The sequence below is a fragment of the Malikia spinosa genome (assembly GCF_002980625.1).
Lineage (GTDB): Bacteria > Pseudomonadota > Gammaproteobacteria > Burkholderiales > Burkholderiaceae_C > Malikia > Malikia spinosa.
Genome location: NZ_PVLR01000061.1, coordinates 1 through 46,788 on the forward strand (window position 1 = coordinate 1; position 46,788 = coordinate 46,788).

The 46,788-nt window shown below is 65.1% G+C and carries 43 protein-coding genes and 5 tRNA genes; 21 read left to right on the top strand and 27 right to left on the bottom strand.

Annotated features, from left to right (window positions below):
• From C6P61_RS16270 to C6P61_RS16280, 3 genes are all read left to right on the top strand, one after another.
• The coding region (locus C6P61_RS16270; protein ID WP_146115074.1) for a TRAP transporter large permease subunit at positions 1–601 on the top strand (601 nt) is incomplete at its 5' end.
• 74 nt (positions 602–675) lie between these two features.
• Positions 676–760 (top strand) — tRNA-Leu (locus C6P61_RS16275).
• 58 nt (positions 761–818) lie between these two features.
• Positions 819–903 (top strand) — tRNA-Leu (locus tag C6P61_RS16280).
• Between the two features lie 151 nt (positions 904–1,054).
• On the opposite strand, the gene rimO is transcribed toward C6P61_RS16280, so the two are convergent.
• Together rimO and phaR are read right to left on the bottom strand one after the other, a co-directional pair.
• Positions 1,055–2,428: a 30S ribosomal protein S12 methylthiotransferase RimO gene (gene rimO, locus C6P61_RS16285; protein ID WP_105730971.1), complete on the bottom strand. Its 1,374-nt coding sequence runs from the start codon at positions 2,426–2,428 to the stop codon at positions 1,055–1,057.
• A 41-nt stretch (positions 2,429–2,469) separates the two neighbouring features.
• Entirely contained in the window at positions 2,470–2,994 is a 525-nt protein-coding gene (gene phaR / locus C6P61_RS16290; RefSeq protein WP_244908983.1) for a polyhydroxyalkanoate synthesis repressor PhaR, read from the bottom strand.
• A 298-nt stretch (positions 2,995–3,292) separates the two neighbouring features.
• Between phaR and C6P61_RS16295 the strand changes: the two genes are divergently transcribed.
• Complete coding sequence (locus tag C6P61_RS16295; protein ID WP_105731008.1) at positions 3,293–3,748, top strand: ferritin-like domain-containing protein; 456 nt, start codon at positions 3,293–3,295, stop codon at positions 3,746–3,748.
• Positions 3,749–3,833: 85 nt separating this feature from the next.
• Here C6P61_RS16295 and C6P61_RS16300 read toward each other — a convergent pair.
• From C6P61_RS16300 to C6P61_RS16320, 5 genes are all read right to left on the bottom strand, one after another.
• Positions 3,834–3,910 (bottom strand) — tRNA-Val (locus C6P61_RS16300).
• 7 nt (positions 3,911–3,917) lie between these two features.
• Positions 3,918–3,994: transfer RNA gene (locus tag C6P61_RS16305), tRNA-Val, on the bottom strand.
• 93 nt (positions 3,995–4,087) lie between these two features.
• Positions 4,088–4,164: transfer RNA gene (locus C6P61_RS16310), tRNA-Val, on the bottom strand.
• A 62-nt stretch (positions 4,165–4,226) separates the two neighbouring features.
• Positions 4,227–6,482 carry a RelA/SpoT family protein gene (locus C6P61_RS16315; protein WP_105730973.1) on the bottom strand — a complete coding sequence of 752 codons (2,256 nt, stop codon included), beginning with the start codon at positions 6,480–6,482 and terminating at the stop codon, positions 4,227–4,229.
• Entirely contained in the window at positions 6,479–7,420 is a 942-nt protein-coding gene (locus tag C6P61_RS16320) for an alpha/beta fold hydrolase (protein WP_105730974.1), read from the bottom strand. Before C6P61_RS16320 ends, C6P61_RS16315 begins: the two co-directional genes overlap by 4 nt.
• A gap of 127 nt (positions 7,421–7,547) precedes the next feature.
• Here C6P61_RS16320 and C6P61_RS16325 point away from each other — a divergent pair, with 127 nt between their 5' ends.
• The 3 genes from C6P61_RS16325 (at position 7,548) to C6P61_RS16335 (ending at position 10,490) form a co-directional block, all read left to right on the top strand.
• Positions 7,548–8,318, top strand: coding sequence for a 3-hydroxybutyrate dehydrogenase (locus C6P61_RS16325; RefSeq protein ID WP_105730975.1), 771 nt, complete (start codon positions 7,548–7,550; stop codon positions 8,316–8,318).
• Positions 8,319–8,388: 70 nt separating this feature from the next.
• Positions 8,389–9,123 (top strand): osmolarity response regulator transcription factor OmpR, encoded by a 735-nt coding sequence (gene ompR / locus C6P61_RS16330; RefSeq protein WP_105730976.1) that lies wholly within the window; start codon positions 8,389–8,391, stop codon positions 9,121–9,123.
• Positions 9,120–10,490: an ATP-binding protein gene (locus tag C6P61_RS16335; protein ID WP_244908985.1), complete on the top strand. Its 1,371-nt coding sequence runs from the start codon at positions 9,120–9,122 to the stop codon at positions 10,488–10,490. Before ompR ends, C6P61_RS16335 begins: the two co-directional genes overlap by 4 nt.
• A 60-nt stretch (positions 10,491–10,550) precedes the next feature.
• On the opposite strand, the gene ispF is transcribed toward C6P61_RS16335, so the two are convergent.
• Positions 10,551–11,054 carry a 2-C-methyl-D-erythritol 2,4-cyclodiphosphate synthase gene (gene ispF, locus C6P61_RS16340; protein WP_105730977.1) on the bottom strand — a complete coding sequence of 168 codons (504 nt, stop codon included), beginning with the start codon at positions 11,052–11,054 and terminating at the stop codon, positions 10,551–10,553.
• A 47-nt stretch (positions 11,055–11,101) separates the two neighbouring features.
• Entirely contained in the window at positions 11,102–11,869 is a 768-nt protein-coding gene (gene ispD / locus C6P61_RS16345; protein WP_105730978.1) for a 2-C-methyl-D-erythritol 4-phosphate cytidylyltransferase, read from the bottom strand.
• Between the two features lie 88 nt (positions 11,870–11,957).
• On the opposite strand from ispD, the gene mfd reads away from it, so the two are divergent.
• Entirely contained in the window at positions 11,958–15,446 is a 3,489-nt protein-coding gene (mfd, locus tag C6P61_RS16350) for a transcription-repair coupling factor (RefSeq protein WP_105730979.1), read from the top strand.
• A 344-nt stretch (positions 15,447–15,790) separates the two neighbouring features.
• On the opposite strand, the gene C6P61_RS17805 is transcribed toward mfd, so the two are convergent.
• Both C6P61_RS17805 and C6P61_RS16355 read right to left on the bottom strand, forming a co-directional pair.
• Positions 15,791–16,780, bottom strand: a complete 990-nt coding sequence (locus C6P61_RS17805; protein WP_146115081.1) for a hypothetical protein — start codon at positions 16,778–16,780, stop codon at positions 15,791–15,793.
• 22 nt (positions 16,781–16,802) lie between these two features.
• Positions 16,803–16,976 carry a hypothetical protein gene (locus tag C6P61_RS16355; RefSeq protein ID WP_170067409.1) on the bottom strand — a complete coding sequence of 58 codons (174 nt, stop codon included), beginning with the start codon at positions 16,974–16,976 and terminating at the stop codon, positions 16,803–16,805.
• 83 nt (positions 16,977–17,059) lie between these two features.
• Here C6P61_RS16355 and C6P61_RS16360 point away from each other — a divergent pair, with 83 nt between their 5' ends.
• Positions 17,060–17,302, top strand: a complete 243-nt coding sequence (locus C6P61_RS16360) for a type II toxin-antitoxin system Phd/YefM family antitoxin (protein WP_105730981.1) — start codon at positions 17,060–17,062, stop codon at positions 17,300–17,302.
• Positions 17,299–17,685, top strand: a complete 387-nt coding sequence (locus C6P61_RS16365; RefSeq protein WP_105730982.1) for a type II toxin-antitoxin system VapC family toxin — start codon at positions 17,299–17,301, stop codon at positions 17,683–17,685. Before C6P61_RS16360 ends, C6P61_RS16365 begins: the two co-directional genes overlap by 4 nt.
• On the opposite strand, the gene C6P61_RS16370 is transcribed toward C6P61_RS16365, so the two are convergent.
• Both C6P61_RS16370 and C6P61_RS16375 read right to left on the bottom strand, forming a co-directional pair.
• On the bottom strand, positions 17,672–19,888 hold the full coding sequence (locus tag C6P61_RS16370; RefSeq protein WP_105730983.1) for an OsmC domain/YcaO domain-containing protein: 2,217 nt from the start codon (positions 19,886–19,888) through the stop codon (positions 17,672–17,674). The two genes, C6P61_RS16365 and C6P61_RS16370, sit on opposite strands and share 14 nt — an antisense overlap.
• 207 nt (positions 19,889–20,095) lie before the next feature.
• Positions 20,096–20,569 (bottom strand): RrF2 family transcriptional regulator, encoded by a 474-nt coding sequence (locus C6P61_RS16375; RefSeq protein WP_105730984.1) that lies wholly within the window; start codon positions 20,567–20,569, stop codon positions 20,096–20,098.
• Positions 20,570–20,684: 115 nt separating this feature from the next.
• On the opposite strand from C6P61_RS16375, the gene ytfE reads away from it, so the two are divergent.
• From ytfE to C6P61_RS16390, 3 genes are all read left to right on the top strand, one after another.
• Complete coding sequence (ytfE, locus tag C6P61_RS16380; RefSeq protein ID WP_105730985.1) at positions 20,685–21,404, top strand: iron-sulfur cluster repair protein YtfE; 720 nt, start codon at positions 20,685–20,687, stop codon at positions 21,402–21,404.
• Between the two features lie 72 nt (positions 21,405–21,476).
• A complete protein-coding gene (gene serB / locus C6P61_RS16385) occupies positions 21,477–22,199 on the top strand; it encodes a phosphoserine phosphatase SerB (RefSeq protein ID WP_105730986.1) in 723 nt (240 codons plus the stop codon).
• 26 nt (positions 22,200–22,225) lie between these two features.
• Positions 22,226–23,533, top strand: a complete 1,308-nt coding sequence (locus C6P61_RS16390) for a DEAD/DEAH box helicase (protein ID WP_105730987.1) — start codon at positions 22,226–22,228, stop codon at positions 23,531–23,533.
• A 12-nt stretch (positions 23,534–23,545) separates the two neighbouring features.
• Here the strand turns inward: C6P61_RS16390 and C6P61_RS16395 are convergent, their stop codons facing one another.
• The gene (locus C6P61_RS16395) at positions 23,546–23,857 is read right to left on the bottom strand and encodes a DUF6172 family protein (protein ID WP_105730988.1); all 312 of its coding nucleotides are present in this window, start codon (positions 23,855–23,857) and stop codon (positions 23,546–23,548) included.
• 116 nt (positions 23,858–23,973) lie between these two features.
• Here C6P61_RS16395 and C6P61_RS16400 point away from each other — a divergent pair, with 116 nt between their 5' ends.
• Positions 23,974–24,576, top strand: a complete 603-nt coding sequence (locus C6P61_RS16400) for a 3'-5' exonuclease (protein ID WP_105730989.1) — start codon at positions 23,974–23,976, stop codon at positions 24,574–24,576.
• Positions 24,577–24,621: 45 nt separating this feature from the next.
• Here C6P61_RS16400 and C6P61_RS16405 read toward each other — a convergent pair whose 3' ends face one another.
• Positions 24,622–25,833 carry an aminotransferase-like domain-containing protein gene (locus C6P61_RS16405; RefSeq protein ID WP_105730990.1) on the bottom strand — a complete coding sequence of 404 codons (1,212 nt, stop codon included), beginning with the start codon at positions 25,831–25,833 and terminating at the stop codon, positions 24,622–24,624.
• Between the two features lie 15 nt (positions 25,834–25,848).
• Between C6P61_RS16405 and nth the strand changes: the two genes are divergently transcribed.
• From nth to C6P61_RS16425, 4 genes are all read left to right on the top strand, one after another.
• The gene (nth, locus tag C6P61_RS16410; RefSeq protein ID WP_105730991.1) at positions 25,849–26,490 is read left to right on the top strand and encodes an endonuclease III; all 642 of its coding nucleotides are present in this window, start codon (positions 25,849–25,851) and stop codon (positions 26,488–26,490) included.
• Positions 26,487–27,254, top strand: a complete 768-nt coding sequence (gene aat, locus C6P61_RS16415; protein ID WP_105730992.1) for a leucyl/phenylalanyl-tRNA--protein transferase — start codon at positions 26,487–26,489, stop codon at positions 27,252–27,254. The genes nth and aat overlap by 4 nt, the downstream gene beginning before the upstream one ends.
• Positions 27,255–27,261: 7 nt before the next feature.
• Positions 27,262–28,005: an arginyltransferase gene (locus C6P61_RS16420; RefSeq protein ID WP_105730993.1), complete on the top strand. Its 744-nt coding sequence runs from the start codon at positions 27,262–27,264 to the stop codon at positions 28,003–28,005.
• Positions 28,006–28,066: 61 nt separating this feature from the next.
• A complete protein-coding gene (locus C6P61_RS16425) occupies positions 28,067–28,846 on the top strand; it encodes an IclR family transcriptional regulator (protein WP_105730994.1) in 780 nt (259 codons plus the stop codon).
• Between the two features lie 88 nt (positions 28,847–28,934).
• Here C6P61_RS16425 and C6P61_RS16430 read toward each other — a convergent pair whose 3' ends face one another.
• The 7 genes from C6P61_RS16430 to C6P61_RS16460 all read right to left on the bottom strand — a co-directional run bounded on the left by C6P61_RS16430 (position 28,935) and on the right by C6P61_RS16460 (position 38,274).
• Positions 28,935–30,104 (bottom strand): serine hydrolase, encoded by a 1,170-nt coding sequence (locus tag C6P61_RS16430; RefSeq protein ID WP_371416983.1) that lies wholly within the window; start codon positions 30,102–30,104, stop codon positions 28,935–28,937.
• A 114-nt stretch (positions 30,105–30,218) separates the two neighbouring features.
• Complete coding sequence (locus C6P61_RS16435; RefSeq protein WP_105730996.1) at positions 30,219–31,760, bottom strand: 2-isopropylmalate synthase; 1,542 nt, start codon at positions 31,758–31,760, stop codon at positions 30,219–30,221.
• A gap of 251 nt (positions 31,761–32,011) precedes the next feature.
• Positions 32,012–32,821 carry a CDP-diacylglycerol--serine O-phosphatidyltransferase gene (pssA, locus tag C6P61_RS16440; RefSeq protein WP_105730997.1) on the bottom strand — a complete coding sequence of 270 codons (810 nt, stop codon included), beginning with the start codon at positions 32,819–32,821 and terminating at the stop codon, positions 32,012–32,014.
• A gap of 152 nt (positions 32,822–32,973) precedes the next feature.
• Positions 32,974–33,990: a ketol-acid reductoisomerase gene (gene ilvC / locus C6P61_RS16445; RefSeq protein ID WP_105730998.1), complete on the bottom strand. Its 1,017-nt coding sequence runs from the start codon at positions 33,988–33,990 to the stop codon at positions 32,974–32,976.
• Positions 33,991–34,112: 122 nt separating this feature from the next.
• On the bottom strand, positions 34,113–34,604 hold the full coding sequence (gene ilvN, locus C6P61_RS16450) for an acetolactate synthase small subunit (RefSeq protein WP_105730999.1): 492 nt from the start codon (positions 34,602–34,604) through the stop codon (positions 34,113–34,115).
• A 92-nt stretch (positions 34,605–34,696) separates the two neighbouring features.
• On the bottom strand, positions 34,697–36,472 hold the full coding sequence (locus C6P61_RS16455; protein WP_105731000.1) for an acetolactate synthase 3 catalytic subunit: 1,776 nt from the start codon (positions 36,470–36,472) through the stop codon (positions 34,697–34,699).
• A 227-nt stretch (positions 36,473–36,699) separates the two neighbouring features.
• Entirely contained in the window at positions 36,700–38,274 is a 1,575-nt protein-coding gene (locus tag C6P61_RS16460; RefSeq protein ID WP_105731001.1) for a methyl-accepting chemotaxis protein, read from the bottom strand.
• A 268-nt stretch (positions 38,275–38,542) separates the two neighbouring features.
• On the opposite strand from C6P61_RS16460, the gene C6P61_RS16465 reads away from it, so the two are divergent.
• From C6P61_RS16465 to C6P61_RS16475, 3 genes are read left to right on the top strand one after another with little or no spacing between them, the layout of a single operon-like run.
• Positions 38,543–39,013, top strand: a complete 471-nt coding sequence (locus C6P61_RS16465) for a hypothetical protein (RefSeq protein ID WP_105731002.1) — start codon at positions 38,543–38,545, stop codon at positions 39,011–39,013.
• A 19-nt stretch (positions 39,014–39,032) separates the two neighbouring features.
• Positions 39,033–39,395, top strand: a complete 363-nt coding sequence (locus tag C6P61_RS16470) for a response regulator (protein ID WP_105731003.1) — start codon at positions 39,033–39,035, stop codon at positions 39,393–39,395.
• Between the two features lie 22 nt (positions 39,396–39,417).
• Entirely contained in the window at positions 39,418–41,229 is a 1,812-nt protein-coding gene (locus tag C6P61_RS16475; protein ID WP_105731004.1) for a chemotaxis protein CheW, read from the top strand.
• Positions 41,230–41,341: 112 nt separating this feature from the next.
• Here the strand turns inward: C6P61_RS16475 and cheY are convergent, their stop codons facing one another.
• Genes cheY through C6P61_RS16500 form a run of 5 tightly spaced genes read right to left on the bottom strand, consistent with a single transcriptional unit; the run spans position 41,342 to position 46,716 of the window.
• Positions 41,342–41,731 (bottom strand): chemotaxis response regulator CheY, encoded by a 390-nt coding sequence (cheY, locus tag C6P61_RS16480; RefSeq protein WP_105731005.1) that lies wholly within the window; start codon positions 41,729–41,731, stop codon positions 41,342–41,344.
• Positions 41,732–41,788: 57 nt separating this feature from the next.
• Positions 41,789–42,862 (bottom strand): protein-glutamate methylesterase/protein-glutamine glutaminase, encoded by a 1,074-nt coding sequence (locus tag C6P61_RS16485; RefSeq protein ID WP_105731006.1) that lies wholly within the window; start codon positions 42,860–42,862, stop codon positions 41,789–41,791.
• Between the two features lie 33 nt (positions 42,863–42,895).
• Complete coding sequence (gene cheD / locus C6P61_RS16490; protein WP_105731007.1) at positions 42,896–43,519, bottom strand: chemoreceptor glutamine deamidase CheD; 624 nt, start codon at positions 43,517–43,519, stop codon at positions 42,896–42,898.
• 28 nt (positions 43,520–43,547) lie between these two features.
• Positions 43,548–44,423 (bottom strand): CheR family methyltransferase, encoded by an 876-nt coding sequence (locus C6P61_RS16495; RefSeq protein ID WP_202428201.1) that lies wholly within the window; start codon positions 44,421–44,423, stop codon positions 43,548–43,550.
• Positions 44,424–44,436: 13 nt separating this feature from the next.
• Positions 44,437–46,716, bottom strand: a complete 2,280-nt coding sequence (locus tag C6P61_RS16500; protein WP_244908987.1) for a methyl-accepting chemotaxis protein — start codon at positions 46,714–46,716, stop codon at positions 44,437–44,439.
• Positions 46,717–46,788: the final 72 nt, after the last annotated feature.

A 46,788-nucleotide genomic window follows, 5' to 3' on the forward strand; every position in this document is an offset into this window, starting at 1 on the left:
CTGGGCCAACCCGACCGAGGCAGCCTCGATCGGCGCGGCGGCCTGCGGCGTGCTGGCCGTCCTGACCGGCGGCATGCGCTGGGACGGCATCAAGAAGAGCCTGATCGGCACCGCACACGCCACCGCCATGATCTTTCTGGTGCTGCTGGGCGCCGACCTGCTCAACTCCGGCCTGGCGCTGACCCAGCTGCCGACCGAGCTGGCCGACTGGGTCAAGAACTCCGGCATGCCGCCGCTGCTGGTGCTGTTCGCGATCCTGGGCGTCTACGTGCTGCTGGGCTGCGTGATGGACTCGCTGGCCATGATCCTGCTGACCGTGCCGATCTTCTACCCGATGGTCATGGGCCTGGACTTCTTCGGCATGAGCGTGCCCGACAAGTCGGTCTGGTTCGGTATCCTGGCGCTGATGGTGGTCGAGATCGGCCTGGTCCACCCGCCCGTCGGCATGAACCTGTTCATCATCCAGAAGCTGGCCAAGGATGTACCTTATATCGAAACGGCCAAGGGCGTGATGCCGTTCCTGGCGTCGGACTTCATCCGCATCGGCTTCCTGGTCTTCTTCCCGGCCATTTCGCTCGGCCTGGTCCACTGGATGGGATGAGTGAAATATTTCAAACTTTTACTGTGGCTTGAAAAATCTTGAAAATCCGGGCTAGAATAGCGGCTTCCTGAGATGCCCAGGTGGCGGAATTGGTAGACGCACTAGTTTCAGGTACTAGCGGGTAACTCCGTGGAGGTTCGAGTCCTCTCCTGGGCACCAAAGACTTTAGCACTCATTTGCTAGACTTTGGGCATATCTCAAGAAAAAAACCCTGAAAGCCCAGGTGGCGGAATTGGTAGACGCACTAGTTTCAGGTACTAGCGGGTAACTCCGTGGAGGTTCGAGTCCTCTCCTGGGCACCAAACATGAAACCCTGCAGATCTCACGGTCTGCAGGGTTTTTCGTTTGCCCGCCTCCGACACGGGCACAAGAAAGCCGCCCTCGCGGGGCGGTATGGCAGGTCAGCTCGCAAAGGGCTGCCACCTACAGGCGGCAACCCGGCGGCCGGACCGATCAGATCGGCTGGCCGACCAGATCGTGACCCTGGGTACCGACAATGCGCACCTTGATGAAGTCGCCGACCTTGTAGGTCTTGCTGGCCTTCTCGGGCGGCAGCAGATGGACGACGCCGTCGATCTCGGGCGCATCGGCATAGGTCCGCCCCACTCCACCCTTCTTGCCCAGGCTGAGCGCCTGATCGACCAGCACCTGCATGGTGGCGCCGACACGGCGCTGCAGCCGCTCGATCGAGACCTGCTCGGCGACTTCCATGAAACGGGCCTGACGCTCCTCGCGCAGCGCATCGGGCAAGGCACCCGGCAGCGCATTGGCCAGCGCGCCATCGACCGGCGAATAGGCAAAGCAGCCGGCGCGGTCGATCTGCGCCTCGCGCAGGAAGTCGAGCAGATGCGTGAATTCCTCTTCGGTCTCGCCCGGGAAACCGGCAATGAAGGTGCTGCGCACCACCAGCTCGGGGCAGATCTCGCGCCAGCGCTGGATGCGCTCGAGGTTCTTCTCGCCGCTGGCCGGACGCTTCATGCGCTTGAGCACGTCGGGGTGGCTGTGCTGCAGCGGCACGTCGAGGTAAGGCAGTACCAGGCCCTCGGCCATCAGCGGGATGATGTCGTCCACATGCGGATACGGGTAGACATAATGCAGACGGACCCAGGCACCGTAGCCGCGCGCGAGCTCGCCCAGGGTCTTGACCAGGTCATACATCCGGGTCTTGACCGGCTTGCCGTCCCAGAAACCGGTGCGGTACTGGACATCGACGCCGTAGGCCGAGGTATCCTGGCTCACGACCAACAACTCCTTGACGCCGGCCTCGAACAGCTTGCGCGCCTCGGTCAGCACCTCGCCGATCGGACGGCTCACCAGGTCGCCGCGCAGCGAAGGGATGATGCAGAAGGTGCAGCGGTGGTTGCAGCCTTCGCTAATCTTGAGGTAGGCGTAGTGGCGCGGCGTCAGCTTGATGCCCTGGGCCGGCACCAGATCCAGGAAGGGGTCGTGCGGCTTGGGCAGGTGCTTGTGCACCGCATCCATGACTTCCTGGGTCGCATGCGGTCCGGTCACGGCCAGCACCGACGGGTGCACGCCCTCGACCATGTTGCCGCCCGCTTCGTCCTTGCGCGCGCCCAGGCAACCGGTCACGATCACCTTGCCGTTTTCGGCCAAGGCTTCGCCAATGGTGTCGAGGCTTTCCCTGACGGCGTCGTCGATGAAGCCGCAGGTGTTGACGATCACGAGGTCCGCGCCGTCAAAGGTCTTGCTGGTCTGGTAACCCTCGGCGCTGAGCTGGGTGAGGATCAATTCGGAGTCAGTGAGCGCCTTCGGGCAGCCGAGGCTCACGAAGCCCACTTTGGGGGCTTTGGCTATGGTTTCAGTCATGCCCCGATTGTCTCAGGTCATCACCACTCCAGCAGAAAAACTCAGCGCTTGACCCCGAAGGCCTCCAGCATTTGCTGCTGCAGCTGGTTCAACGCCTTCTGCGACTGCTCCAGATAGCCGCCCAGCGCGACACCCGGAATCAGCGGCGACTGGACCCCCAGGAACTGCGACCACATCTCGGGCGTCAGGCCCTTGGCCTGATCCGCCATCTGGCGCTGCAGGTCGGCAAAAGCCTCCACGCTCTGCTCGAGGTAGCTGCCCATGAAGCCCTGCATCGAATGGCCGTAGAAGCGGATGATGTCGGCCAACATGCGCTCGGAGAAAAACGGCACACCACCGGTCTCCTCCTCGAGGATGATCTGCAGCAGGATGCTGCGCGTCAGGTCAGCACCGGTCTTGGCATCGCGAACGGAAAAATGCACCCCCTGCAGCACCAGCGCACGCACATCAGCCAGCGTGATGTAGGACGAGGTGGTCGTATCGTAGAGGCGGCGATTCGGGTATTTCTTGATTACCCGCAGCTCTTCGACGCACTCGCTCGCCTGGCCGTCCGGTTCATTTTGCACTGCACTGACTCCTGCCCCATGGGCCTTGCGCCCCGCGCCGACGCGGGGATAAAGTTTGATTCTAAGAACAAAGACTATTATTTCGGAACGATTCGCAGCGCCAGCAGCAAAAAAGCCCGCACCAGAGCGCCATCGGCACCCGCGACGAGCAGCCGATCCATGAGCGGACCACGGGCTTGACCCGAGCGCCCATTGTCGCGATAGTGCAGGCTTGAATCCGATCCCCGGCATGGCATCGGCACAACAGACCCAGCTTCACGCCGGCATCGGGACTTTCGCCATTCAGCAGGAGAATGTCATGGAAGAAACCCAGAAAACCCTTGCCATCGATGCACTGAACCGCATCATGGAACTCGAACTGGCCGGGGTGGTCAAGTACACGCACTATGCGTTGATGGTGTACGGCTACAACCGGATTCCGATCGTGTCCTGGCTCAAGGACAATGCCAACGAGAGCCTGGCCCACGCCCACAGGGCCGGCGAGCTGGTGACCCTGCTCGGCGGCCACCCCTCGCTGCGGATCGGCCCCCTGCTCGAAACGCATCAGCACGACATCGGCGACATCCTGCGCGAAAGCCTGGCACACGAGAAGACCGCTCTGGCAGCCTACTACGAGCTGCTCCGGATCGCGGAAGGCCACTCGATCCTGCTCGAGGAGTATGCGCGCGAGCTGATCGTGCTTGAGGAGATGCACCAGGACGAGGTCAACAAGATGCTGCGCAAGCCCGGCGAGACAGGCAGCTTCCAGGGCTGAAGCCCAGCAGGCAGCCCCTGAAGGCAAGGGATGAATCCGGAAATAAGAAAGCCCTCGAACCTGCGCTCGAGGGCTTTTTGCTTTTTGGTAGGACTGATTGGATTCGAACCAACGACCCCCACCATGTCAAGGTGGTGCTCTAACCAACTGAGCTACAGTCCTGAAATTCTGGTAGGCTCGACTAGATTCGAACTAGCGACCCCCACCATGTCAAGGTGGTGCTCTAACCAACTGAGCTACGAGCCTAGAATTCAAGGTTCCGCAGTATACACGAGAGTCTGACCAAGACCCCCTGCTTCCAGATTATTCTTCAAGCTGTTGCCAGCCAAGGAAAAAATCTGGTAGGCGCGATTGGATTCGAACCAACGACCCCCACCATGTCAAGGTGGTGCTCTAACCAACTGAGCTACGCGCCTGCATCGCTGCGAGACCGCAACTATAGCAGAAAAAGCGGGCTTTTTTCAACGACCGGTGCCGCCTAGCGCCGCCAGACCCGCTGCACACCGGGCACATCGGAGACGGCCGACATCACGCGGGCGACCCGCATCGAGTCCGCGACCTCGACCGTGAAGGTCATCCAGGCCACGCCGCGGACCGACTGGGTCTGGACACCGATGACATTGATCTTCTCGCGCGAGAAGGCGTCCGAGATGTCGCGCAGCAGGCCCTGGCGGTCCTGCGCCTCGACCGCGACGTCGACCGGATAGACCGCCGAGTCGGCGCCCTTGCCCTTGGCCCCACTCCATTGCACGTCGAGCACGCGGTCCGGATGCTGGCGCAGCAGGTGGCCGAAGTCGGCGCAGTCGCTGCGGTGGATGCTGACGCCCTTGCCGCGCGTGACAAAGCCGCGGATCTCGTCGGGCGGCGCGGGCTTGCAGCAGCGCGCCAGCTGGGTCAGCAGCGAGTCGACCCCGACCACCAGCACCGAGCCGGCGGACGACTTCTCGACGCCGCGCGCCTTGCGGATCACGACCTCGTCGGGGACCGGTGCCACCTCCTGCGGCTTGAGCTGCTGCTCGACCGCGCGCAACGAGGTTTCCTCCTTGCCGACCGACTCGAACAAGGCCTGCGGCGTCTCGAAGCCGAGCCCGGCCGCGAGTTCCTCATGCCGCAAGGCGGTCCGGCCCTCGCGCTGCAGTAGGCGCTCGATCGCCTCGCGCCCGCGCGCCGCGTTGTCCTCGGCCGCCAGCGCGTTGAACCAGGCGCGCACCTTGCTCTTGGCGCGGTGGCTGACCAGGTAGCCCAGCTCGGGGTTGAGCCAGTCGCGCGAGGGCCCGCCCTCCTTGACCGAAACGACCTCGACCGTCTGGCCGCTGCGCAGCGGGGTGTTGAGCGTCACCATCGCGCCATCGACGCGCGCGCCGCGGCAGCGGTGACCCAGGGTGGTGTGCACGGTGTAGGCGAAGTCGAGCGGGGTCGCGCCCTGGGGCAGCTCGACGATCGCGGCCTGTGGCGTCAGCACATAGATGCAGTCGTCGAACAGCTGCTTGGCCGCGCCGCTGAGGTCACTCTGCCAGGCCAGCAGCTGGCGCAGCACCGCGATCTTGGCGTCGTAGTCCGAGCTCGCGGAGACACCGGAATAGCCCTTGGCGCCGGCCTCCTTGTAGGCCCAGTGCGCCGCCACGCCATGCTCGGCATGGTCGTGCATGGCCTGGGTGCGGATCTGGATCTCGAAGGCGCGGCCCTGGGCGTCGCGCACCACGGTGTGCAGCGACTGGTAGCCGTTGGGCTTGGGCTTGGCGATGTAGTCGTCAAACTCCTCGGACACCGGGCTGAAATGCGAATGCACCCAGGCCAGCACCGCGTAACAATCGTCGACCGCCGGCACCACGACGCGCAGGGCACGGATGTCGAACACCTGGTCGAAGTCGAGCGACTTGCCGCGCATCTTCTTGACGATGCTGTAGATATGCTTGGGCCGACCCTGGACCGAGGCCTGGATGCCCTGGGCTTGCAGGGCGGCGTCGAGGTCGAGCCGGACCTGCTCGACATGGCTCTCGCGCTCGACCCGCTTCTCGTCGAGCAGGCGCGCGATCTGCTTGTAGGTATCGGGCTCGAGGAAGCGGAACGACAGGTCCTCCATCTCCCACTTGATCTGCCAGATGCCGAGCCGGTTGGCCAGCGGCGCGAAGATCTGCAAGGCTTCCTGCGCCAGCGCGCGGTCGGGCAGCTTCCTGGCGGCCGCGTAGTAGCGCAGCGTCTGCAGCCTGGAGGCCAGGCGCAGCATGACCACGCGCAGGTCGCGCGAGAAGGCCAGCAGCATCTTGCGCACGTTCTCGGTCTGGCTGGCGTCGAGCTCGGACAGCTGGGCCTTGGCCGCGTTGGCGACAAAGCCGCTTTGCTGTTGCGCCAGTTCCCGGTCGAGCCTGACCTGCGCGGCCTTCTGGCGTGCCTGGCGCTGCAGCTGCAGCAGCTTGCTGGTCTCGACCGCGACATGGGCGTAGCTGTCGCCGAAGGCCTTGGCGATGATTTCCTGCGGGCGCTGCAGGTACTGGCAGGCATAGACCAGGTAGGCGGCAGCCTGCATCTCGGGCGAGCCGCCCATCAGCGCCAGGATGCCGACCATGGCATCGGCATGCGCCAGCGTGTTCTCGCCAGTGTCCAGGTGGCTGGCGGCCAGCAGCGGTTCGGCGAAGGCGCGCGCGCGCGCCAGCGCCTGATTGTCGGCGGGCTCGCGTGCCGACAGCGCAGCCGCGATCGCGGTGCCGCTCGATTGGGGATCAGAGGGGTTCATGGAGAGAGCAGAAATTCCTTGACAACGGCCACCTGATCGGGCTGGACCAGGGCGGGCGCATGACCAACCCCGGCAAACTCGACGCAACGGGCCCTGGGACCACGGTTGGCCATGGCCGCGGCGGTCTCGGGCGTCAGCAGGTCGGACTCGGCACCGCGCAACAGCAGACAGCAGGCCTGGATCTGGTCGTAGAGCTGCCACAGGGGCGACTCAGCGGCGCCGGCGCCGCCGTGGTGCAGGGCCTCCATCGCGGCCAGCATTTGCTTGAAGGGCGCGGCAATGCCCGGATCATAGTGCAGGGTCCAGCCGCCCAGGGAACGGCGCAACATCGGCCGCGACAGGGCCAGCCATTGCTCGGGGCTGTGCGGGCCGAAAGCCGCGCAGATCTTCTCGAGCACATGGACGGCGGCGATCTCGGACGGAAAGACCGGCAGGTTGCCGAGGTAGGTTTCGATGCGCCGCAGCGAGGCGAGCTGGATCTCGGGGCCGACATCATTGAGGACCAACCGACGCAGGGCCAGGTGCGGGGGTGCCGCCAGCGCCATGCCGATCAGGCCGCCCATGCTGGTGCCGACCCAGTCCAGCCGCAGTTCGGCGCCGTCGCGGCCGGTGGCCTGCTGGAAGTCCAGGCGCAGCTGGCGCAACAGCTCGGCCATGTCGGCGACATAGGTCGGCACCTGATAGTCCATCGGTTCGGCCAACCAGTCGCTCTGACCACGGCCCGCGATGTCGACGCAGATGACACGGACATGCGGTGCCAGGGCTTGCGCGAGCACGTCGAAGTCGCGCGCCTGCCGGCTCAGGCCGTGCACGCAAAACACGACCTGATCGGGCTGCTCTTGGCCGGTGGCGTTCCACTCCCACCAGGCGATCCGGCGTTGAGGACTGAATTTGGCCCTGACACCAGGGACTTCCAGGAATTTGAGTTGTGGTTCCATTTATCGGGGCCCGACCTGCCCGGTCATCGTAGCGTCAATCTGGGCAGGATAATGGCAACGGGATGCACGATGATGACGAAATCCTGCCCCTTTCCCACTCTATCCCCCATTTCACGGAGTTCACCCCATGCTGAAGAACAAAACTGCCCTGGTCACCGGATCGACCAGCGGCATCGGATTGGGCATTGCCAAGGCGCTGGCGCGCCAGGGCGCCAACATCATGCTCAACGGCTTCGGCAACGTCGAGAGCGCACAGGCCGAGGTGGCGGCCTTCGGTACCCGCGTCAGCTACCACGGCGCCGACATGAGCCAGCCGGCACAGATCGAGGCGATGATGGCCGCGGCAGCCAGCGAGTTCGGCCAGGTCGACATCCTGGTCAACAACGCCGGCATCCAGCACGTGGCCAATGTCGAGGAGTTCCCGCTCGAGCGCTGGGACGCCATCATCGCGATCAACCTGAGCAGCAGCTTCCACACCTCGCGCCTGGCGCTGCCGGCGATGAAGGCCGCCAACTGGGGCCGCATCATCAACCTGGCCTCGGTGCATGGCCTGGTCGGCTCGGCGGGCAAGTCCGCCTATGTCGCGGCCAAGCATGGCGTGATCGGCCTGACCAAGGTCACCGCGCTCGAGACCGCCACCAGCGGCGTGACCTGCAACGCGATCTGCCCGGGCTGGGTGCTGACCCCGCTGGTGCAGCAGCAAGTCGATGCCAAGGCCACCGCCCAGGGCATCAGCAACGAGCAGGCCACGCGCCAGCTGCTGGGCGAAAAAGAGCCCTCGATGCAGTTCACCACCCCCGAGGAGCTCGGCGAACTGGCCGTCTTCCTGTGCTCGCCGGCGGGCAACAATGTGCGCGGCGTGGCCTGGAACATGGACGGCGGCTGGACCGCCCAGTAAATCCCTGCGCGCTGGCGGGCGGGCGGCGCTGCTGTCAAAATAGGCCCTGTCTAGTACTGGAAGATCCGACATGCCGAACGTCCCGCAGCGCCCCGACCGCATCCTGGTCGTGGACGACGATGCCCGTATCCGCGACCTGCTCAAGCGCTACCTGACCCAGGAGGGTCTGGAGGTGCTGCTGGCCGAGGACGGGCGCAGCCTGAGCCGCGTCCTGCAGCGCGAATCGGTCGACCTGATCGTGCTCGACCTGATGCTGCCGGGCGAGGACGGACTGAGCATCTGCCGCCGGCTGCGCGAGGCCAAGGACCGCACGCCCATCATCATGCTGACGGCCAAGAGCGAGGATGTGGACCGCATCGTCGGGCTCGAGGTCGGCGCCGACGACTACCTGGGCAAGCCCTTCAACCCACGCGAGCTGCTGGCGCGCATCCATGCGGTGCTGCGCCGCCGCCCGCCGGTCGAGGTGCCGGGTGCACCGTCGAGCGGCGACGAGGTGGTCAATTTCGGGCCCTATACGCTCGACCTGGGCTTGCGCACGCTGCGCAAGCAGGGCAACGACATCGCGCTGACGACCGGCGAGTTCGCGATGCTCAAGGCGCTGGTGCGCCATCCACGCCAGCCGCTGTCGCGCGACAAGCTGGCCCAGCTCGCGCGCGGACGCGAGTTCGAGCCGTTCGACCGCAGCCTCGATGTGCAGGTTTCACGGCTGCGCAAGCTGATCGAGGAAGACCCGACCACGCCGCGCTACATCCAGACCGTCTGGGGCGTGGGCTATGTCTTCGTGCCGGACGGGCAGTCGGATTGAAGACCGGCATTCACCTGCGCCGGCTCAGACTGCGCCTGGCCCAGGCCGTCGGCTGGCAAGGCATCAGCCTGTTCTGGCGCAACTGGTTCGCGCTGACGCTGATCCTGCTGGGCTGCATGCTGGCCTGGCTGCAGAGCTACCGGGCGCTCGAGTTCGAACCCCGGGCCTTGCAAAGCGCGCGCCAGGTGGCCTCGCTGGTCAACCTGAGCCGGGCTGCGCTGCGCCATGTCGATGCGATTGCACGCGTGTCGCTGATGAAGTCGCTGCTCGACGAGGAGGAGGTGCAGATCTCGGTGCGCGAGCCCGGCGACAGCTACCAGCCCTATGACCAGGACGCCTTCGGTCGCCGCATCAGCGCCGAACTGACGCAGTTGCTGGGCAAGGGCACGCTGGTGGCGCGCGAGGTCAATGGCCGGGACGGACTCTGGGTCGGCTTCAAGATCGGGCGCGAGCAGTTCTGGCTGCTGACCGATCCCAAGCGCGTCGGTGCGGTCGAGCGCGGCACCTTGCTGGTCTGGCTGGGCATCGCGGGCCTGCTCTCGCTGCTGGGGTCGGCGCTGCTGGCACGCCTGATCAACCAGCCGCTCAAGCGGCTGCAGGTCGCGGCGACCCAGGTGCGCGAGGGCAACTTCGCCTCGGTGCGGCTGGACGAGACGGTGACCACGCAGGAAATCCGCGAGGTCAACATCGGCTTCAACCGCATGGCGCGCCAGCTCGGCCAGGCCGAGCAGGACCGGGTGCTGATGCTGGCCGGGATCTCGCATGACCTGCGCACGCCGCTGGCCAGGCTGCGGCTCGAGGCCGAGCTCAGCGTGACCGACGAGAGCGCGCGCGCCTACATGGTGGCCGACATCGAACAGGTCGACGCGACCATAGACAAGTTCCTCGACTATGCGCGCACCGGGCCGGAGCACAGCGAGCCGGTCGACCTGGCCGGCGCGGTCAATGACGCGGTGCGGACCTGCGGCCCCAGGAGCCCGCTGCGGCTGCAGATGCAGATCAGCCCCGGCACGGTGGTGCTGGGCGATGCGGTCGAGCTGCGGCGCGTGTTTTCCAACCTGCTGGAAAACGCGCTGCGCTACGGCCGCGGCGCCGACGGGGTGGCTGAGGTCGAAGTCGAGGCCGAATTGCTGGCGCAGAAGGTGCGCGTGACGCTGCGCGACCACGGCCCCGGAGTCAGCGATGAGCAGTTGCCGCGCCTGACCCAGCCCTTCTTCCGTGGCGATGCGGCGCGCACGGCGGCGAGTGGGTCGGGACTGGGACTGGCGATCGTCAACAAGACCGTGGCGCGCATGGGCGGCCAGCTCGCGCTGCGCCGGCATCCGCAAGGCGGACTGGTGGCCGAGCTGCTGCTGCGCCGCGGCTGAACCCGGCCAGCGCCTGGCCCGGTGCACGAAGCCCAGCCGCCCGGCCGGCTCAGTCCCGCATCAGCCGCGCATCAGCAAGGCCACGGCGCGCGCCTCGATGCTGCGGCCCTCGCCGACCGGGCCCATCTTCTCGGCGGTCTTGGCCTTGACGTTGACCTGGGTCGCATCGACACCGAGCGCCTGCGCGATGCGGGCCCGCATCGCCGCCTTGTAGGGCGCGAGCTTGGGCGCCTGCGCGATCACGGTGCAGTCGACGTTGACCAGCTGGTAGCCGGTCTTGCCAACCGCCGCGACCGCCTGCTGCAGCAGCACGAAGGAATCGGCGCCCTTGAAGGCCGGGTCGTTGTCGGGGAAATGGGTGCCGATGTCGCCCAGGCCGGCCGCGCCCAGCAGCGCGTCAGTGATCGCGTGCAGCAGCGCGTCGGCATCCGAATGACCCAGCAGGCCTTTCTCGTAGGGAATCTCGATCCCGCCCAGGATCAGGGGCCGGCCCTCGACCAGGACATGGACATCCCAGCCCTCGCCGATGCGCAGGGGGGGTAAAGAGGAAATGGTGGCACTCATGGGGGCTCGCTTGCTTCGGGGATGAAGATTGAAGAAACCCGGCGGGATCAGGCCGCTGCTGCCGAGGCGCGCAGGCGCAACAGGGCTTCGGCCAGCGCGAAGTCCTCCGGGTAGGTGACCTTGAAGTTCTGCGCGCTGCCGCGCACCAGCCGCGGCGACAGTCCGCAGGCCTCAAGCGCGCTGGCCTCGTCGGTGATGCCGGCGTAGCCCAGCGCTTCGGCAGCGGCCAGGGCCTGCTCGAGGGCGCTGAGGCGGAACATCTGCGGCGTCTGCGCCAGCCATTTGTCGTCGCGCGCCAGCGTGGCGGCGACGCGCGCGCCGGCCTCGTCCGCCCGGGCGGCCTTAAGCGTATCCGGCAGGGGCAGCGCCAGCAGGCCGCCGACCGGATCGTCGCGGCAGGCCTCGATCAGTGCGGCAATCTGCTGCGGCAGGATCAGGCAGCGCGCCGCGTCATGCACCAGCACCCAGTCGCGGGCGTCAACGCCCGCTTGCAGCAGGGCGCGCAGGCCGTTGTGCACGCTGGCAGCGCGGCTGGCACCGCCGACGCGCAGCAGCTGCACGCGCGGGTCCGGGCTGGACAGGCTGTCGTCATCGGGCGCGACGACCAGGGCGATGCTGGCAAGTTGCGGCAGCGCCAGGAAGGCCGCCAAGGTGTGGTCGACCAGGCGCAGGCCGGCGAGCTGTTCGTACTGCTTGGGGCCGGCGCGGCCGGAGCGGCTGCCGCTGCCGGCGCAGGGAATCAGCGCGTGACAGCGCGGCGATCGCGGCGCACTGGCCGCGTCGAAGGAAGGAATAGGCTTGGGATCGTGCGGCATGGATGGAGGATTCTAAAATCAAGCCCTGGCCACCCCTCGCCCAAACCCGGAGCGGGGTACTGCTTTTGGCCATCAGCACCGACCCAGCATGGAACTGCCCAAACTCACCCCTGGCAAACGCTACAGCCTGCCGCGCCCGACGGGCTCGGCCGACGCCCTGTTGCTGGCCGAGCTCGGCCTGCGCGAAAAGGCTGCCGGCCGTCCCGTCGCCATCATCACGGCTGATGCCAACGATGCCCAGCGCCTGCTCGACGAGCTGCCTTTTTTCGCGCCAGGATTGCGCTGCGCCCTGTTCCCGGACTGGGAGACCCTGCCCTACGACAGCTTCTCGCCGCACCAGGACCTGATCAGCGAACGGCTGGCCACGCTGTGGCGCATCCAGCAGCGCGACCAGGAGCAAGGCGCCGATGTCGTGATCGTGCCGGCCACCACCGCGCTGTACCGGCTGGCGCCGCCGGCCTTCATGGCCGGCTACACCTTCGAGTTCAAGGTCAGACAAAAGCTCGACGAGGCCAAGTTCAAGGCCCAGCTGACGCTGGCGGGCTACCAGCATGTAACCCAGGTCGTGAGCCCGGGTGAATACGCGGTGCGCGGCGGCCTGATCGACCTGTTCCCGATGGGTTCGCTGGTGCCGTATCGGGTCGACCTGTTCGACGACGAGATCGACTCGATCCGCACCTTCGACCCCGACAGCCAGCGCAGCCTGTATCCGGTGCCCGAGGTGCGGCTGCTGCCCGGGCGCGAGTTCCCGATGGACGAGGCGGCGCGCACCCGTTTTCGCAAGCGCTGGCGCGAACTGCTCGAAGGCGACCCGACCAAGAGCCGGATCTACAAGGACATCGGCAACGGTGTCGCCACCGCCGGCATCGAGTACTACCTGCCGCTGTTCTTCGAGCAGACCGCGACCGTGTTCGACTACCTAGGGTCGGACGCCACGCTGGTGCTGCATGGCGATCTGGAGCCGGCCTTCCAGCGCTTCTGGCAGGATACGCGCGAGCGCTACCGCCTGGTCCAGAGCGACCCGGAGCGCCCCGCCCTGCCGCCTGAGACCCTGTTCCTCGACGCCGAAGGCTTCTACGCGGTGGCCAAGCCGCATATGCAGCTGGCGCTGCGTCCCGGCAGCCAGGATGTCGAGCACAGCGCCTGGATCCAGGCCCTGCCCGACCTGGGCGCTCAGCGCGGCGCCGACGACCCACTGGCCAAGCTGCACGCCCATATCCGCGCCAGCAGCGACCGCGTGCTGCTGCTGGCCGAGAGCGACGGCCGGCGCGAGAGCCTGCTCGACTTCCTGCGCGCCTCGCAGCTCAGCCCGCCCGCCTTCGACAGCCTGGCCGAGTTCCAGGCCAGCGACGAGAAGGTCGGCATCGCCACCGCCGCGCTGGCCAGCGGCTTCGCCTGGATCGAGGGCGGCATCGCCTTCGTCACCGAGACCGAACTGTTCGCGGCCAGCCCGACCACGCGGCGCCGGCGCAAGCAGGAGCAGGTCAGCGATGTCGAGGCGCTGATCAAGGACCTGTCCGAGCTCAACGTCGGCGACCCGGTGGTGCACAGCGCGCATGGCATCGGGCGCTACCGTGGCCTGATCAACATGGACCTGGGCGAGAAGAACGCCGACGGCAGCCCCGCGCTGCAGGAATTCCTGCACCTCGAATACGCCAACGACGCCACGCTCTACGTGCCGGTCAGCCAGCTGCAGCTGATCAGCCGCTACACCGGCGTCAGCGCCGACGAGGCGCCGCTGCACCGCCTGGGTTCGGGCCAGTGGGAGAAAGCCAAGCGCCGCGCCGCCGAACAGGTGCGCGACGCCGCGGCCGAGCTGCTCAACATCTACGCGCGCCGTGCCGCGCGCGAGGGCCATGCCTTCCGCTACTCGCCGCACGACTACGAGACCTTCGCCAACGACTTCGGCTTCGAGGAAACCGCCGACCAGAACGCCGCCATCCACGCGGTGATTCAGGACATGATCAGCCCGCAACCGATGGACCGTCTGGTCTGCGGCGATGTCGGCTTCGGCAAGACCGAGGTCGCCTTGCGCGCGGCCTTCGTCGCGGTCACGGGCGGCAAGCAGGTCGCCTTCCTGGCGCCGACCACGCTGCTGGCTGAACAGCATTACCAGACCCTGGTCGACCGCTTTGCCAAGTGGCCGGTCAAGATCGCCGAAATGAGCCGATTCCGCACCACCAAGGAAGTCAACGCGGCCTTGAAGGGCGTGGCCGACGGCACGGTCGACATCGTGGTCGGCACGCACAAGCTGCTGTCGGAGAAGACCCAGTTCAAGAACCTGGGCCTGCTGATCATCGACGAGGAGCATCGCTTCGGTGTGCGCCACAAGGAGCAGATGAAGGCACTGCGCGCCGAAGTCGACGTGCTGACCCTGACCGCGACGCCGATCCCGCGCACGCTCGGCATGGCGCTCGAAGGCCTGCGCGACCTCAGCGTGATCGCGACCGCACCGCAACGCCGGCTGGCCATCAAGACCTTCGTGCGCAGCGAGAGCAAGGGCGTGATCCGCGAGGCGGTGCTGCGCGAATTGAAGCGCGGCGGCCAGGTCTATTTCCTGCACAACGAGGTCGACACGATCGAGAACCGCAAGCAGATGCTGGAGGAAATCCTGCCCGAGGCGCGCATCGGCATCGCCCACGGCCAGATGCCCGAGCGCGAGCTCGAGCGCGTGATGCGCGACTTCGTGGCCCAGCGCTTCAACCTGCTGCTGTGCTCGACCATCATCGAGACCGGCATCGACGTGCCGACCGCCAACACCATCATCATGGCGCGCGCCGACAAGTTCGGCCTGGCCCAGCTGCACCAACTGCGCGGCCGGGTCGGGCGCAGCCACCACCAGGCCTATGCCTACCTGCTGGTGCCCGACATCGAGGGCCTGACCAAGCAGGCGCAGCAGCGCCTGGACGCGATCCAGCAGATGGAGGAACTCGGCAGCGGCTTCTACCTCGCGATGCACGACCTCGAGATCCGCGGCGCCGGCGAAGTGCTGGGCGAGAACCAGAGCGGCAACATGCTCGAAGTCGGCTTCCAGCTCTACAACGAGATGCTGTCGGAAGCCGTCGCGTCGCTGAAGGCCGGGCGCGAACCCGACCTGCTGAACCCGCTCAACGTCACCACCGACATCAACCTGCATGCGCCGGCCTTGTTGCCCGACGACTACTGCGGCGACGTGCACCTGCGCCTGAGCTTCTACAAGAAGCTCGCGACCGCCAAGACTGCTGAGCAGGTCGACCGGCTGCTGGAGGAAATCGTCGACCGCTTCGGCAAGCTGCCGGCCCAGGCCCAGACCCTGATCGACGTGCACCGCCTGCGCGTGCTGAGCCAGCCCTACGGCGTGCAGAAGGTCGATGCGACGCCGGGCGTGATCCTGATCACCTTCCGCCCGAACCCGCCGATCGACCCGATGAAGATCATCGAGCTGGTGCAGAAGAACCGCCATGTCAAGCTGGCCGGCAACGACAAGCTGCGCATCGAGCGCGCGCTGGCCGAGCCGAAGGACCGGGCGCAGTTGGTGCGCGACATCCTGCGGTCGCTGGGACAGCCGGTGGCGGCTGGGGTGGCGATCAAGGTTTGACGGAGGGGCTCATGTGGCTACCCCTGAGCTGGGGGTGGTCATGTGCGCAATGAGTCGTGTGGATGAAAGGTCTGGTTGAGGCTGGGAGCGGACGACCAGAACTGACTTGAGCAACGGCAGCATCCGACCCTTTGCGTACATAACCTCCCGTGAAATCGACGCTGAATAGCCGTCGTTCAGCGATTAACTTCCGTTGCATCGACGTCCTGCACACACAGGACAAATAATGTGCTGGGCTTCGCAGACAAGCGTGAGTCCGCAGCAACTACCACCTTCTGGCCAGCGAAATGAAGCTCTGGCATTCACATAAGCTCCTGCCTCGTCTTCCGATCCCACAACAGTGCTCACGCGTTCACCGAATAGCCGACCATGAATAGAGCTCGTTCGAGATTATCCGGAGCGACACCCGTCTTTGCATGCAGTCGCTGAGCAACGATGTTGGCTCGTTGGCTTGCCTGTGCTCGGGCGAGGCTTGTCACCTGATTGATATCGCGAAAGCTGAATTGTGGAGTCGATGGATTGCGCAAAGCCTGTTTGGTTGCGTGCGGCCCCCAGTAGAACAAGAGTTCGAGCGGTACAAGCATTGGTGACGGTCGAGTTTCGAGGAAGCGCCGCACTAGCAAACAGAGAGCGGCGCCCACGCGCCCGTCAAAAATCAAAGTCGCATTACTAGAGTCGGCTGCAGCAAAAATCTTGGTCGTTGCAGAATTCATCGGAAGATCTATTCCGTTGAAGTCGAATCGGGAGAGCCTGGCAGCCTGAGGCTGCAGATGTGACACCGCACAACCGAGCGCCCTGATTAAGCTCCCGGCCGACTCCTGGTCATTTATCCAATGGCGGGACGCGTTGTCTGCCCTTCGAGCAACGCCGCCCCAATCAAGGATACGGTGGCAAACAGATGCAGCAACTTGCACGTTGGAGGCCTTCATGGCGACTCTTAGCTCGGCGCTCAATGAAACAAAGGTGCCATGCGGGGACCGCGTCCAACTGTAGTGCTGGGACGCTTCTTCAAGTGATGCACACCACCACGTTGAGTCTCGTGCAGACCTCTGGAGCTCTAGCGAGCAAGTGCCCTGTCCACCCGTTTTCCATGCTTTCCAGCATGCATGCGAAGTAATGGGGTACCAGTGCCATGGCCGGTAGGTGCATCCTGTGGGCACACCCACCGGCGCGATCATGCGCTCGATATCGGGAATATCGAGCGGATGCAAGGAATCGGGGCTCTCCGACCATTGCTTGGCCAAAAAGTCAACAAAGTCATCCAACAGGTTCAAAATTCGCTCCCAAGAGTTGGCATGCCGCCGCACGTTGCAGTCGACCTCGAATCGCTGCATCAAATCAGATCTAGTCTTCCGATTATGGTAACCCGCGAGTCCAGAAATCCAAGAACCGGCCATTCGAGAGTGCCCGCTTCTGGCCGGTACCGGTCAGCCAGCGGACCTGAGCCGATGATCGCTCCCGCTGCGAACCAGACACTAGACCGAACGACGGCTGGACTTCCTTGATCAGCTTGTTGATGCGCTCGACCATCTTGCGGTCCTGTTCTTGCCAAAACGCCCACCTGGACAATTTCAAGCAAATTAGCTAGGCTTGGCTAAGCCAAGGAGTACCCCATGCACGCCGTCAACATGCTGCAAGCCAAGTCCAACCTGTCACGCCTGGTCGAGGCGATCGAGCAAGGGGCTGAACGCGAGATCATCATTGCCCGCAATGGCCGACCCGCCGCCAAGCTGGTGCCGATCGAAACCACGGCGGCCAGCCAACGCCTGGGCGTCGCCAAGGGCGCGTTCGAGATGCCAGACAGCATCGACGACCACAACGACGAAGTGGCTCGCCTGTTCCTGGGTCAGGCATGAACCTGCTGCTCGACACCCACATCGCGCTTTGTGCCATCACGGACCATCCCGGCCTGACCCGCCCGGCACGCGACTGGATCAGCAATCCGCGCAGCACGGTCTGGGTCAGTGTCGTCAGCCTGTGGGAAATTGCCATCAAGCACAGCCTGGGGCGTGGCGACATGCCGGTATCGGCCCGCGAGGCACTGGACTACTTCCAGCGTGCCGGCTACCGCATCCTGTCGATAGAACCCGAACACACCCTGGCGCTAGCCGACCTCCCACCCCACCACCAGGACCCCTTCGACCGCCTGCTGGTGGCGCAGGCCTTGACCGAGCCGATGCGCCTGCTGACCCATGACAGCAACGTGGCTCGCTACAGTGACACCATCATTTTTGTTTGATGATGGTGTCACTGTAGCGGGAGGCCCGCGCCACATGCAGTTTCTTGTAACTGTCGATGAGGCGCTGGTGCCTGTCGAGCCCCTCCAGCTTCATGCTGGTGGGCGTCAAGCCGTGGAAGCGCACGCGGCCGTCCACCGACCCCAGCACCGCGTCCATGCACGGGTTGCCAAACATGCGACGGAAATTGGCCTCGTAATCGGCCAGCTCCAAGTCATCGTCCAGCACCACCTCCAGCACCACATTCAAGGCCTGATAAAACAGGCCACGCTCGACGGTGTTGTCGTTGTACTGCAGGAAGGTTTCTGTCAGCTCTTGTGCCGCCTCGAACTGCTTCAAGGCGAGGTGAATCAACAGCTTCAGCTCAAGTATGGTGAGCTGCCCCCAGGCCGTGTTCTCATCAAACTCGATGCCGATCAAGGTGATGATGTCGGTGTAATTGTCCAGCTCGCTGTCTTCCAGGCGCTCAAGCAGCGCCTCCAGGCTGGCATCATCCAGGCCATGCAGGTTCAGGATATCGGCACGGAACAACAGCGCCTTGTTGGTGTTGTCCCAGATCAAATCCTCCACCGGGTAAATTTCCGAATAACCTGGAACCAGAATTCGGCATGCGATGGCGCCCAATTGGTCGTACACCGCCATGTAGGATTCCTTCCCCATGCCCTTGAGGATTCCGAACAAGGTCTCGGCTTCCTCGGCATTGGAGTTCTCACCCTGGCCGGAAAAATCCCACTCGACAAAATCGAAGTCGGACTTGGCACTGAAGAAGCGCCACGACACCACGCCGCTGGAATCGATGAAGTGCTCGACAAAGTTGTTCGGCTCAGTGACGGCCTGACTTTCAAAGGTAGGCCGAGGCAAGTCGTTCAATCCTTCAAAACTGCGCCCCTGCAGCAACTCCGTCAGGCTGCGCTCCAGCGCCACCTCCAGGCTGGGGTGCGCCCCGAACGAGGCAAACACGCCACCCGTACGCGGATTCATCAAGGTCACGCACATCACTGGGTAAATTCCGCCCAGCGAGGCATCCTTCACCAGCACCGGAAAGCCTTGCTCCTCCAAGCCTTGAATGCCGGCTAGAATGCCGGGGAATTTCTCCAGCACCCCGTGCGGCACATCCGGCAGAGCGATTTCACCCTCGATGATTTCGCGTTTCACCGCCCGCTCAAAAATTTCCGACAGGCATTGCACCTGCGCTTCGACCAGCGTATTGCCGGCACTCATGCCGTTGCTGAGAAACAGGTTGTCGATCAGATTGGACGGAAAATAGACCACCTGGCCGTCCGACTGGCGCAGATAAGGCAGGGAACAAATGCCACGCTCCACATTGCCAGAATTGGTGTCATAAAGGTGCGAGCCACGCAAATCGCCATCGGGGTTGTAAATTTTCAGGCAGTACTCATCAAGGATTCCAGCCGGCAGGGCATCTTTGCGGCCAGGCTTGAACCAGCGTTCATTCGGGTAATGCACAAATTCCGCGTTGGCAATATCTTCGCCCCAGAACCGGTCATTATAGAAATGATTGCAGCTCAGGCGCTCGATATATTCACCCAACGCCGACGCCAACGCGCTTTCCTTGCTTGACCCCTTGCCATTGGTGAAGCACATGGGCGAGTACGCATCACGGACATGCAGCGACCACACATGAGGAACAATGTTGCGCCACGAAGCGATCTCAATCTTGATGCCCAATCCCGCCAAGACGCCCGACATATTGGCAATGGTCTGCTCCAGCGGCAAGTCCTTTCCGGTGATGTAGGTGCTTGATTCAGCGACCGGATTCAGCATCAGCAAGGCCTGCGCATCGGCATCCAGACTCTCCACCTCTTCGATCACGAATTCCGGTCCGGTTTGCACCACTTTCTTGACCGTGCAACGTTCGATGGAGCGCAAGATGCCTTGTCGGTCCTTGTCGGACAGGTCCGCCGGCAACTCGACCTGAATCTTGAAAATCTGCTTGTAGCGATCTTCCGGATCAACAATATTGTTCTGTGACAGACGGATATTGTCGGTAGAAATATTGCGATTGACGCAGTACAACTTCACAAAGTATGCCGCACACAAGGCCGATGAAGCCAGAAAGTAGTCGAACGGCCCAGGCGCCGAGCCATCGCCCTTGTAGCGGATGGGTTGATCCGCCACTACGGTGAAGTCATCGAACTTGGCTTGAAGACGAAATTTATCGAGAAAATCTACTTTAATTTCCATTTGGACATTCCAGGGTGGCGCTCACGACGATTGGGCAGCCATTGTCCGGGTTTTTCAGCATGCCCCCCGTTTTTTCGCAACGACCGGCTGCTGGTGGCGCAGGCCTTGACCGAACCCATGCGCTGGCTGACGCACGACAGCAACGTGGCCCGCTACAGCGACACCATCGTTTTTGTTTGATGGCGCGTATCGTCCGCCCCGGGTGAGCTACCCCACCCGCCCCGGAATCCCTGGCAACGGACTCCAGCGCAGCGGCACGCCCTCCGTGGTCTTCTGCTGCGCCACCAGGTCGGCCAGCGTCACCCCGTCGAGCACACGGAAATAGGCCTCCAGCGCCTGGTGCAGCACCGACTGCAGCTGGCAGCGCCCGCTCAGGCCGCAATGGTCATGCGAGGGCTCGAAGCATTCGACCAGCGTGAAGTCGGTTTCGGTCAGGCGCACCACGTCGCCCAGGCCGATCTGCGCCGCCGGCTTCATCAGGCGCAGGCCGCCGCCGCGCCCGCGCGTGGTTTCCAGCCAGCCCTGGGCAGCCAGTGCCATCACGATCTTGGTCAGGTGGCTGCGCGAGATGCCATGCGCCGCCGCGATCTCGGTCACGGTCACCGGCTGCGCCCGCCCGTCGCTGGCGGCGCAATACATCAGCACACGCAAGGTGTAGTCGGTCCACTGGGTCAGTCTCATCTCGTTTTTCCCCTTCGGCGCAGCGGAATGTCCCTGCGCGCTACAAAAGATTCATGTTGCATGCATTTTATTGGATAGAATATTCACACGATATGACTATTTAAGGAGTGAGCTCATGGATACCGTCGACACCCTGGCCCCCGATACCCCCCTGGCCGACCAGTCGCTGGGCCAGATCGCCGTGGCGCTGCCTGGTGCCACCGCCTTGTTCCGGCGCCTGAAGCTGGACTTCTGCTGTGGTGGCCAGGTCAGCCTGCGCGCGGCTGCCGAGGCGCGCGGGCTCGACCTGCCGGCCCTGCTGGCGGAACTGGCCAAGCTCGAGCGCGACGACACCGCACCCGCCGAGTCGCAACCCGGCGCCCTGATCGACCATATCCTGCAGCGCTACCACCAGGTGCACCGCGAACAGTTGCCCGAGCTGATCCGCATGGCGCGCCGTGTGCAGGCCGTGCACCGCGATCACCCGCAGGTGCCCGTCGGCTTGGCCGAGCACCTCGAAACCATGGAGGCCGAACTGCTCGAGCACATGGCCAAGGAGGAAACGGTGCTGTTCCCGATGATCAAGGCCGGGCCGCCGCCGTTCGTGGTGCATCCGATTGGCGTCATGCGCAATGAGCACCTGCAGCATGGCGAGGCGCTGGAACGCCTGATGGCGCTGACCCAGGACGCCACGCCCCCGGATGGCGCCTGCAACACCTGGCGCGCGCTCTACGCCGGCATCGCCCAGCTGTCCGATGACCTGATCCAGCATATCCACCTGGAAAACAACCTGCTGTTCCCGCAATTCGAGCCGGCCAGCGCGGCGGCCGCGGGCTGCGGCTGCAGCGGCCACTGACGCCAGCGGGGCGACAACCGGCACAATAGGGGTTTCGGCCAGACCGGCCCGTATTGACCTTTTGTTCGCCCCATGACCCCCCAGGAAGTTTCCCCCGGCCTCGTTGTCCAACGCTTTGTCCCGCCGCTGCGCCTGAGCGATTTCAAGCTGATCGCCTTCGACATGGACTCGACGCTGATCAGCATCGAATGCGTCGACGAGATCGCTGACGCGGTCGGCCGCAAGGCCGAGGTCGCCGCCATCACCGAAGCCGCGATGCGCGGCGAGATCACCGACTTCAAGGACAGCCTGCGCCGGCGCGTCGCGCTGCTCAAGGGCGTGACGGTGGCCGATATGGAGCGCGTCTACAGCGAGCGCCTGCGCATCAACCCCGGCGCAGCCGAGCTCATCAAAGCCTGTCAGGCGGCCGGCCTCAAGGTGCTGCTGGTTTCGGGCGGCTTCACCTATTTCGCCGACCGCGTCAAGGCGCGCCTGAACATCGATTTCGCGCGCTCCAACATCCTCGAACTCGAGAGCGGTCCGAACTGCGGCATGCTGACCGGCCGCCTGGTCGACCAATGCTGGGGCGACATCTGCGATGGAGCCGAGAAGCGCCGCACCCTGCTCGAAGTCGCCAGCCTGCTCGGCATCGCCCCCGAGCAATGCATCGCGATGGGCGACGGCGCCAACGACCTGCCGATGATGGGGGCCGCCGGCCTGTCGGTGGCCTACCACGCCAAGCCCAAGGTGCGCGAGCAGGCCATGGTCGCGATCAACGAAGGCGGGCTCGATCGCCTGCTGGAAGTCCTGCTCTGATCCGCCAGGCCCTACACTCGCAACCCATGTCATTTGCCTCCCTCGGTCTGTCCCCCGCGCTGCTCCACGCCACCCGCGAGCTCGGCTTCTCCACGCCCACCCCGGTCCAGGCCGAGGCGATTCCCGCCATCCTGCGCGGCGCCGATGTCCAGGCCCAGGCCCAGACCGGCTCCGGCAAGACCGCCGCCTACGCGCTGCCGATGCTGCACGGGCTGGCCAGTCTGCCGATGGGCGGCTACCGGCGCCAGCTGCGCGCGCTGATCCTGGTGCCCACGCGCGAGCTCGCGCTGCAAGTCGGCGAGCTGCTGCAGGACCTGGCCGCGCGTCAGGCCGGCAGCGCGCGGCAAGTGCTCAAGGTGCAGGCGCTGTACGGCGGCGTCTCGATCAACCCGCAGCTGCTGGCCCTGCGCGGCGGCGCCGACCTGGTGGTCGCCACGCCCGGCCGGCTGCTCGACGTCATCGAGCACAACGGCCTGCAGCTCGATCAGGTGCGCCAGCTGGTGCTCGACGAGGCCGATCGCCTGCTCGACCTCGGCTTTGCCGAAGAGCTTGATCGGGTACTGAAGCAGCTGCCGGTGAAGCGGCAGAACCTGCTGTTCTCGGCCACCTTCCCGTCGGCGGTGCAGGGGCTGGCCGATGCGCTGCTGCGCGAGCCGGTGCAGATCCGGATCGAGGCCGAAGTGCAGGCGCCGCTGACCATAGCGCAACAGGCGATCGCGGTCGATGCCGACAAGCGCACCACCCTGCTGCGCCATCTGGCCAAGGAAAAGGGCTGGAAACAGGCGCTGGTCTTCGTCGCCAGCCAGTACGCGGCCGAGCATGTCGCCAACAAGCTCTACAAGAACGGGATCTATGCGACCGCGTTCCACGGGGGCTTAAGCCAGGGCGGCAGGCGCCAGGTGCTGGACGAATTCAAGTCGGGCCGCTGGGACATCCTGGTCACGACCGACCTGGCCGCGCGCGGCCTCGACATCGAAGGCCTGCCAGTGGTGGTCAACTACGACCTGCCGCGCTCGGCGGTGGACTACCTGCACCGGATCGGCCGCACCGGGCGCGCCGGTGCCGAAGGACTGGCCGTCAGCTTCGTCAGCGCCGACCAGTTCGCGCACTGGCAACTGATCCAGAAGCGTCAGTCGCTGCAACTCGAGCTAGAGACCGTCGCCGGCTTCGAGCCCTCGGGCTTCGACCAGGCCAGCGAGGTCCCGGCCGAGCCGGCACGGCCCGGCAAGCTGCCACCGGGCACCGGTGGCATCAAGGGCAAGCGCCCGAGCAAGAAGGACAAGCTGCGTGCCGCGGCGGCAGCAGCTTCCACCCAGGACGACACCCGCAATTAAGCGGGCCTGGCCTCAGATCTCGTCGCCGCCTTGGGGCGCGACGCGGGCACCGCGCACGCCGTGCTTGGCCAGGATCTCGACATAGACCTGGGTCGCGTCGCTCTGGGCTGCCTCATCGACCTTGCCGATCAGCTGGGACAGGTGCACCGTCTCGGCGCTGTCCTGGCTCAGGCCGAAGCGGCAGTCGAAGTCCCAGTAATCGACGCCGGCGGGCAGGTCGCGGCGGCGCTCGCGCTTGAGGTACTTGCGCAGTTCGTTCTTGGTCGCGTCAAGCACGCGGTCCGGGTGCCGGCCTTCGATCTGGAGCGGGAATGTTTTTTTCATGTTTATCCTGATGGCTACTAGCGGGCCCGGATGGACGCGCTGCGGGAGCGTGATTATGCGTCCACCAGCGTCTGCCCGTACCAGCGGCACTGAGTTATGCTGCCAGCCAAACCCTTATGCAAAGCCGCCCCCTCACCCCCAGCAAGGAGCAGATCGACCTGCTCGCCCCCTTTGACCGGCTCGGACTCGAGCGAATCGAACTGATTTCCACCCCGGTGCAGGCGCAACGCGCCGCCGCCAGCCTGCGCGCCAGCAGAGCCTGGGGCTTCGACACCGAATCCAAGCCGACTTTCTCGGTCGGCGAGGCCTCCGACGGCCCCCATGTGGTGCAGCTCGCGACACTCGAGCAAGCCTGGGTGTTCCAGCTGCACGACCCGGACTGCCTGGCCGAGGTCGCCGCGCTGCTGGCCTGGCCGGGTGCGGTCAAGGCCGGTTTCGGCCTGGGCGACGACAGAAAGCGCATCCAGTCCAAGCTCGGCATCGAGCCGGTGCGGGTGCACGAGCTCGGCCATGATTTCCGCCAGCGCGGCTACCGCCAGCAGATCGGCGTCAAGTCGGCGGTCGCGCTGCTGTTCGAGCGCCGCTTCGCCAAGTCCAAGAAGGCCGCGACCTCGAACTGGTCCCGGCTCGACCTGAGCGAATCGCAGCTGCTCTATGCGGCCAACGATGCCTGGGCCGCCCTGCGCTGCTACCACGCGCTGCTGCCGCAGCCGCGCTGAACCAGGCCAGCGGGGCCGCTGCTGCGGTGGCTGGCAGTCCGGCGCTCAGGCCGCGTGCAACGCGCGCGCCAGGCGGCTGACGCCCTCGCGGATCTTCTCCACATCCGAAGTCGCAAAGCTCAGCCGCAGCGTCGCCGGGTCGGGCTGCTCGCAATAGAACGGTGCCCCCGGCACGAAGGCCACGCCCTGCTCGATCGCGCGGCGCGAGAACTCGTTGCCGTCGGCGACCTGGCCGCGCGCGCCGGTCAGGCGCGCCCAGACGAACAGGCCGCCCTGCGGCGCGACGAACTCGATCGCGTCACCCAACTCGGTGCGCAAGCCCTCGCACAGGGCCTGGGCGCGCTCGGCGTAGACCGTGCGCGCGCGCTTGAGGTTGGCGTCCATGCGGCCGGACTTGAGGTACTGCGCGGCGGTCGCCTGCGCGAAGGTGCTCGAGTTGGCGTCGCTGAACTGCTTGCACATCACGGCCTTGGCCAGCAGCTCAGGCGGCGCGATCATCCAGCCCAGACGCAGGCCAGCCGACAACGTCTTGCTCAAGGAGCCGCAATGCACCAGGCAGTCGCGGCTGCCCGGCACCGATTCGCTCAGCGCCAGCAGGCTGGGCGGCGGCGGGGTATCGAAATACAGGTCGCCATAGGGGTCGTCCTCGACGATCAGCGTCTGGTGGCGGGCTGCAATCTCGAGCACGCGACGGCGGCGCTCCAGCGTCAGCGTGGCACCACTCGGGTTGCCGAAGGTCGGGATCAGGTAGACGAACTTCGGCTGGTGCTCGACGATCAGCTGCTCGAGCCGATCGACATCGACGCCGTCACCATCGACCGGCGCGCTGAGCAGCTCGGCGCCATAGAGGCGAAAGCACTGGATCGTGGCCAGGAAGGTCGGCCCCTCGACGATCACCTTGTCGCCGGGCGAGATCAGCGTCTTGCCGAGCAGGTCGAGCGCTTGCTGGCTGCCGGTGGTCACGACCAGCTGGTCCGCGGCCACCGATGCGCCCTTGGCTTGCATGAAGCTGGCCAGCTGCTCGCGCAGCGGCGCATAGCCCTCGGTGGCGCCATATTGCATTGCGCCAGCGGGCTCCTGCTCGAGTGCGGCCAGGGTCGCGGCGCGAATGCCATCGACATCGACCAGCGCCACATCCGGGAAGCCACCGGCGAAGCTGATGATGCCGGGCTTGCCGAGCAGCTTGAACAGCTCGCGGATGGCGGAGGTTTCGACCTTGTCGAGTCGGTCGGCGAAGCGGACGGCTGAAGCGCTCATGGGAAAATCGGAAGGATGAAAAAGGAACAGATCGAGCGCTTCTTCGCCACCTTGCAGGCGGCCAATCCGCGGCCCGTGACCGAACTCGAGTATACGAGTCCGTTCGAGTTGCTCTGCGCCGTGCTGCTGTCGGCCCAGGCCACCGATGTCGGCGTCAACAAGGCCACGCGCCGGCTGTTCCCCATCGCCAACACGCCACAACAGCTGCTCGACCTCGGGCTGGAAGGGCTGGAGGAGCAGATCAGGACCATCGGCCTCTACCGCAGCAAGGCGAAACACCTGCTGGCAACCTGCCAGATCCTGCTCGACCGGCATGGCGGCCAGGTGCCGCGCACGCGCGAGGAACTCGAGGAACTGCCCGGGGTCGGCCGCAAGACCGCCAACGTGGTGCTCAACGTCGCCTTTGGCGAGCCGACCATGGCGGTCGACACCCATATCTTCCGGCTCGGCAACCGCACCGGACTGGCGCCCGGCAAGACTCCGCTCGAAGTCGAACAGAAGCTGCTCAAGCGCATCCCGGCCAAGTACCTGGAGCATGCGCACCACTGGCTGATCCTGCATGGGCGCTATGTCTGCACCGCGCGCAAGCCGCATTGCGAGCGCTGTGCCGTGATCGATTGCTGCGACTACAAGGACAAGACTGCGCCGAAGCCATGAAACACCGCTCACCCCCCTTGCCCTGGCTCGAGCCGGGCGACCCTTTTCCTGCGGTCGAGCAGGCCTGGGGCATCGGCACGCCCGCCCCCGGGCTGCTGGCTGCCGGAGGCGCGCTCGATGTCGCCACCCTGGTCCAGGCCTATGGCAACGGCATCTTCCCCTGGTATTCGGATGGCCAACCGATACTCTGGTGGAGCACCGACCCACGCATGCTGCTGCGGGTGGCCGATTTCAAGCTGCAGCCCTCGCTGCGCAAGGAGATCCGCGCCGGGCTGCGCAGCGGCCGGCTCAAGGTCCGCTTCGACCATGACTTCGAGGCCGTGATCCGCGCCTGCTCCGGCAGCCCGCGCAAGGGCCAGGACGGCACCTGGATCCTGCCCGAGATGATCGAGGCCTATTGCGCGCTACACCGCGCCGGCCACGCGCACAGCGTCGAGACCTGGTGGGACGGCGAACTCGCGGGCGGGCTCTACTGCATCAACCTGGGCCGCATGGTGTTCGGCGAATCGATGTTCAGCCGGTGCAGCAATGCCTCCAAGATCGCGCTCGCCGCGCTGGTCGCCGCCTGCGAGTGCTGGGACATCGAAGCCATAGACTGCCAGCAGAACACGGCCCACCTGGCCTCGCTCGGCGCGCGCGAGCTGCCGCGCCAGGACTTCCTGCGGCTGGTGCGCCAGCAAGTCGCACGGCCAGCGCCCGCCTGGCATTTCGAGCCCCTATACTTGTCCGCATGGCTGGACCGTCGACCAACGTCACCCTCGTGAGCGCCACATGAACCAGGGTCAGGAACTTCCGCTGCAGGCCTTGCAGTTCTATGCCACCGCGCCCTACCCCTGCAGCTACCTGGACGGGCGCCAGGCGCGCTCCCAGGTCGCAACCCCCGGCCACCTGATCCACAACGACGCCTATTCCGGACTCGTCACGCTGGGCTTTCGCCGCAGTGGCCTGTTCACCTACCGGCCCCACTGCGACGGCTGCCAGGCCTGCGTGCCGTTGCGCGTCGATGCCGAACGCTTTGTCCCCCGGCGCAGCCAGCGCCGCGCCCAGGCCCTCCATGCCGGGCTGCAGACCCGGGTGCTGAGCCTGGGCTTTGACCGCGAGCATTACGCCCTCTACCTGCGCTACCAGCGCGCGCGTCATTCGGGTGGCGGCATGGACCACGACAGCGTCGAGCAGTACGACCAGTTCCTGCTGCAAAGCCGGGTCAATTCACGCCTGGTCGAGTTTTTCCTGCCCGCGACCGCGCAGGAGCCGGAACGGCTCAAGATGGTGTCGCTGATCGACGTGCTGGCTGACGGACTGTCTGCCGTCTACACCTTCTACGAGCCCGAAGCCGGCGCCGCCTACGGTACCTACAACGTGCTGTGGCAAATCGACCAGGCCAGGAGCCTGGGCCTGCCCTGGGTCTACCTCGGCTACTGGATCGCCCAGAGTCCCAAGATGGCCTACAAGCGGAATTTCGCGCCGCACCAACTGCTGCGCGAAGGCGTCTGGACTGAAGACCCGGAAGCCTGATGCTGCACTGCGGGACAAGCTGAATTTCATCTTGTAAAATGGAAGCGATGAACTTCATGCCATGACCAGACGCCCCGACCTCATTCCCAGCCATCCCAGCGTTCAGGTGATCGAACGCATCTTCACCCTGATGGACGTGCTCGCCTCGCGCGAGGACGCCCTGTCGCTGAAGGAAATCAGCCAGAAGACGGGACTGCACCCGTCGACCGCGCACCGGATCCTGAACGATCTGGCGCTCGGACGTTATGTCGACCGGCCCGAGCCCGGCAGCTACCGGCTCGGCATGCGGCTGCTCGAGCTCGGCAACCTGGTCAAGGGCCGACTCAGCGTGCGCGACACCGCACTGGGGCCGATGCGCGAGCTGCACAAGCTGATCCAGCAGCCGGTCAACCTGAGCGTGCGCCAGGGCGACGAAATCGTCTATGTCGAGCGCGCCTACAGCGAGCGCTCGGGCATGCAGGTGGTGCGTGCCATCGGCGGACACGCGCCGCTGCACCTGACCTCGGTCGGCAAGCTGTTCCTGGCCGCTGACGACCCGCAGCGCGTGCGCGCCTATGCCACCCGCACCGGACTGATGGGCAATACCCCGAACAGCCTGACCCAGCTGTCGGCGCTCGAGCGCGAGCTGCAGCAATGCCGCCAGCTGGGCAGCGCGCGCGACAACGAGGAGCTCGAGCTCGGGGTGCGCTGCATGGCCGCCGGCATCTACGACGACCAGGGCAAGCTGGTGGCGGGATTGTCGATCTCGGCGCCGGCCGACCGGCTCGACGAGGGCTGGTTGCCCAAGCTGCAAGCCACGGCCAACTCGATCAGCCACGCGCTGGGCTGCCCCGGCAAGTAACAGCGGCCCACCGCACAGCAGCAGGAATCAGCCAGCAGCCGGGCGCCAAGATCCGGCCCCGGCTACGGCTCCGGCCACAGCAGCCGGTTCAGCCCTTGCGCCAGGCCAGGCGCTCGATCGCGTCGGCCGAAACCACCGATTCGACATAGCGGCGCACCCGCTGCGCGTCGCCAATGCGTGCCGACTTGTCGGCCGCATCGAGGAAGACCATGATGACCTGGCGCCCGGCCAGCTTGGCCGACATCACCATGCAGCGGCCGGCCTCCGAGATGTAGCCGGTCTTCTGCAGGCCGATGTCCCATTTCGGATCGGCCGTCAAGCGGTTGCTGTTGTGGTACTGCAGCACGCGCCGGCCCGATTCCACCGCATAGCCCTGCGAGGTCGAGAACTCGCGCAGCAGCGGGCGCTGGTAGGCCGCCGCAACCAGCAGCGCGAGGTCGCGTGCACTGGAGCGGTTCTCGACCGACAGGCCGGTCGGCTCGACATAGCGGGTATCGCGCATGCCGAGTTCGGCCGCCTTGGCATTCATCAGACGCACGAAATTGAGCATGCCGCCGGGATAGGTGCGTCCCAGCGCATGGGCGGCTCGGTTCTCGCTCGACATCAGCGCCAGGTGCATGGCCTCGCCACGCGTGAGCCGGGTGCCGACCGACAGCCGCGAGCCGGTGCCCTTGTAGATGTCGAGGTCATCCTCGGTGATGGTGATTTCCTCGTCCAGCGGCAGCTTGGCATCGGCCACCAGCAGCCCGGTCATCAGCTTGGTCAGCGAGGCGATCGGCATCACGGCCTTGTCGTTCTTGCTGACCAGCACCTCGCGGCTGTTCTGGTCCATCACGAACACCGCGTTGGCGCTGAGCTTGGGCGGCTCATCGGCGCCGGAAGCCGCATCTGCCCGGTTGTCGGACTTGCGCTCGACGGCGTTGACCGCCGAGGCGGCGGCCAGGCCGCCACCGGCCACCGCCGCCGACTTGGCCGCGATCACCGCCGCGCGACGCGCCTTGCTGGACTGGGGACGGGGGCTGGCCTTGGCCTGCACGACCGCCTTGGCAGCGGACCGCTTGGCGCGCGCCGACACCACGCGGGCCTTGCCGACGGCCTTCACCTTGGCCTGGGCCTTGACCTTCTGCGCAGCGACGGGTTTTTTCTTGGCGGGCGCACCCGCAGCCATGAGAGAAGGCGGCGCTATCAAGGAAAGCGTCACCCCCAAACTCAGGGCAGCGGTCGCGCGGCGTAGCCACTGAAGCTTGCCATGGGTCATTTGCTTACACTCCAAACTCATAAAAACCAACACTAAGAAGTATAAAACGTCAGCAAATGACTAGCAATATCAATTTCATTTCTAGGAGGCCAGGATCGGCATCCCGGCAGCGGATCAGAGCTGGGCCGCGACCCGCTCGATCTTGCTGTGCAGCTTGTTGAGCGCGCTCAGGTAGGCCTTGGCCGATGCCACCACGATGTCCGGGTCGGCACCGACACCGTTGACCACGCGCCCGCCATGCTGCAGTCGCACCGTGACCTCGCCCTGGCTCTCGGTCGAGCCGGTCGTGATCGCGTTGACCGAGTACAGCAGCAGCTCGGCGCCGCTGTTGACATGCTGCTCGATCGCCTTCAGCGAGGCGTCGACCGGGCCGTTGCCATCGGACTCACCGGTGAACTCCTTGCCATCGACCGTGAACACGACCTTGGCGCGCGGACGCTCGCCGGTTTCGCTGTGCTGGGCCAGCGAGACCAGACCGTACTGCTCCTTGGCAGCGGTCACGCTCTCGTCGCTGACCAGGGCCAGGATATCCTCGTCGAAGATCTCGCTCTTGCGGTCGGCCAGTTCCTTGAACTTGGCAAAGGCGGTGTTGATCTCGCCCTCGGACTCCATCTCGATGCCGAGCTCCTGCAGGCGCTGCTTGAAGGCGTTGCGACCGCTGAGCTTGCCCAGCACGATCTTGTTGGCGCTCCAGCCCACGTCCTCGGCGCGCATGATCTCGTAGGTGTCACGCGCCTTCAGCACGCCGTCCTGGTGGATGCCCGAGGCATGGGCGAAGGCATTGGCGCCGACCACGGCCTTGTTCGGCTGCACCACGAAGCCGGTGGTCTGGCTGACCATGCGGCTGGCCGGCACGATCTGGCTGGTGTCGATGCCGACATCGAGGCCGAAGTAGTCGCGGCGGGTCTTGACCGCCATCACGACTTCCTCGAGCGAGCAGTTGCCGGCGCGCTCGCCCAGGCCGTTGATGGTGCACTCGACCTGGCGCGCGCCGCCGATCTTGACGCCGGCGAGCGAGTTGGCCACCGCCATGCCGAGGTCGTTGTGGCAGTGCACCGACCAGATTGCCTGGTCCGAGTTGGGCACCATCTCGCGCAGGGTCTTGATGAAGTTGCCGTAGAGCTCGGGGATGGCGTAGCCGACCGTGTCGGGAATGTTGATCGTGGTCGCGCCTTCCTTGATCACGGCCTCGACCACGCGCGCCAGGAAAGCCAGCTCGGAGCGGTAGCCGTCCTCGGCGCTGAACTCGACGTCGCCGACCAGGTTGCGCGCGAAGCGCACCGAAGCCTTGGCCTGCTCGAGCACCTGCTCGGGCGTCATGCGCAGCTTCTTCTCCATGTGCAACGGCGAAGTCGCGATGAAGGTGTGGATGCGGGCACTGTTGGCGCCCTTGAGCGCCTCGGCCGAGCGCGCGATGTCACGCTCGTTGGCACGCGACAGCGAGCAGATGGTCGAGTCCTTGATGTGGTCGGCGATGGTCTTGACCGACTCGAAGTCGCCGTTGGAGCTGGCGGCAAAACCGGCTTCGATCACGTCGACCCTCAGGCGCTCGAGCTGGCGCGCGATGCGCAGCTTCTCGTCACGGGTCATGGAGGCGCCGGGCGATTGCTCGCCGTCACGCAAGGTGGTGTCGAAGATGATCAGTTTGTCGGTCATTTGTACTCCTTGAAGCCGGCTCGTGGCCAGCACAGACAAAATCCCCGCAGCATCCAAAACAAACGGCCCGCTGCGGGTGCATACGGGCCGTTGGTGCTGAAAACGCGCGCGCTATCCAGCCTGCCCTTGTGGCATCAGCGCTAGTAGCAGTTGACGTGCGGAATTCATGTCTGCCAATGTATCACAAAGAAATCCTGCATCCGATGGAAAACAACCATCACGCAGAGGCGGATTTGGCTGCCAGCGAGGGATCAGTCGTGCAAGCCGCGCTCGTCGGGCTCGTCGATCGTGGTGCTGATCACGCTGGTCGGCTGGCCCTTGGCCTTGCGCACGCCGTAGATCACATAGCCCGACAGCGCATAGCAGACGAAGACGCCGAACAGCACCGTCGGCGGATGGATGTTGATGACCGCGATCGCCAGCAGCACCAGCACGATGGCAGCGAACGGCACGCTCCGCTTCATCGACAGGTCCTTGAAGCTGTAGAACGGCGCATTGGTCACCATGGTCAGGCCGGCGTAGAGCGTGATCGCGAACATCGGCCAGGCCAGGTCAGCGGCCTGGTAGCCGCCCTCGGTCGCCAGCCAGATGAAGCCGGCCACCAGAGCGGCCGCAGCCGGCGAAGGCAGGCCCTGGAAGAAGCGCTTGTCGACCACGCTGGTATTGACGTTGAAGCGTGCCAGCCGCAGCGCGGCGCAGGCGCAATAGACGAAGGCGGCGATCCAGCCCCAGCGGCCCAGGTCACGCAGGCCCCACTCGTAGGCAATCAGCGCCGGCGCGGCGCCGAACGACACCATGTCGGACAGCGAATCCATCTGCTCGCCAAAGGCGCTCTGGGTGTGCGTCATGCGCGCAACCCGGCCATCCAGGCTGTCGAGCACCATGGCGACGAAGATCGCGGCGGTCGCCAGGTCGTAGCGCCCGTTCATCGACATCACGATCGCGTAGAAGCCGCCGAACAGCGCGGCGAGCGTGATCATGTTGGGCAGCATGTAGATGCCCTTGTGGCGCTTGGGCTGCGTCGCTTCGGGGGTGTTCAGGGGATCGGCTCCGTCGTGCATGGCTCGGATCAGGCTTGGTATTGGCAGGCGGTCATGGGGATCGAGTGTAAGCCAGCGTAACGCCCAGCGACAACGGACGTAAAAAAACCGCCGGCCGGCATGCCGACAGGCGGTTGTCTGGCTTGAAGCCGGCCGCTAGGCCGGCAGCAAGATCAGTTGCGGGTCTGGTCGACCAGCTTGTTCTTGGCAATCCAGGGCATCATGCCGCGCAGCTTCTCGCCGACGATCTCGATCGAGTGCTCGGCGTTCAGGCGACGGCGGGCCGTCATCGACGGGTAGTTGGTCTTGCCTTCGAGGATGAACATCTTGGCGTATTCGCCGGTCTGGATGCGCTTGAGGGCATTGCGCATGGCTTCGCGCGACTGCTCGTTGATCACCTCGGTGCCGGTCACGTACTCGCCGTACTCGGCGTTGTTCGAGATCGAATAGTTCATGTTGGCGATGCCGCCTTCGTACATGAGGTCAACGATCAGCTTGAGCTCGTGCAGGCACTCGAAGTAGGCCATTTCCGGTGCGTAGCCGGCTTCGGTCAGGGTCTCGAAGCCCATCTTGACCAGCTCGACGGCGCCGCCGCACAGCACGGCCTGCTCGCCGAACAGGTCGGTTTCGGTCTCTTCGCGGAAGTTGGTCTCGATGATGCCACCCTTGCCGCCGCCGTTGGCCATGGCGTAGGACAGGGCCAGGTCACGGGCCTTGCCGGACTTGTCCTGGTAGACAGCGATCAGCGACGGCACGCCGCCGCCCTTGAGGTACTCGGAGCGCACGGTATGGCCCGGGCCCTTGGGAGCGACCATGATCACGTCCAGGTCAGCGCGCGGCACGACCTGGTTGTAATGCACGTTGAAGCCGTGAGCGAAGGCCAGGGTGGCGCCCTGCTTCATGTTCGGGGCGACGTTGTTGTTGTACACCTCGGGGATGTTCTCGTCGGGCAACAGGATCATGACCAGGTCAGCGGCCTTGACGGCGTCGTTGACTTCCATCACGGTCAGGCCAGCCTTGGCGACCTTGTCCCAGGACGCACCGCCCTTGCGCAGACCGACGACGACCTTGACGCCGCTGTCGTTCAGGTTCTGGGCGTGGGCATGGCCTTGCGAGCCGTAGCCGATGATGGCCACGGTCTTGCCCTTGATCAGGGACAGGTCACAGTCTTTGTCGTAAAAAACGTTCATGGTTGCTCCGTAAAAATGGGGGTGCCGTTCGAGGACGAGCCCGTCGAAGGGCATCGACAGGCCCAGCCCGAACGGCAAAAGGCTGAGCCCGAAAAACGGGGTAGTTTAAACGCGAGACCGGCTCAGACGCGCAGGATGCGCTCGCCGCGGCCGATGCCGCTCGGGCCGGTGCGCACGGTCTCGAGAATCGCGCTGCGATCGATCGCCTCGAGGAAGGCGTCGTTCTTGGACTGGTCGCCAGTCAGCTCGATGGTGTAGCTCTTCTCGGTCACATCGATGATGCGGCCGCGGAAGATGTCGGCCATGCGCTTCATCTCCTCGCGCTCCTTGCCGACCGCACGCACCTTGACCAGCATCAGCTCGCGCTCGGTGTAGCCGCCTTCGGTCAGGTCGACCACCTTGACCACCTCGATCAGGCGGTTCAGGTGCTTGGTGATCTGCTCGATCACCTCGGGCGAGCCGGTGGTCTGGATCGTCATGCGCGACAGCGAGGGGTCCTCGGTCGGCGCCACGGTCAGCGACTCGATGTTGTAGGCACGGGCCGAGAACAGGCCGACCACGCGCGACAGCGCACCAGCCTCGTTCTCGATCAAGACGGCGATGATGTGTTTCATTTCAGCGATTCCTCTTCTTGCCGCCCTCCCCCGACGCCGGTAAGCGGCGGGCTTGGCGGGCAATAGATTCTTCTGTCGAAGGGATTGAAGGGTTACAGCTCTTCCGAGCCGAGCAGCATTTCGGTGATGCCCTTGCCGGCTTCGACCATCGGCCAGACGTTCTCGGTCGGGTCGGTGCGGAAGTCCAGGAACACGGTGCGGTCCTTGATGGCACGGGCCTCGCGCAGCGCGGGCTCGACATCCTCGGGCCGTTCGATCAGCATACCGACATGGCCGTAGGCCTCGGCCAGCTTGACGAAGTCGGGCAGCGCATCCATGTAGCTGTGGCTGTAGCGGCCCTGGTAGACCAGCTCCTGCCACTGGCGCACCATGCCGAGGTAGCGGTTGTTCAGCGCGACGATCTTGACCGGGGTGTCGTACTGCTTGCAGGTCGACAGCTCCTGGATGTTCATCTGGATCGAGCCTTCGCCGGTGATGCACCAGCAATCGGCCTGCGGCTTGGCCAGCTTGATGCCCATCGCGTACGGCAGACCGACACCCATGGTGCCCAGGCCGCCCGAGTTGATCCAGCGTCGCGGCTCGTTGAACTTGTAGAACTGGGCCGCGAACATCTGGTGCTGACCGACGTCGGACGTGATGTAGCAGTCGTCGTCCTGGGTCATGTTCCAGAGCGTCTCGACCACGGCCTGCGGCTTGATGACTTCGGTGTTGCCGCGGTCATAGGCCAGGCAGTCCTTGGCGCGCCAGTTGTCGATGGTGCTCCACCAGGAAGCCAGCGCCTGCGCGTCGGGCCGCTGCTGCGATTCCTTGATCATGTGGATCAGCTCGGTCAGCACATCCTTGACGTCGCCGACGATCGGCACGTCGACCTTGACGCGCTTGGCGATGCTCGAGGGATCGATGTCGATGTGGACGATCTTGCGCTCGACCGAGGCGAAATGCTTGGGGTTGCCGATCACGCGGTCATCGAAGCGCGCGCCAACGGCCAGCAGCACGTCGCAGTTCTGCATCGCGTAGTTGGCCTGCACGGTGCCGTGCATGCCCAGCATGCCGAGGAACTTGGGATCGGTCGACGGATAGGCGCCCAGGCCCATCAGCGTGTGGGTCACCGGCACGCCGAGCAGGTCGACCAGGGTGCGCAGTTCCTGCACCGCATTGCCCAGCAGCACGCCGCCACCGGTGTAGATGTAGGGGCGCTTGGCGTTGAGCAGCAGCTGCAGCGCCTTGCGGATCTGGCCGCCATGGCCCTTGCGCACCGGGTTGTAGCTGCGCATCGACACCGACTCGGGGTAGCCGTGATAGGGCACCTTGAGGAAGGACACGTCCTTGGGCACGTCGACCACCACTGGGCCGGGACGGCCGGTGCGGGCGATGTGGAACGCCTTCTTCATGGTCTCGGCCATGTCGCGCGCATCCTTGACCAGGAAGTTGTGCTTGACCACCGGACGCGTGATGCCGACGGTGTCGCATTCCTGGAAGGCATCCGAGCCGATGGCGGCGGTGCCGACCTGACCCGAGATGATCACCATCGGGATGCTGTCGGAGTAGGCGGTGGCAATGCCGGTGACGGCGTTGGTCAGGCCCGGACCCGAGGTCACGAGCGCGACGCCGACTTCGCCAGTGGCGCGCGCAAAGCCGTCGGCGGCATGCACGGCAGCCTGCTCGTGGCGCACCAGCACGTGCTGGATGGTGTCTTGCTTGTAGAGCGCGTCGTAGATGTAGAGCACGGCGCCACCAGGGTAGCCCCAGATATGCTGGACACCCTCGGCCTGCAGGGCGCGCACGAGGATCTCGGCGCCCATCAATTCTTCGTGGGGTTGGCCGGAAGCGGCCGCTGCGGAGGCGAGTTCTGCCTTGTTGATTTCCATGATGAACCTTTCGGGTATTTCTCTAACGAAAAACCTGGGGTGCCCCTTGGACCTACCCTCGTGAGGCGGCTTCGGGACTTGAGGCCAAGGACATGGCATCGATCTGACGCGCGACCTTGACCCGTTTGCCTTGGGTGTAATTCAGTCCTCTATTATGGCATCAGCGCTGAAATCCGGATTCCGCAGCACTCGAAATAATGACCAGCAAGAAAATTACCGCCGCGGTTTCAGGCCTGGGTTGCCGCTAACTCGCCTTGCGCGAAGACATTGACCGCGTCGCCGAGCCGGTCGGCACGCTGCTGCAGGCTTTCGGCAATCGCGGCCGACTGCTCGACCATGGCCGCGTTCTGCTGGGTCACGCGGTCGAGCTGCGCGACAGCATCGGCGATCTGGCTGATGCCCGAGGATTGCTCGACGCTGGCAGCCCCGATCTCGGCGACCAGCTGCGCCACGCCGTGGACCTGACGCACGATGTCGTCCATGGTCGACTGGGCGCCGCGGGCCAGGCCGGCACCGGCGTTCATGCTCGCGACGCTGGCACCGATCAGCTCCTTGATTTCCTTGGCTGCCACCGCGCTGCGCTGGGCCAGGCTGCGCACCTCGGTCGCCACGACGGCAAAGCCACGGCCCTGCTCGCCGGCGCGCGCGGCCTCGACCGCGGCATTGAGTGCCAGGATATTGGTCTGGAAGGCGATGCCGTCGATCACGCCGACGATGTCGCCGATCTTGCGGCTGCTCGCGCTGATCTGCTCCATCGTCGTCGCCACCTGGCCGACCACCAAGCCACCCTGGCTGGCGACGGCACGGGCGCCGCCCGCGAGCTCGGACGAGACCTGCGCGCTGTCGGCATTCTTCTTGACGGTGACCTGCAGCTGCTCCATCGAGGCGGCAGTCTGCTCCACGTTGGCGGCCTGCTCCTCGGTGCGCTGGCTCAGCTCGAGGCTGGATCGCAGCACTTCGCCGGTCGCCTGGCGCAGGCCGGCGAGCTGATGGCCGACATCGTCGATCAGCGAGCGCACATTGTGTCCGGCCTGGTTGATCGCACGCAGCACCATGCCGATCTCGTCGATGCGACCGATATTGGCATCGTTTTCGGGATTGCCCGCCGCCACATTGAGCGCCTGGCGCAGCACGACCTGCAGCGGACGCGCGATCTGGCGCTCGAGCCAGGCCGCACTCAGCAGCGACAGCAGGGCCGAAGCCAGCGCCAGCCAGAGCCAGGACGACGCCGGGACCGCCAGCGCCAGACAGGACAGCTGCAGACCAGTCCAGGCGGCCAGGCTGGCCAGGCGGATGCGCGAACGCACCGTCAGGTTCTGCAACCGGTCCGGCCAGCCACGCAGCCAGCCGCGGCGCTGGAGGCGGCCCTTGTGGAAGACCAGGCCGCGGGCCTGGCCAGCCACGAAGGCCGGATAAATGCGCTCGACCGCCTCGATGAAACCGCGCGCCGTCTTGTTGCGCACCGACATGTAGCCCACCAACTGGCCATTGCGGTACATTGGCGTCATGTTGGCACGCGCCCAGTAGAAGTCGCCGTTCTTGCAGCGGTTCTTGAGCACGCCGCTCCAGACTTCGCCCTGGCGCACGGTAGCCCACATGTCGGCAAAGACCTCGGGCGGCATCTCGGGATGGCGCAGGATGCTGAGCGGCTGGCCGAGCAGCTCCTCGCGCGTGTAGCCGCTGTAGCGAATGAAGGACTCGTTGACGTAGGTGATGCGGCCCTGGAGGTCGGTCATCGACATCAGGGTCGTGCCTTCGGGCAGTGACAGTTCGCTGTGTGTCGCCGACTGCGAATGCTTCATTTTCTTACACTCCTCTTTCTATCCTGGGTTGATGGGGGCCGGTGCACCCCAGCCGGCAAAGCGTCGAAATTCGATCGATGCTGATGCCAAAGTCTGCTCAAAAGAGGCTGCGCACTGTCAAAAAAAATATTTACCTCGACAATTTATCGGGGGATCTGTCAAACAATGTATCATGATAGTCAGGCCTATCACGTATGAAACGCTGAGCTGGCGTCACCTCCATCCAACCCAAATTTCTCCGCCAAATTTTCGTGCCAGCAGCAGCTTCATGAACAGTTCCCGCGCCAAGCCCAGCCCATCAGAGCAGTTTCTGCAGGGTTTCTGTGAGCTCGTCCAGGCTCAGCTGGAGGCCGCCTGCTCGGACCTGACACAGACCGACAATTTGCTCGATGAGGCGATCGAACAGCTCAATACCTGTTTCAACGCCCTAGGCGAGGGCTTGGAGCAGCATGAGGCCGGTAGAATTCCGGCTGATTCGCCTTCGCTGAGACCGCATGTCCATCTGGCCATCACCAGCCTGCAATTCCATGACCTGACCCGACAGCTGCTGCAGCGCGTCAGGCTGCGACTGGAAGGCCTGCAAGTCGCTGCAACGGCCGGACTGAGCCTGGACGCGCAGCGGCCAGACTGGCCACAGGCCATCCAAGTGCTGGCAGCTCAGCAGTCGCAACTCGGAAAAACCCTGCAGGGAGAGCTGCAACAGCAGGACCTCTCGTGCGGCGACATCGAACTCTTCTAACCCGAACAAGCCCCCCGCCATGAAATCCGTACTAGCTGTTGACGATTCCCGCTCGCTGAGGCAGATGGTCAATTTCAGCCTCAAATCCGCCGGCTACGGCGTGACCGAGGCTGCCGACGGCGTCGAAGCGCTCGCACTCGCCAAACAGCAACAGTTCGACCTGGTGCTGACCGACCAGAACATGCCGAACATGGATGGCCTGACGCTGATCAAGCAGCTGCGCCAGTTGCCCGGTTTCCAGCGCACCCCGATCCTGATGCTGACCACCGAATCCGGTGACGAGATGAAAGCCCTGGGCCGGGCCGCCGGTGCCACCGGCTGGATCGTCAAGCCCTTCGACCCCGAGCGCCTGATCGCCGTGGTCAAGCGAGTGATCGGCTGAAGCCGAAAGGCAGGGCGGCCCGATGGCAATCGATACCAGTCAGTTCTTCCAGATCTTCTTCGACGAAACCGAGGAATTGCTGCAGCAGCTCGAAGCGCTGCTGCTCGATCTGGACATTCAGGCGCCCGACGTCGAGTCCCTGCACGCCATCTTCCGCATTGCCCATTCGGTCAAGGGCAATGCCGCGACTTTCGGCTTTTCCGACCTGACCGACATCACCCATGTGATGGAGTCGCTGCTCGATGAATTCCGCCACGGCCATCTGCGCCTGACCGAGCTGCACCGCCACCTGATGCTCGAGGCCAAGGATGTGCTCAAGATGCAGCTCGACGGGCTGCAGCATGAGCGTCCGGTAGACCAGGAACGGGTGCAGCAGGTGCGCGCGGCGCTCGACGCGCAGTGGCTGCGAGCCAGCAACCAGAGCAAGACCGCGGCATCGGTCGAACCCGTCGTGGCAGCGGCTGCGCAGGAAGAAGAGGACCTGGGTTACGGCTTCTTCGAGCCGCTCGACGATCTGCCGGGAGCAGACCCTGCCAGCGCAAGCACCGAGGCCGCTGAAGCGGCCCTGTTGCCTGCGGCAGCACCGGGCCCGGTCAGCGCGCCCGAGCCCTCCTCGCCTGCTGGCTCGACGCGGCGCGACAACGGCAGCCATGGCACCGAGACCTCGACGATACGCGTCAACATCGACAAGGTCGACCAGCTGATCAATCTGGTCGGCGAGCTCGTGATCACGCAGGCCATGATCTCGGCCTGCAGCAAGGATCTCGATCCGGCCCTGCACGAAAAGCTGGTCAGCGGCATCGAGCACCTGAGCCGCAACACGCGCGACCTGCAGGATTCGGTGATGTCGATCCGCATGATGCCGATGGATTTCGTCTTCTCGCGCTTCCCGCGCCTGGTGCACGAGCTCTCGAGCAAGCTGGGCAAGCGGGTCGAGTTCGTGACCGAGGGCGGCGCGACCGAGCTCGACAAGGGCCTGATCGAGAAGATCGTCGACCCCCTGACCCACCTGGTGCGCAACAGCGTGGACCACGGCATCGAGGCGCCGGCATTGCGGCTGCAAAGCGGCAAGAGCGAAACCGGCCTGCTGCGGCTATCGGCGATGCACCAGGGCAGCCATATCGTGATCGAGGTCAGCGATGACGGCGGCGGACTCGACCGCGAGAAGATCCTGCGCAAGGCCAGCAGCAGCGGCCTGGAAGTCTCGCCCGAGATGAGCGACGAGGAGGTCTGGCAACTGATCTGCCTGCCGGGCTTCTCGACCGCGGAGACCGTGACCGATGTCTCGGGCCGCGGTGTCGGCATGGACGTGGTCAGGCGCAACATCACCTCCCTGGGCGGCACGCTGGGCATCAAGTCCCTGGCCGGCCAGGGCACGCGCATCACGATCTCGCTGCCGCTGACGCTGGCGATACTCGACGGCATCTCGGTGCGCGTGGGCGGCGAGATCTACATCCTGCCGCTGAGCTATGTGGTCGAATCCTTCCAGCCGGCACGCAAGGACCTGCACCACCTGAGCGGCGATGGCCTGGTGATACGGGTGCGTGGCGAATACCTGCCGGTGGTGGCGCTGCACGAGCTGTTCGGCGTCATGCCGCAATCACAGGAGCCTTCGAACGGCATCCTGGTGGTGGTGCAGATGGAAAGCCGCAAGGCCGCGCTCTGGATCGACGAGGTCATCGGCCAGCATCAGATCGTGGTCAAGAACCTCGAAACCCACTACCGCAGAGTGCCCAATATCTCGGGCGCAACCATATTGTGGGACGGCAGCGTGTCGCTGATCGTCGATGTGGCGCATCTGCTCGGACAGCAGCGCAGCCTGACCGGCGCCTGAGCGGCCGGGCGCACGGAAGAGGTGCCGAGAGACCGCGGTTTCGGCAGCAAATGCGGCGGGGCAATGCGACGGAGCTGGTCCAGGCCCCGCTCGCTATTGCCTGCGCCGGCACTCAACCCTTGAGTTTTTCGAGGATCTTGGTGATCTTCTCATCCAGTGTCGCGGCCGTGAACGGCTTGACGATGTAGCCACTGGCACCGGCCTGCGCGGCGGCGATGATGTTTTCCTTCTTGGCTTCGGCCGTCACCATCAGCACCGGTAGCGCCGACAGTGCCGGATCGGCGCGCACGGCCTGCAGCAGCTGCAGGCCATCCATATTGGGCATGTTCCAGTCGGAGATCACGAAGTCGAAACTGTCGCGCTTGAGCTTGGACAGCGCGGCAACGCCGTCCTCGGCCTCGTCAACGCTGGCATGACCCAGTTCCTTGAGCAGGTTGCGCACGATGCGGCGCATGGTCGAAAAGTCGTCGACGACCAGGAATTTGAGATTGGATTCAGACATGATGAACGGAAAGGTATTGGGAATGGGCAGACGGTCAAGACAGGCGCGGCAACATCTTCACACGCGCAGCGCTCGGCCGCTCTGACGCGTCAGGTGGTCGAGCACCATGCTGGCAAGCCGGTCAATCGGGCCGACCTCTTGCACCGCGCCGGCCGCGATGGCCTCCTTGGGCATGCCAAACACGACACAGGAGGCTTCATCCTGGGCAAAATTGTAAGCACCGGCGTGCCGCATCTCGAGCATGCCGGCAGCGCCGTCACGGCCCATGCCGGTCATGATGACGCCGACCGCGTTCTTGCCCGCATGTAGGGCGACCGAGCGGAACAGCACATCGACCGAGGGCCGGTGGCGGTTGACCGGCTCGCTCTGCTCGATCTGGGTCATGTAGTTGGCACCGCTGCGGGCCAGCAACAGATGGGAATGGCCAGGCGCAATATAGGCATGTCCCGGCAGGATGCGCTCGCCGCCGGCGGCCTCGACCACGCTGATGCGGCACAGGCTGTCGAGGCGACGCGCGAACGAGGCGGTGAAACCCTCGGGCATGTGCTGGGTGATCAGGATGCCGGGGCAGTCGGGCGGCATCTGGACCAGGAAATCCTTGATCGCCTCGGTGCCGCCGGTGGAGGCACCGATGATGATCAGCTTCTCGCTGCTGATCAGGCGGTTGCCCAATGCCGGGCGGCCGGCCGGCGCCTTGGCCGGCTGAGCGCGCGCGCGCTGGGCGATCCGGGTCCGGGCCTGGTAGGCGGCCCGGATCTTGTCAGCCAGCAAGTCGGCATAGGCCTGCAGCCCGCTGGCGATCGCGAGCTTGGGCTTGGCGACGAAATCGACCGCGCCGAGTTCGAGCGCACGCAGCGTGATCTCCGAGCCGCGCTCGGTCAGCGAGGACACCATGACCACCGGCATCGGCCGCAGCCGCATCAGGCGCTCGAGAAAGTCGAGCCCGTCCATGCGCGGCATCTCGACGTCGAGCGTCAGCACGTCGGGGTTGGTCTGCTTGATCAGCTCGCGCGCGACCAGCGGATCAGGTGCCGTCCCCACCACCTCCATGTCGGGCTGGCTGCACACGATCTCGGTCATGATGCGGCGCACCAGAGCTGAGTCGTCAATGATCAGAACTTTGATGGTCATGTCTGCACTGCGCCGGCAAGGTCCCGGCAGGATTCAAAAAAGATCAATGTCGCCACCGCTGACCGGTGTCTGCTTGAGGGTGGCGCCGAGGCGTTTCTGGTACTCGCGCTCGGTCGTCAACACCGTGGTGTCGAGGTTCTGCTTGAGCTTGCGCACCATGACCTTGCCACTGTGCGGGAAAAAGCAGACCTTGCGCGGATAGATGTCGAGCAGGTCCTCGACCAATACCGGAATGTTATCGGTCTGCAGGTAGTTCAGCACGAAACGGGCATTGCGGGCACCGACGTTGATCGAGGTCATGCCCGGCAACACGTTGCCGCCGCCAAAGACCTTGGCCTCCAGGTGCTCGCGCCGCGCGCCGGCCTTGAGCAGGTCGTTGATCAGCACTTCCATCGCATAAGCACCGTAGCGCATCGATTCGGACACCGGGCTGTCGGCATCGGTCGCGCCTTCGGGCAACAGGAAATGGTTCATGCCGCCGATGCCGCGCACGCGGTCGCGGATGCAGGCCGCGACGCAGGAGCCCAGCACGGTCGTCATCATCAGGCTCTGATCGGTATAGAAATACTCTCCCGGCAAGACCCGCACCGCCTGGCAGCCGAAGGTCTTGTCGAAATAATGGCCTTGCGCCACCGGCTTGGTTTGCAACTTACTCATGCCTGATTTTTGTTTTCTGACTCGCCCATCAAGACCGTGCGGCCTGACTGAGTTGGTAAACGGTCTTGCCGATCAAAGAGAAGTCCCGCGTGACGAAGGACAGGTTCTCCGAATGACCCGCGAACAACAAGCCGGACGGCTTGAGCAAAGGGGCAAGGCGGCTCAGGATCTGGCCCTGGGTCGGCTTGTCGAAATAGATCATGACGTTGCGGCAAAAGACGGCATCGAACGGTCCCTTGAGCGCCCACCGGTCATCGAGCAGGTTGAGCGGCTTGAAGCTGATGAGCCGGCGCAGTTCGGGTCGCAGGCGCACATAACCCGCTTGCGGCCCCTTGCCGCGCAGGAAAAAGCGCTTGAGCCGCTCGGGCGACATGTCGCTGACGCGCTCGAGCGAATAGACCCCCGACTCGGCCTTGGCCAGCACCTGGGTGTCGATGTCGGTCGCCAGGATGCGCGCCGGTGGCGTCAGCGTGCCAAAGGCCTCGCACAGCGTGATCGCGAGCGAATAGGGCTCCTCGCCGGTCGAGCTGGCACAGCACCAGATCTCGATCGGCCCGCCCTGGGCCTTGACATGCTCGGCCAGCACCGGGAAGTGATGGGCCTCGCGGAAGAAGGAGGTCAGGTTGGTCGTCAGCGCATTGGTGAACTGTTCCCATTCGCTGCCGCCAGCATCCGCTTCGAGCAGGCGCAGATAGGCCTCGAACGTGCCCAGATGCAGCAGGCGCAAACGGCGCGACAGGCGGCTGTAGACCATCTCCTGCTTGCCGTCGCCCAGCGCGATGCCGGCACGGTCGTAGATCAGACGCCGCACGCGCTCGAAGTCGCTCTGCGTGAACAGGAACTCCTTGCCCTCGGCGCCTTGGCGTGCCGGAGCGCCCGGGGTCGGCTGCAGGTCATTGCGCATTCGCATCACCGCCTCAGAACTCTTCCCAGTCGTCGTCGCTCAGCGGCGCCGGGGCTGCCTTGGCGCCCTTGTCAACGACCGGTGCTGCCGCAGGAGCTGAACCCTTGCCCAGCGCCGGACGCTTGAGTTCGGGCTCGGGCTTGCTGGCTGGCGCGGGCTGCTGGCGCGGACTGGTCGCCGCAGGTGCGCTCCTGGGAGCCGATGCTGGCTTGGCGGCCGTCGTGGACTTGGACTTGGCAGCTGCCGGGGCTGGCGGCTTGGCGCTTGCGCTGGCCTTGGGCTTGACCGGTGTAAACGACGGCTGGCGCGCAGGCTGGGCATGGGTCTGGTAGGCCACGGTCTGGACCGGAGCGAACGAGCTTTCCTGGCCGACCTTGAAGCTGCTGACCAGTTCGCGCAGCTGGGCGGCCTGGTCGCGCAGCGAGTCGGAGGCGGCGGCGGCCTGTTCGACCAGGGCAGCGTTCTGCTGCGTCACGCCGTCCATCTGCACGATGGCCGAATTGACCTGTTCGATGCCGGCCGTCTGCTCGACGCTCGAGGCCGAGACCTCGCCCATGATGTCGGTCACGCGCTTGACGCTGGTCACCATCTCATGCATGGTGTCGCCGGTGCGCCCGACCTGCAAGCTGCCCTGCTCGACCTTGGAGATCGAGTCGGCGATCAGGGACTTGATCTCCTTGGCCGCCACCGCGCTGCGCTGGGCCAGGCTGCGCACCTCGGTCGCGACGACCGCGAAGCCACGGCCCTGCTCGCCCGCACGCGCGGCCTCGACCGCGGCATTGAGCGCCAGGATATTGGTCTGGAAGGCAATGCCGTCGATCACGCCGATGATGTCGCCGATCTTGTTGGCCGAGCTGTTGATCGCCTGCATGGTCTCGACCACTTCGGCCATCTGCGCGCCGCCGCGGCTGGCGACATCGGAGGCCGAGCTGGCCAGGCCGTTGGCCTGGCGTGCGTTGTCGGCGTTCTGGCGCACCGTGGCCAGCAGCTCCTCCATCGAGGCACTGATCTCCTCGAGGGCACTGGCCTGACGTTCGGTCCGGCCCGACAGGTCACCGTTGCCGGCCGCGATCTGGCCGGCGGCGTCCACCACCTGGCTGGCGCTGCCGCGCACCTGCATCACCATCTGACGCAGGTTGGCCTGCATGACGGAGAGCGCGTGGACGATGCTGCCCTCGACTGCGGTACGGGTGTCGAGGGTCGAGGTCAGGTCACCCTGCGCGATCGTGCCGACCCAGCGCGTCACGTCGCCAGGTTCGCCGCCGAGCTGACGCGTGACCGAGCGGCCACCGAGCAGCGAGATCGCCGTGCCGACGACCATGGTGGCGAGCATGCAGGCAAGCACCAGCAGCAGGCCGCCCCAGTCGGACTTCAGTCGCTGGTCAAGCAACTCCTCGATCAGGGCCAGACTGGCATCGGCCAGCGCGAGCTGCTGGTTGATCGATTCGGTCGTGGCCTGGAAATAGGCGTCGGCCGGATAGTCGAGCGCACTGGCCGACGCGAGCTTTTCACGTGCCAGCGCCATGACCTTCTGCGAGGCGGCATCGGCCGCCAGCACCTGCTCCTTGAGGCGGGCGGACACGGCGTCGTTGGCGGCAAAGCTGTACTCGAAGCTGTTCTGCGCCCGCGTCTGCGCCTGTAGGCCCTGGGCCAGCAGCACACCGACCTTGAGCTCGTCCTGCGTCGACATCGACTGGGCACTCAGGATGCCCGAGCCGACCGCGCGCAACTGGCCCTGGGCCTCGGACAGGCTCAGCACCTCGTTGGCAGCAACGATCAGGTAGTAGTTCTCGGGCTGCGGATCCAGGATCAGCTTGGAATCGTTGAGGATGGAGCTGAAGACCTTGAAGGCGTCGGCAATCACCGCCGTGTGCTCCTCGAAGCTCTCGGCGCGGGTGGTGCCGCTGGCATTGAGCTTGGTGCTCAGGGCGGCCCAGCGCTGGTTCAGCTTGTCCCATTGTTGCTGGGTCGCCGGCAGCGCCAGCGACTTGATATGGGCCTCGATCTTGCCCTGGCTGTCGGCGAGCGAAGCCGCAACCGTCTTGAGCTTGTCCACCGCCTGGGCATTGCCCGCCAGGCGCATCGAGGACAGGCCACGATGCTGCTGCAGGTACCGGATCACGTCGATCATGTCGCGCAGCGGCTGTACCCCGCGTTGCTCGGTCTCGGATTGCGTGAGCGAAGGCAACTCGTGCGTGAGAAAGGAATAGGTCGGCAGCGCGGCCAGCAACAGGGACATGCAGCCCACGAGCAGGAAGCGGTAGCTGACCTTGATCTGGTTGAGGAAATTCATCGAGGTTCCCGGGAGAGGGTGAGCAGGTAGGCGGGAGCGCTGCAGCTTCTCAGAGCGTGTTCAAAGTCTTCT

What these genes read in the sequence shown, in the direction of transcription:
- ilvC (WP_105730998.1), bottom strand. Translation starts at nt 33,990, where the DNA reads ATGAACGTTTTTTACGACAAAGACTGTGACCTGTCCCTGATCAAGGGC.
- C6P61_RS16455 (WP_105731000.1), bottom strand. Translation starts at nt 36,472, where the DNA reads ATGGAAATCAACAAGGCAGAACTCGCCTCCGCAGCGGCCGCTTCCGGC.
- C6P61_RS16375 (WP_105730984.1), bottom strand. Translation starts at nt 20,569, where the DNA reads ATGAGACTGACCCAGTGGACCGACTACACCTTGCGTGTGCTGATGTAT.
- nth (WP_105730991.1), top strand. Translation starts at nt 25,849, where the DNA reads ATGAAAAAGGAACAGATCGAGCGCTTCTTCGCCACCTTGCAGGCGGCC.
- serB (WP_105730986.1), top strand. Translation starts at nt 21,477, where the DNA reads ATGACCCCCCAGGAAGTTTCCCCCGGCCTCGTTGTCCAACGCTTTGTC.
- cheD (WP_105731007.1), bottom strand. Translation starts at nt 43,519, where the DNA reads ATGAGTAAGTTGCAAACCAAGCCGGTGGCGCAAGGCCATTATTTCGAC.
- ytfE (WP_105730985.1), top strand. Translation starts at nt 20,685, where the DNA reads ATGGATACCGTCGACACCCTGGCCCCCGATACCCCCCTGGCCGACCAG.
- aat (WP_105730992.1), top strand. Translation starts at nt 26,487, where the DNA reads ATGAAACACCGCTCACCCCCCTTGCCCTGGCTCGAGCCGGGCGACCCT.
- ispD (WP_105730978.1), bottom strand. Translation starts at nt 11,869, where the DNA reads ATGCCGCACGATCCCAAGCCTATTCCTTCCTTCGACGCGGCCAGTGCG.
- C6P61_RS16460 (WP_105731001.1), bottom strand. Translation starts at nt 38,274, where the DNA reads ATGAAGCATTCGCAGTCGGCGACACACAGCGAACTGTCACTGCCCGAA.
- C6P61_RS16325 (WP_105730975.1), top strand. Translation starts at nt 7,548, where the DNA reads ATGCTGAAGAACAAAACTGCCCTGGTCACCGGATCGACCAGCGGCATC.
- cheY (WP_105731005.1), bottom strand. Translation starts at nt 41,731, where the DNA reads ATGTCTGAATCCAATCTCAAATTCCTGGTCGTCGACGACTTTTCGACC.
- C6P61_RS16420 (WP_105730993.1), top strand. Translation starts at nt 27,262, where the DNA reads ATGAACCAGGGTCAGGAACTTCCGCTGCAGGCCTTGCAGTTCTATGCC.
- C6P61_RS16435 (WP_105730996.1), bottom strand. Translation starts at nt 31,760, where the DNA reads ATGACCGACAAACTGATCATCTTCGACACCACCTTGCGTGACGGCGAG.
- C6P61_RS17805 (WP_146115081.1), bottom strand. Translation starts at nt 16,780, where the DNA reads ATGCAGCGATTCGAGGTCGACTGCAACGTGCGGCGGCATGCCAACTCT.
- C6P61_RS16470 (WP_105731003.1), top strand. Translation starts at nt 39,033, where the DNA reads ATGAAATCCGTACTAGCTGTTGACGATTCCCGCTCGCTGAGGCAGATG.
- C6P61_RS16425 (WP_105730994.1), top strand. Translation starts at nt 28,067, where the DNA reads ATGACCAGACGCCCCGACCTCATTCCCAGCCATCCCAGCGTTCAGGTG.
- C6P61_RS16390 (WP_105730987.1), top strand. Translation starts at nt 22,226, where the DNA reads ATGTCATTTGCCTCCCTCGGTCTGTCCCCCGCGCTGCTCCACGCCACC.
- ompR (WP_105730976.1), top strand. Translation starts at nt 8,389, where the DNA reads ATGCCGAACGTCCCGCAGCGCCCCGACCGCATCCTGGTCGTGGACGAC.
- C6P61_RS16405 (WP_105730990.1), bottom strand. Translation starts at nt 25,833, where the DNA reads ATGAGCGCTTCAGCCGTCCGCTTCGCCGACCGACTCGACAAGGTCGAA.
- C6P61_RS16475 (WP_105731004.1), top strand. Translation starts at nt 39,418, where the DNA reads ATGGCAATCGATACCAGTCAGTTCTTCCAGATCTTCTTCGACGAAACC.
- rimO (WP_105730971.1), bottom strand. Translation starts at nt 2,428, where the DNA reads ATGACTGAAACCATAGCCAAAGCCCCCAAAGTGGGCTTCGTGAGCCTC.
- mfd (WP_105730979.1), top strand. Translation starts at nt 11,958, where the DNA reads ATGGAACTGCCCAAACTCACCCCTGGCAAACGCTACAGCCTGCCGCGC.
- C6P61_RS16295 (WP_105731008.1), top strand. Translation starts at nt 3,293, where the DNA reads ATGGAAGAAACCCAGAAAACCCTTGCCATCGATGCACTGAACCGCATC.
- C6P61_RS16400 (WP_105730989.1), top strand. Translation starts at nt 23,974, where the DNA reads ATGCAAAGCCGCCCCCTCACCCCCAGCAAGGAGCAGATCGACCTGCTC.
- C6P61_RS16500 (WP_244908987.1), bottom strand. Translation starts at nt 46,716, where the DNA reads ATGAATTTCCTCAACCAGATCAAGGTCAGCTACCGCTTCCTGCTCGTG.
- pssA (WP_105730997.1), bottom strand. Translation starts at nt 32,821, where the DNA reads ATGCACGACGGAGCCGATCCCCTGAACACCCCCGAAGCGACGCAGCCC.
- ilvN (WP_105730999.1), bottom strand. Translation starts at nt 34,604, where the DNA reads ATGAAACACATCATCGCCGTCTTGATCGAGAACGAGGCTGGTGCGCTG.
- C6P61_RS16365 (WP_105730982.1), top strand. Translation starts at nt 17,299, where the DNA reads ATGAACCTGCTGCTCGACACCCACATCGCGCTTTGTGCCATCACGGAC.
- C6P61_RS16320 (WP_105730974.1), bottom strand. Translation starts at nt 7,420, where the DNA reads ATGGAACCACAACTCAAATTCCTGGAAGTCCCTGGTGTCAGGGCCAAA.
- C6P61_RS16495 (WP_202428201.1), bottom strand. Translation starts at nt 44,423, where the DNA reads ATGCGCAATGACCTGCAGCCGACCCCGGGCGCTCCGGCACGCCAAGGC.
- C6P61_RS16395 (WP_105730988.1), bottom strand. Translation starts at nt 23,857, where the DNA reads ATGAAAAAAACATTCCCGCTCCAGATCGAAGGCCGGCACCCGGACCGC.
- ispF (WP_105730977.1), bottom strand. Translation starts at nt 11,054, where the DNA reads ATGAGTGCCACCATTTCCTCTTTACCCCCCCTGCGCATCGGCGAGGGC.
- C6P61_RS16355 (WP_170067409.1), bottom strand. Translation starts at nt 16,976, where the DNA reads ATGGTCGAGCGCATCAACAAGCTGATCAAGGAAGTCCAGCCGTCGTTC.
- C6P61_RS16485 (WP_105731006.1), bottom strand. Translation starts at nt 42,862, where the DNA reads ATGACCATCAAAGTTCTGATCATTGACGACTCAGCTCTGGTGCGCCGC.
- C6P61_RS16370 (WP_105730983.1), bottom strand. Translation starts at nt 19,888, where the DNA reads ATGGAAATTAAAGTAGATTTTCTCGATAAATTTCGTCTTCAAGCCAAG.
- C6P61_RS16430 (WP_371416983.1), bottom strand. Translation starts at nt 30,104, where the DNA reads ATGACCCATGGCAAGCTTCAGTGGCTACGCCGCGCGACCGCTGCCCTG.
- C6P61_RS16465 (WP_105731002.1), top strand. Translation starts at nt 38,543, where the DNA reads ATGAACAGTTCCCGCGCCAAGCCCAGCCCATCAGAGCAGTTTCTGCAG.
- C6P61_RS16315 (WP_105730973.1), bottom strand. Translation starts at nt 6,482, where the DNA reads ATGAACCCCTCTGATCCCCAATCGAGCGGCACCGCGATCGCGGCTGCG.
- C6P61_RS16360 (WP_105730981.1), top strand. Translation starts at nt 17,060, where the DNA reads ATGCACGCCGTCAACATGCTGCAAGCCAAGTCCAACCTGTCACGCCTG.